Source organism: Streptomyces sp. cmx-18-6 (assembly GCF_046548915.1).
Classification (GTDB): domain Bacteria; phylum Actinomycetota; class Actinomycetes; order Streptomycetales; family Streptomycetaceae; genus Streptomyces.
This window is the reverse complement of the sequence record NZ_JAEBEP010000025.1, coordinates 1-42317: the sequence shown is the minus strand read 5'-3', so window position 1 is coordinate 42317 and position 42317 is coordinate 1. Positions and strand designations below refer to the sequence as shown.

At 73.9% G+C, this 42317-nt stretch carries 37 protein-coding genes and 2 pseudogenes; 19 read left to right on the top strand and 20 right to left on the bottom strand.

What is annotated here, in order from left to right; all coding sequences use genetic code 11:
- Positions 1-226 precede the first annotated feature (226 nt).
- Together ACLJPL_RS33575 and ACLJPL_RS33570 are read left to right on the top strand one after the other, a co-directional pair.
- Positions 227-1525, top strand: a complete 1299-nt coding sequence (locus tag ACLJPL_RS33575) for a DUF6986 family protein (protein WP_411084735.1) — start codon at positions 227-229, stop codon at positions 1523-1525.
- Between the two features lie 94 nt (positions 1526-1619).
- Positions 1620-2057 (top strand): NUDIX hydrolase, encoded by a 438-nt coding sequence (locus ACLJPL_RS33570; RefSeq protein WP_411084734.1) that lies wholly within the window; start codon positions 1620-1622, stop codon positions 2055-2057.
- 23 nt (positions 2058-2080) lie between these two features.
- Here ACLJPL_RS33570 and ACLJPL_RS33565 read toward each other — a convergent pair.
- Positions 2081-2170: pseudogene (locus tag ACLJPL_RS33565) on the bottom strand (CGNR zinc finger domain-containing protein); the annotation flags it as partial.
- Here ACLJPL_RS33565 and ACLJPL_RS33560 point away from each other — a divergent pair.
- A pseudogene (locus tag ACLJPL_RS33560) lies at positions 2167-2451 on the top strand (alpha/beta fold hydrolase); the annotation flags it as partial. The pseudogenes ACLJPL_RS33565 and ACLJPL_RS33560 overlap by 4 nt on opposite strands.
- Before the next feature lie 71 nt (positions 2452-2522).
- Here ACLJPL_RS33560 and ACLJPL_RS33555 read toward each other — a convergent pair.
- A complete protein-coding gene (locus ACLJPL_RS33555) occupies positions 2523-3551 on the bottom strand; it encodes a LacI family DNA-binding transcriptional regulator (RefSeq protein WP_411084733.1) in 1029 nt (342 codons plus the stop codon).
- Between the two features lie 220 nt (positions 3552-3771).
- On the opposite strand from ACLJPL_RS33555, the gene ACLJPL_RS33550 reads away from it, so the two are divergent.
- Positions 3772-4701 carry an ROK family protein gene (locus tag ACLJPL_RS33550; RefSeq protein WP_411084732.1) on the top strand — a complete coding sequence of 310 codons (930 nt, stop codon included), beginning with the start codon at positions 3772-3774 and terminating at the stop codon, positions 4699-4701.
- Between the two features lie 445 nt (positions 4702-5146).
- Here ACLJPL_RS33550 and ACLJPL_RS33545 read toward each other — a convergent pair whose 3' ends face one another.
- Positions 5147-5323 (bottom strand): hypothetical protein, encoded by a 177-nt coding sequence (locus ACLJPL_RS33545; RefSeq protein ID WP_411084731.1) that lies wholly within the window; start codon positions 5321-5323, stop codon positions 5147-5149.
- Positions 5324-5554: 231 nt separating this feature from the next.
- Here ACLJPL_RS33545 and ACLJPL_RS33540 point away from each other — a divergent pair, with 231 nt between their 5' ends.
- Positions 5555-6592 carry an NUDIX domain-containing protein gene (locus tag ACLJPL_RS33540; protein WP_411084730.1) on the top strand — a complete coding sequence of 346 codons (1038 nt, stop codon included), beginning with the start codon at positions 5555-5557 and terminating at the stop codon, positions 6590-6592.
- 279 nt (positions 6593-6871) lie between these two features.
- Here the strand turns inward: ACLJPL_RS33540 and ACLJPL_RS33535 are convergent, their stop codons facing one another.
- The gene (locus ACLJPL_RS33535) at positions 6872-8236 is read right to left on the bottom strand and encodes a dipeptidase (RefSeq protein WP_411084729.1); all 1365 of its coding nucleotides are present in this window, start codon (positions 8234-8236) and stop codon (positions 6872-6874) included.
- Positions 8237-8430: 194 nt separating this feature from the next.
- On the opposite strand from ACLJPL_RS33535, the gene ACLJPL_RS33530 reads away from it, so the two are divergent.
- Together ACLJPL_RS33530 and ACLJPL_RS33525 are read left to right on the top strand one after the other, a co-directional pair.
- Positions 8431-9645 (top strand): geranylgeranyl reductase family protein, encoded by a 1215-nt coding sequence (locus ACLJPL_RS33530; protein ID WP_411084728.1) that lies wholly within the window; start codon positions 8431-8433, stop codon positions 9643-9645.
- A gap of 8 nt (positions 9646-9653) precedes the next feature.
- Positions 9654-10367, top strand: coding sequence for an alpha/beta fold hydrolase (locus tag ACLJPL_RS33525; protein WP_411084727.1), 714 nt, complete (start codon positions 9654-9656; stop codon positions 10365-10367).
- A 7-nt stretch (positions 10368-10374) separates the two neighbouring features.
- Here ACLJPL_RS33525 and ACLJPL_RS33520 read toward each other — a convergent pair whose 3' ends face one another.
- Positions 10375-10839, bottom strand: a complete 465-nt coding sequence (locus ACLJPL_RS33520) for a nitroreductase/quinone reductase family protein (protein WP_411084726.1) — start codon at positions 10837-10839, stop codon at positions 10375-10377.
- A 114-nt stretch (positions 10840-10953) separates the two neighbouring features.
- Between ACLJPL_RS33520 and ACLJPL_RS33515 the strand changes: the two genes are divergently transcribed.
- A complete protein-coding gene (locus ACLJPL_RS33515) occupies positions 10954-11670 on the top strand; it encodes a TetR/AcrR family transcriptional regulator (RefSeq protein ID WP_411084725.1) in 717 nt (238 codons plus the stop codon).
- Positions 11671-11693: 23 nt separating this feature from the next.
- Here the strand turns inward: ACLJPL_RS33515 and ACLJPL_RS33510 are convergent, their stop codons facing one another.
- The gene (locus ACLJPL_RS33510) at positions 11694-12011 is read right to left on the bottom strand and encodes a DUF6332 family protein (protein WP_411084724.1); all 318 of its coding nucleotides are present in this window, start codon (positions 12009-12011) and stop codon (positions 11694-11696) included.
- A gap of 110 nt (positions 12012-12121) precedes the next feature.
- The gene (locus tag ACLJPL_RS33505) at positions 12122-13249 is read right to left on the bottom strand and encodes an MFS transporter (RefSeq protein ID WP_411084723.1); all 1128 of its coding nucleotides are present in this window, start codon (positions 13247-13249) and stop codon (positions 12122-12124) included.
- Positions 13250-13466: 217 nt separating this feature from the next.
- Between ACLJPL_RS33505 and ACLJPL_RS33500 the strand changes: the two genes are divergently transcribed.
- The gene (locus ACLJPL_RS33500) at positions 13467-14681 is read left to right on the top strand and encodes an ROK family protein (RefSeq protein WP_411084722.1); all 1215 of its coding nucleotides are present in this window, start codon (positions 13467-13469) and stop codon (positions 14679-14681) included.
- A gap of 327 nt (positions 14682-15008) precedes the next feature.
- Here the strand turns inward: ACLJPL_RS33500 and ACLJPL_RS33495 are convergent, their stop codons facing one another.
- Both ACLJPL_RS33495 and ACLJPL_RS33490 read right to left on the bottom strand, forming a co-directional pair.
- Entirely contained in the window at positions 15009-15527 is a 519-nt protein-coding gene (locus ACLJPL_RS33495) for an ATP-binding protein (protein ID WP_411084721.1), read from the bottom strand.
- Positions 15528-15765: 238 nt separating this feature from the next.
- On the bottom strand, positions 15766-16083 hold the full coding sequence (locus ACLJPL_RS33490; protein ID WP_411084738.1) for a hypothetical protein: 318 nt from the start codon (positions 16081-16083) through the stop codon (positions 15766-15768).
- A gap of 283 nt (positions 16084-16366) precedes the next feature.
- Between ACLJPL_RS33490 and ACLJPL_RS33485 the strand changes: the two genes are divergently transcribed.
- Positions 16367-17512, top strand: coding sequence for a PLP-dependent cysteine synthase family protein (locus tag ACLJPL_RS33485; protein WP_411084720.1), 1146 nt, complete (start codon positions 16367-16369; stop codon positions 17510-17512).
- Positions 17513-17642: 130 nt separating this feature from the next.
- Here the strand turns inward: ACLJPL_RS33485 and ACLJPL_RS33480 are convergent, their stop codons facing one another.
- From ACLJPL_RS33480 to ACLJPL_RS33460, 5 genes are all read right to left on the bottom strand, one after another.
- On the bottom strand, positions 17643-18122 hold the full coding sequence (locus ACLJPL_RS33480) for an SRPBCC family protein (RefSeq protein ID WP_411084719.1): 480 nt from the start codon (positions 18120-18122) through the stop codon (positions 17643-17645).
- Between the two features lie 61 nt (positions 18123-18183).
- Positions 18184-19767: an SDR family oxidoreductase gene (locus ACLJPL_RS33475; protein WP_411084718.1), complete on the bottom strand. Its 1584-nt coding sequence runs from the start codon at positions 19765-19767 to the stop codon at positions 18184-18186.
- Positions 19768-19844: 77 nt separating this feature from the next.
- The gene (locus tag ACLJPL_RS33470) at positions 19845-21869 is read right to left on the bottom strand and encodes a hypothetical protein (RefSeq protein ID WP_411084717.1); all 2025 of its coding nucleotides are present in this window, start codon (positions 21867-21869) and stop codon (positions 19845-19847) included.
- 112 nt (positions 21870-21981) lie between these two features.
- Positions 21982-22437 carry an SRPBCC family protein gene (locus ACLJPL_RS33465; protein ID WP_411084716.1) on the bottom strand — a complete coding sequence of 152 codons (456 nt, stop codon included), beginning with the start codon at positions 22435-22437 and terminating at the stop codon, positions 21982-21984.
- Between the two features lie 185 nt (positions 22438-22622).
- Positions 22623-23468: a DeoR/GlpR family DNA-binding transcription regulator gene (locus tag ACLJPL_RS33460; protein WP_411084715.1), complete on the bottom strand. Its 846-nt coding sequence runs from the start codon at positions 23466-23468 to the stop codon at positions 22623-22625.
- A 400-nt stretch (positions 23469-23868) separates the two neighbouring features.
- Between ACLJPL_RS33460 and ACLJPL_RS33455 the strand changes: the two genes are divergently transcribed.
- Complete coding sequence (locus ACLJPL_RS33455) at positions 23869-26313, top strand: hypothetical protein (protein ID WP_411084714.1); 2445 nt, start codon at positions 23869-23871, stop codon at positions 26311-26313.
- On the opposite strand, the gene ACLJPL_RS33450 is transcribed toward ACLJPL_RS33455, so the two are convergent.
- The 4 genes from ACLJPL_RS33450 to ACLJPL_RS33435 all read right to left on the bottom strand — a co-directional run bounded on the left by ACLJPL_RS33450 (position 26283) and on the right by ACLJPL_RS33435 (position 31133).
- Entirely contained in the window at positions 26283-28724 is a 2442-nt protein-coding gene (locus tag ACLJPL_RS33450) for a right-handed parallel beta-helix repeat-containing protein (RefSeq protein ID WP_411084713.1), read from the bottom strand. The genes ACLJPL_RS33455 and ACLJPL_RS33450 overlap by 31 nt on opposite strands.
- A gap of 218 nt (positions 28725-28942) precedes the next feature.
- Positions 28943-29557, bottom strand: a complete 615-nt coding sequence (locus ACLJPL_RS33445) for a hypothetical protein (RefSeq protein ID WP_411084712.1) — start codon at positions 29555-29557, stop codon at positions 28943-28945.
- 41 nt (positions 29558-29598) lie between these two features.
- Positions 29599-30423: an MOSC domain-containing protein gene (locus tag ACLJPL_RS33440; RefSeq protein ID WP_411084711.1), complete on the bottom strand. Its 825-nt coding sequence runs from the start codon at positions 30421-30423 to the stop codon at positions 29599-29601.
- Positions 30424-30653: 230 nt separating this feature from the next.
- On the bottom strand, positions 30654-31133 hold the full coding sequence (locus ACLJPL_RS33435) for a DUF6643 family protein (protein WP_411084710.1): 480 nt from the start codon (positions 31131-31133) through the stop codon (positions 30654-30656).
- 258 nt (positions 31134-31391) lie between these two features.
- Between ACLJPL_RS33435 and ACLJPL_RS33430 the strand changes: the two genes are divergently transcribed.
- On the top strand, positions 31392-32693 hold the full coding sequence (locus tag ACLJPL_RS33430; RefSeq protein ID WP_411084709.1) for a TerD family protein: 1302 nt from the start codon (positions 31392-31394) through the stop codon (positions 32691-32693).
- Between the two features lie 36 nt (positions 32694-32729).
- On the opposite strand, the gene ACLJPL_RS33425 is transcribed toward ACLJPL_RS33430, so the two are convergent.
- Complete coding sequence (locus tag ACLJPL_RS33425) at positions 32730-33911, bottom strand: glycosyltransferase (RefSeq protein ID WP_411084708.1); 1182 nt, start codon at positions 33909-33911, stop codon at positions 32730-32732.
- A gap of 58 nt (positions 33912-33969) precedes the next feature.
- Between ACLJPL_RS33425 and ACLJPL_RS33420 the strand changes: the two genes are divergently transcribed.
- The 4 genes from ACLJPL_RS33420 to ACLJPL_RS33405 all read left to right on the top strand — a co-directional run bounded on the left by ACLJPL_RS33420 (position 33970) and on the right by ACLJPL_RS33405 (position 38066).
- Positions 33970-34755 carry a glutamate racemase gene (locus ACLJPL_RS33420; RefSeq protein WP_411084707.1) on the top strand — a complete coding sequence of 262 codons (786 nt, stop codon included), beginning with the start codon at positions 33970-33972 and terminating at the stop codon, positions 34753-34755.
- 368 nt (positions 34756-35123) lie between these two features.
- Positions 35124-35687, top strand: a complete 564-nt coding sequence (locus tag ACLJPL_RS33415) for a hypothetical protein (protein WP_411084706.1) — start codon at positions 35124-35126, stop codon at positions 35685-35687.
- A gap of 154 nt (positions 35688-35841) precedes the next feature.
- Positions 35842-37434, top strand: a complete 1593-nt coding sequence (gene lnt / locus ACLJPL_RS33410; protein ID WP_411084737.1) for an apolipoprotein N-acyltransferase — start codon at positions 35842-35844, stop codon at positions 37432-37434.
- 149 nt (positions 37435-37583) lie between these two features.
- Positions 37584-38066 (top strand): NUDIX hydrolase, encoded by a 483-nt coding sequence (locus ACLJPL_RS33405; protein ID WP_411084705.1) that lies wholly within the window; start codon positions 37584-37586, stop codon positions 38064-38066.
- Positions 38067-38094: 28 nt separating this feature from the next.
- Here ACLJPL_RS33405 and proP read toward each other — a convergent pair whose 3' ends face one another.
- Positions 38095-39594 carry a glycine betaine/L-proline transporter ProP gene (gene proP / locus ACLJPL_RS33400; RefSeq protein WP_411084736.1) on the bottom strand — a complete coding sequence of 500 codons (1500 nt, stop codon included), beginning with the start codon at positions 39592-39594 and terminating at the stop codon, positions 38095-38097.
- Positions 39595-39794: 200 nt separating this feature from the next.
- Here proP and ACLJPL_RS33395 point away from each other — a divergent pair, with 200 nt between their 5' ends.
- The 3 genes from ACLJPL_RS33395 to ACLJPL_RS33385 form a co-directional block, all read left to right on the top strand.
- Positions 39795-40724: an oxidoreductase gene (locus ACLJPL_RS33395; RefSeq protein WP_411084704.1), complete on the top strand. Its 930-nt coding sequence runs from the start codon at positions 39795-39797 to the stop codon at positions 40722-40724.
- Between the two features lie 182 nt (positions 40725-40906).
- Complete coding sequence (locus ACLJPL_RS33390) at positions 40907-41692, top strand: SAM-dependent methyltransferase (protein ID WP_411084703.1); 786 nt, start codon at positions 40907-40909, stop codon at positions 41690-41692.
- A 103-nt stretch (positions 41693-41795) separates the two neighbouring features.
- Positions 41796-42317 (top strand): leucine zipper domain-containing protein (locus ACLJPL_RS33385; protein WP_411084702.1); only part of this gene is annotated, 522 nt, incomplete at its 3' end.

The following is a 42317-nucleotide window of genomic DNA, read 5'->3' as shown; positions in this document are numbered from 1 at the left end:
CGACCTCTTCACCGTCGTCCCCCAACTCACCGAAGAAATCAACACCCGCAAGAACTGAACACACCCCACACGCAACACCCCCGCCCTGGGCCGCACGGTGCACCCCACCGCGCGGCCCAGCGCCGTTCCAGGCCACCATTGACGCAGGTCGAGCGGCCTTATAACTTCACTATACGGATTATTGATTCCGGGAAGCGGAAACAGCCAGAGCGTGGAGGGTACGGTCATGGGTCAGCAGGAGAAGGTGGCAACGAGCCTCGCCGGCACGGTCAGCGAGGAGATCAGCGCCTCCCTCACGGCGGTCGACGCGGAGCTCGCCCGCCGCTACCCGGGAGACCCCGGCACCCGCCAGCCCGTGCACACCGTCTACGTACCGGGTGACGTCTTCGAGCCCGGCACCCTCCGCTCCTGGGGCGACCAGGCGCTGGCCGCCCTCGACGAACACGCCCCCGACGCCTCTTCGTTCGCCGCCGTCCTCGGCATCCCCGAGGAGCTGGCGGGCCCGGTCCACGACCGCGTGCGCGCGAAGCTGGAGCGCGAGCCCGTCGAGGACCTGCGCATCGACTTCGAGGACGGTTACGGCCCCCGCCCGGACGCCGAGGAGGACGAGGCCGCGGCCCGCGCCGCCCGGCTGGTCTCGGAGGCGTACGAGAACGGCACCGCGGCCCCGTACATGGGCATCCGGATGAAGTGCATGGAGGCCGGCGTACGCGATCGGGGCATCCGCACCACGGACGTCTTCCTCACCGGCCTGATGGCGGCGGGCGGGCTTCCCGAAGGGCTCGTGCTGACCCTGCCGAAGGTGACGTACCCCGAGCAGGTCACCGCCTTCGTCCAGCTCCTCGAAGCCTTCGAGAAGGCCCACGGGCTCGACGCGGGGCGGATCGGCTTCGAGATCCAGATCGAGACCAGCCAGTCGATCCTGGCCTCGGACGGGACCGCCGCCGTCGCCCGCATGATCGACGCCGCACGGGGCCGGGCGACCGGGCTGCACTACGGCACCTTCGACTACAGCGCCTGCGTCGGCGTCAGCGCCGCCCACCAGGCCAGCGACCACCCGGCCGCCGACCACGCCAAGGCCGTCATGCAGGTCGCCGCCGCCGGCACCGGCGTACGCGTCTCCGACGGCTCCACCAACGTCCTGCCGGTCGGCCCGACCGCCCAGGTCCACGAAGCCTGGCGGCTCCACTACGGCCTCACGCGCCGCGCTCTGGCCCGCGCGTACTACCAGGGCTGGGACATGGCCCCCGGGCATCTGCCGACGCGTTACGCGGCCGTCTACGCCTTCTACCGCGAGGGCCTGGAGCCGGCCGCCGCCCGGCTCGCCGCGTACGTCGCCAAGGCCGGCGGGGACGTCATGGACGAGCCCGCCACGGCCAAGGCGCTGAGCGGCTATCTGCTGCGCGGCATCGACTGCGGCGCGCTGGACGCCGCCGAGGTGGCCCGGCTCACCGGCCTCACCCGCGCGGACCTGGACGCCTTCGCCTCGCCGCGCCGGGGGGACCTGACGGTCACGGCTCCGTAGGGGGCGTCGTCGTGGGGGCGTGCGCCCGGGGGTAGGGTCCGGGTCTACCGGTCGCGGCCGTCGCGGCGGTTGAGTCGAGTGGAGGCGGGCGGGGATGGCCGACGTTCACGTGCGGACCCGTGTGTCGGCGTACGCCATCGCGGTGGAGGGCGGCCGACTCCTCCTGGCCCGACTCTCGGACGCCTCACCGGTTTTCCTGCCGGGGCTGTGGCATCTGCCCGGGGGAGGCGTCGATCCGGGCGAGCAGCCCGTGGAAGCCCTGACGCGTGAGCTCCGCGAGGAGACGGGACGCGAACCCGCCGCCGCCCGGCTGCTCGACGCGAGGACGTACGCGGTCCGCCGGGGCGGCGTGAACTGGAATCTCGTCGCGCTGTTCTACGCCGTCGACCTCGGGGCCGGGGAGTCGGTGGTCGCGGAGATCGACGGGTCCACCGACGCGGTGGCCTGGCTCCCCCTGGCCGAGCTGCGGGACTCCATGCTGTCGCCGGCGGCCGTCGACGCTCTCCGCATGCTGGAGAGGCCCGCCGCGTAGCCCGTCCGCGGAGGCGGCCCCTGTGCGCCCCTGCGGGCGCGGTACGCCCGCATCCTGTGCCGGGCGCCGCACCCGTCCATGTCGCACCACACGCCGTTCGACGACGGCGCGCGGCGAGCAGGGCAGGGCGGCGTACTGCCGCCAGTACGGGCGGCTCGAGCGGGCGGGCACCGACGAGTTCCGGCATCTGCCGGGGCCGGCGCCGGTGCCGACCCGGATCATCCGGGGGCGCGAGGACGGGTTCCTCGCCCCGCCCATCGCCGAGCGGCCGCACGCGCTGATCCCGCACTCCGAGCTGCACTGGGTGGAGGGGGCGGGCCACGCGATCCAGCAGGAGGACGCGCCCCCGCGGCTCCTGGCGCTGCTCACCCGGGAGTTTCCCGCGGCGGCCTGACGGGGGCCTCGGGCGGGCGGAGCGACGGGCCTCGGGAGCGGAGCAATGAGCCTCGGGCGGCCGAACGGGCCTCAGGCGGGCGGCAGTTCGCCCGAACCGCGCGGGATCAGCTTGGTCGGCAGTTCCACCCGGACCGGGGCGTGGTCGGCGCCGTCCAGGCGGCGGAAGAGGTGCTCGGCGGCGGTCCTGCCGACCGCCGCCGCGTCCTGCGAGATGACGGTGATGCCGAGCAGATCGGCCAGCTCGATGTCGTCGAACCCGACCAGCGCGACGGGCCCCTCCCGCTCCGCGATCACCCGGACCGCCGTCACCGTCACCCGGTTGTTCCCCGCGAAGAGCGCGGTGACCGGCTCGGGCCCGCCGAGCATCTTCTCGGCGGCGTCGCGGACCCGGCCCGGCTCGGTTGAGCCGAGGGAGACCCAGGCGTCCTCCACGGTGATCCCCGCGTCCGTCATGGCGGTGTGGTAGCCGCGAAGACGCTCGGTGGCGGTGTGGATGCGGGGCTGGTCGCCGATGAACCCGATCCTGCGGTGGCCGTGCGCGATCAGATGGGCCACGCCCTCCCGGGCGCCGCCGAAGCTGTCGGAGAGCACCATGTCCGCGTCGACCCGGCCCGCCGGGCGGTCCACGAAGACCGTGGCGACGCCCGCCTTTATCTCCGGCTCCAGATACCGGTGGTCGTCGCCCGCCGGGATCACGATGAGACCGTCCACGCGGCGTGCGCACAGGGCGAGGACGAGCTCCTGCTCGCGCTCGGGGTCCTCGGCGCTGGAGCCGTTGATGAGCAGGGCCCCGTGCGCGCGGGCGACCTCCTCCACGGCCCGGCTCAGCGGGCCGTAGAAGGGGTCCGCCAGATCCTCCAGGACCAGACCGATGGAGGCCGTGCGCCCCTTGCGGAGCACGCGGGCGCTGTCGTTGCGGCGGAAGCCCAGCGCGTCGATCGCCTCCTGCACGCGGCGCTCGGTGTCGGGCGTGACGCCGGGCTCGCTGTTCACCACCCGGGAAACCGTCTTGAGGCCCACTCCGGCGCGGGCCGCCACGTCCTTCATGGTCGGCCGGTTGCCGTATCGGGTCTCGGAATGGCGGGCGGTCCGGTCCACGGTGCGCTGTCCTGTCGTCGGATACGGGCGGGAGGGCGATCGGCGATTCGGGCGGCATTCGGGCGCCCCGGGCGGGCCTGCGGAGCCCGCTGCGGGCACGAACGGAGGCCGTGGCGTCGAGCATAGGCCCTGGACAACGTTGTCAACGCCAGGGAGACTGTGCAGACTATTGACTGAACGCGCAGGTCCGTCCCTTCACTCGTCCGGAGAAGCCACACCGATGCATACCGACCTCGTCGCCGCGCTCGACATCGGCGGCACCAAGATCGCCGGCGCGCTCGTCGACGGCGGCGGAAACCTCCTCGTACGGGCGCAGCGTCCCACGCCCGCACGGGAGGGGGCCGAGGCGGTGATGGACGCCGTGGACGAGGTGCTGGGCGAGCTGACGGCCTCACCGCTGTGGGGCCGCGCGGACTTCGCCGGGATCGGCAGCGCGGGGCCGGTCGACGCGGCCGCGGGCACGGTCAGCCCGGTCAACGTCCCCGGCTGGCGCGACTTCCCGCTGGTGGAGCGGGTGCGGAAGACGACCGGCGGACTGCCGGTGGCGCTGGTCGGCGACGGGGTCGCGATGACGGCGGCCGAGCACTGGCTCGGGGCGGCGCGCGGCTACGACAACGCGCTGTGCCTCGTCGTGTCCACGGGTGTCGGCGGCGGCCTGGTCCTGGGCGGCGCCCTGCACCCCGGACCCTCCGGCAACGCCGGGCACATCGGCCACATCAGCGTCGACCTGGACGGCGACCCGTGCCCCTGCGGGGCCCGCGGCTGCGTGGAGCGCATCGCCAGCGGCCCGAACATCGCCCGCCGTGCCCTGGAGGGCGGCTGGCTGCCCGGCCCGGACGGCGACACCACGGCCGCCGCGGTCGCCGCCGCCGCGCGCGCCGGGGACCCGGTCGCCATCGCCTCGTACGAGCGGGCGGCCCAGGCGCTCGCGGCCGGGATCGCCGCCACCGCCACCCTGGTCGAGATCGACATCGCGGTGATCGGCGGGGGAGTGGCGGGCGCCGGCGAGGTGCTCTTCGCACCGCTGCGCCGCAGCCTGCGGGACTACGCCACGCTCTCCTTCGTACGGGGACTGACGGTCGCGCCCGCCGTGATGGGCACCGACGCGGGCCTGGTCGGCGCGGCGGCCGCGGCGATCGCGCTGCGCTAGGCACCGCACCCCGGCGCACGGGTCCTCGGCGACACTCCGGCGCACGCGCTCCCGGCAACGTCCGGCACGATCCCCCGGCGCACGGGTCCTCAGCGGCGTTCCGTACGACGCTCTGGCGCACGGGTCCTCAGCGGCGTTCCGTACGACGCTCCGGAGCACGGGTCCTCAGCGGCGTTCCGTACGACGCTCCGGAGCACGGGTCCTCAGCGGCGTTCCGTACGACGCTCTGGCGCACGGCTCCTCAGCGGCGTTCCGTACGACGCTCCGGAGCACGGGTCCTCGAGGGCGTTCCGTACGACGCTCCGGCGGACGCGCCCCCGCGGCGGCCGGGACCGTCTCACGGCGCACACGCCCCCCCCCGGCGGCCGGCGCCATCCAGCGCACGCACCCCCGGCCGCGACCCCATGGCGCACGCACCCCCGCCCGTGTCCGGCGCGACGCTCCGTCAGCGGCCCGCGTTCGCGGGTTGTTGGGGCACGACCACGAGAAAGACGTCGTGGTCCAGGTCCATGACGACCTCCGCCGCCAGACCCTCGCCGCGGCGCGCGGCCGCGAACTCCTCCGCCGGCCGGCTGCCGCGCGGGTCTCCTGCCGGGAACTGTTCGAGAATCGTCCGCCGCACGGCGCACCCCTTGATGTCCTGTGCCGCCGGCCCATGCCGTTGGCCCGGCGGCTGACTGCTCCAACGACCCCGGCCCGTCACCGTTACGGGTGCCCCGTACCCCGGCTTCGTACCGCCGGGACCCCTGAAATCGTGCCGGATGCCGCATCCCGGCAACGCCGTCGCCGCGGCGGGGTTTCTGCGGCAGGGTGTTGCGGGCAAGCCACAGGGGGCTACGGAAGAGGGGGAACCGTGATCGTTTGGATCAACGGGGCCTTCGGCGCGGGCAAGACCAGCGCCGCGGGCGAACTGATCGAGCTGATCCCGAACAGCACCTTGTACGACCCGGAACTCACCGGAGCGGGGCTGCGCGGGCTGCTGCCCCAGAAGAGGCTGGCCGAGGTGAGCGACTTCCAAGACCTGGGGATCTGGCGGCGGCTCGTGGTGGACACGGCGGCCGCGCTGCTCGCCGAGACGCCCGGGGTGCTGGTGGTGCCGATGACCCTGCTGCGGCAGGAGTACCGCGACGAGATATTCGGTGGGCTCGCCTCCCGGCGCATCCCGGTCCGGCATGTGCTCCTCTCGCCTGAGGAAACGATCCTGCGCAGACGGATAGCGGGCCGGGTGGAGTGTCCCGGCGACCGTGAGCACAGCGAGCGGGTCAACCGGTGGGCGCTGGACCACATCGGCCCCTACCGCGACGCGCTCGGCTGGATCACCGCGGACGCCCATGTCGTGGACAACGGCGCCCTCACCCCGCGCGAGACCGCCGAGCGCATCGCCGAGGCCGTCCGCACCGGGGCCGCGGGGGCGTGCGAGATCGTGCAGAGCCCCGAGCCGACCGCCGCGACCGTCGCGGCCGGGGTCCTGCTCTTCGACGAACAGGACCGGGTGCTGCTCGTCGACCCCACGTACAAGCCCGGCTGGGAGTTCCCCGGCGGGGTCGTGGAGGAGGGGGAGGCTCCGGCGCAGGCGGGGGTGCGGGAGGTGGCCGAGGAGATAGGGCTCCGGCTCGACCGGACCCCGACCCTGCTCCTCGTCGACTGGGAGTCGCCCGCCCCGCCCGGTTACGGCGGACTGCGCTTCCTCTTCGACGGGGGGCTCTTGCGGTCCGAGGACGCCGGCCGACTGCTGCTGCCCGGCTCCGAGCTGCGCGGCTGGCGCTTCGTCACGGAGGAGGAGGCGGCGGGGATGCTGCCGCCCACCCGGTACGAGCGGCTGCGCTGGGCCCTGCGGGCGCGCGAGCGGTCCACGGTGCTCAACCTGGAGGCCGGCGTGCCGGTGGGCTGAGGGCGCGCCCCGGGCGCCCGGACGCCGACTTTCCCGATTCACCGATTCTCCCGATTCGCGGACCAGCGCGATGGTCCCGGAGGGAAATGCCGCTATGAGTATCGATGAGCAGCCCTCCGATGTTCTGGCGCGGTCCACGTCGATCACGCCGAGCAGCACCTCACCGTCGCTCGCGACGGGCGTCCCCGGTCGAGCGGATCCGCCTCCGGTCGCGGGGCCTCCGCTGCGGCCGACCGGAATCGGCCGTCGCGGAGTCGCCCCTTTCCCGGCTGCGCCGGGTCAGACCTTCTTGGAGTCCGCGTAGTTGCGCAGGAACAGCGCCTCGGCGACGGACATCCGCTCCAGCTCCTCGGGAGACACGCTCTCGTTCACCGCGTGGATCTGCGCCTCGGGCTCGCTCAGCCCGATCAGCAGGATCTCCGACTGGGGGTAGAGCGACGCCAGCGTGTTGCAGAGCGGGATCGAGCCGCCCATGCCGGAGGTCTGCATCTCCTGGCCCGGGTAGGCGTCCCGCATCGCGTCCGCCATCGCCGTGTACGCCGGGCTGGCCGTGTCCGCGAGGAACGGCTGGCCCTGGCCCACCTGCTCCACCGCGACCCGCGCGCCCCACGGGGTGTGCGACTCCAGGTGTGCGGTGAGCAGCTTCGTCGCCTCGGCGGCGTCGTGGCCGGGCGGCACCCGCAGGCTGATCTGGGCCCGCGCGCTCGCCTGCACGGACGGGGTCGCGCCGACCACCGGCGGGCAGTCGATGCCGATCACGGTGACGGCGGGCCGCGCCCAGATCCGGTCCGCGACCGTGCCCGTGCCGATCAGCTCCACCCCGTCGAGCACCTTGGCGTCCTGCCGGAACTCCGCCTCCGGGTACTGGAGACCGTCCCAGTCGGCGTCGCCGGTGAGACCGTCGACCGTCGTCGTCCCGTTCTCGTCGCGCAGCGAGGCCAGCAGCTGGATCAGCGCGGCCAGGGCGTCGGGGGCCGCACCGCCGAACTGTCCCGAGTGCAGGTTCCCTTCGAGGGTGTCGAGCCGCACGCGCAGCATCGTCATCCCGCGCAGCGTCGCCGTGACGGTGGGCAGCCCGGCCCGGAAGTTCCCGGCGTCGCCGATGACGATCGTGTCGGCCTCGAGCAGCTCCGGGTGCGCCTCCGCGTACCGCTCCAGACCGCCGGTGCCCTGCTCCTCGGAGCCCTCGGCGATGACCTTCACCGAGACCGGGACGCCGCCGTTCGCCTTGAGGGCGCGCAGCGCGAGCAGATGCATGATGAACCCGCCCTTGCAGTCCGCCGCGCCCCTGCCGAACCAGCGCCCGTCGCGGTCGGTGAGCTCGAACGGCGGGGAGAGCCACGCCGACTCGTCCAGCGGCGGCTGGACGTCGTAGTGCGCGTAGAGCAGTACGGTCGGGGCTCCGGCGGGTCCCGGCAGGAAACCGTAGACCGACTGCGTGCCGTCAGGGGTGTCGAGCAGGGCGACGTCCGTGAAGTCCTCGGCGCGCAGCGCGTCCGCGACCCAGTTCGCCGCCGCCTCGCACTCGCTCTTCGGGAACACCGCGGGGTCCGCCACCGACTGGAACGCGACCAGCTCGGCCAGTTCCGCCCGGGCACGGGGCATCAGCGAGGCGACGGTCTCGGAAATCGGGCGGGCGGTCATGGGCACGCTCCTCGTGGGTGCGACGTTAAGGGTAGGGCGCGGTATGTACGCGACCGTGCGGGGCGCCGTGGTTGCGGCGTCGTTCGTACGACGAAATCATGGCCGATCCTCCCACAGGGGGGCGCGGTCACAACGCGCCGTAGGATGCCGTGAGCAGCTGGGGCCACTGGTCGGATCGGGAGCAGAAGCACATCGTGAGCAGCGAGAACGCAGACGCCGGACGTGAGCACGAAGAGTCGTTGGTCTGGGACGTCGTCGTCGTCGGCGCCGGACCGGCCGGCGCATCGGCGGCGTACGCGGCAGCCGTGGCGGGCCGAAGGGTCCTGCTCCTGGAGAAAGCGGAACTGCCGCGTTACAAGACCTGCGGCGGCGGCATCATCGGGTTCTCCCGGGATTCCCTGCCGCCGGGGTTCGAACTGCCCCTGAAGGACCGCATCCACGCGGTCACCTTCTCCCTCAACGGGAAGCTCGCCCGCACCCGCCGCTCCCGGCGCATGCTCTTCGGGCTCATCAACCGCCCCGAGTTCGACGCCGGGCTGGTGGAGGAGGCGCAGAAGGCGGGCGCCGAACTGCGCACCGGAGCCTCGGTGGTGCGGGTGGAGCAGCACGGACCGGCCGTGCCCGACCGGCGTACGGTCGCCGTGGTGCTGGCCGGCGGGGAGACCGTGCTGGCGCGGGCGGTCGTCGGCGCGGACGGCAGCGCGGGCCGGATAGGAGCACATGTCGGGGTGAAGCTCGACCAGGTCGACCTGGGCCTGGAGGTGGAGATCCCGGTTCCGGCGACGGTGGCGGAGGACTGGGCGGGCCGGGTGCTCATCGACTGGGGCCCGATGCCCGGGAGTTACGGCTGGGTGTTCCCCAAGGGCGACACGCTGACGGTCGGGGTGATCTCGGCGCGCGGCGACGGCGCGGGCACCAAGCGGTATCTGGAGGACTTCATCGCCCGCCTCGGCCTCGCCGGGTTCGAGCCGTCCATCTCCTCCGGCCATCTGACCCGGTGCCGGAGCGACGACTCGCCGCTCTCGCGCGGCCGGGTCGTGGTCTGCGGCGACGCGGCGGGCCTCCTGGAGCCGTGGACCCGGGAGGGCATCTCCTTCGCGCTGCGCTCCGGCCGGCTCGCGGGCGAGTGGGCGGTGCGGATCGCCGAGTCGCACGACGCGGTGGACGCCCGCCGCCAGGCCCTGAACTACGCGTTCGCCATCAAGGCCGGGCTCGGCGTGGAGATGGGCGTCGGCCGCCGCATGCTCAAGCTGTTTGAGCGCCGCCCGGGCGTGCTGCACGCGGTGCTCACCGGCTTCCGCCCGGCCTGGAAGGCGTTCGCCGGGATCACCCGGGGCACGACGTCGCTGGCCGAGCTCGTCCGCACGCACCCGCTGGCGCAGCGGGCGTTGAGCGCGATGGACCGCTGACGCGCGCAATGGGCGCTGCCGCGGTGCTCGTTCACGGCCTGTACCACCGCCCCGGGCACTTCGCCCCGGTCGCGGCGGCCCTGCGGGCCGAGGGGATCGAGGTGGCCGTACCCGAACTCCACCGGGGGTCCCTGGCCGCCGACACGGCAGCGGTCCAGGCCGCCGTCGACGCGCTGGAGGAGCCTGCGGTCCTGCTGGGCCACTCCTACGGCGGGTCGGTGATCACCGGGGTGCGCGGGGCGCTCCACCTGGTGTATCTGGCGGCCTTCGTACCGGACGCCGGCGAGAGCGCGGCGGCCCTCGGCGGGGCGTCCTCCCGACTGCGCGAGGCGATCGTGCCCGGACCTGACGGTACGACGTCCCTGCATCCCGGCCGGGCGGTCGACGCTCTCTACGGCGACTGTCCCGGGCCCCTCGCCGCCTGGGCGGTCGGCCTGTTGCGCCCGCAGGCCCCGGGCTGCGGGCGGGGAGTCCCGGAGCACCGGAGCTGGAAGCGCACCCCCTCCACCTATGTCGTCTGCGCGCGGGACCGGGCGGTCGACCCGGCTCTGCAACGTACGCTCGCCGCCCGCTGCACCCACGCGCGCGAGTGGCCGACGGGGCACTCGCCGTTCGTCTCGCGGCCCGCCCTCGTCGTCGCTCTGGTGAGGGAGCTGCTCACCGGTTCCGGCGTGGCGGCGCGGCGGGCCGAGGAGGCCGGCGGGGACACGGCCGACCGGTGACCGTTCCTCAGCTGTCCACCGTGATGCGGAAGACGGGATGGTCCGGGCAGGCCGCCAGGAGTTCCGCGTCCGTGGACTTCGCCGTGACGCCCTGGAAGTACTGGTCGACCTCCCACCCCCACCGCTTCAGGTAGGCCCGGACGATCTGTGCCTTCTGTTCGTCGTCGGGGATCTCCACGGCGGAGAAGGCGCGGGTTCTGCGCCCGACCCGCAGTTCACCGCCGCCCGCGACGCGCATGTTGCGCACCCACTGGGAGTGGCCCCGGGCCGAGACGAGGTACTGGGCGCCCCCGAAGGCGTGCGGGTTGACGGGGACGCGCTGCATCCGGCCGCTCCTGCGTCCCCGTACCGACATCTCGGCGGCTCCGCCGAGGCTGACGCCGTACCGGGCGAGCCGGCCGATGACCTTGTTGAGGCGCTTGGCGGCCGGACTGGCCTGAAGGTAGTACGGCTGCGACACGGTGACCCCCACGGCTGGAGAGAGCGGTGCTCTCGCTTGAGATCAGTGTGCGCGGAAGTGACGCCTAAAGCAAGAGCAGTGCTCTCGTTATGGTTCGGTGCTCTGAGGGCGTGGCAGACTGATCTCATGAGCACCATCCGAGGAGCCCGCGAACGCGCCCGCAGGGAAGTGACCGCCGCGATCAAAGACGAGGCCAGGAAGCAACTGGCGGTGGAGGGTGCGGCCAGACTCTCCCTGCGCGCCGTCGCCCGCGAGCTGGGCATGGTCTCCTCCGCGCTCTACCGCTACTTCCCGAGCCGCGACGACCTGCTCACCGCGCTGATCGTCGACGCGTACGACGCGATCGGCGAGGCTGCGGAAGGCGCGCGCGCCACCGCCGACCGGGCCCGGCCCGCCCCGGCCCCGTACGCCGTGCGCTGGGTCGCCGTGGCCTGCGCCGTACGGCAGTGGGCCCTGGTCCACCCCCATGAGTACGCCCTGATCTACGGTTCGCCCGTTCCCGGCTACAGCGCCCCCATGGACACGGTGGGCCCCGCCTCGCGGGTCGGCCGGGTGCTCATCGGCCTGGTGCGGGACGCGTCCCGGGCCGATGGTCTCGTCGTGCCTCCCCTCGCGCCGGAACTGCGCCCCGAGGCCGAGCGGATGGCCGCCGAGCTGGCTCCGGACCTCCCGCCCGCCGCCGTCGCGGCCCTCGTCGCGGCCTGGGCCCAGCTCTCCGGCCTGATCTCCTTCGAGCTCTTCGGTCAGTTCAACCGGGTCGTCGAGGCGCGCGAAGTGTTCTTCCGGCAGGCCGCGGGAGGGCTGGCCCGCTCGGTCGGGCTGCGCGGCGGGCCGGCCGGCTGACGGCGGGCGGGATGCGGGCCGGTCTACGAGTCGACGCCGGCGGGTCCCGAGCGGCTCGGCCGCTCCGGGCCCGGGCCGGGTCCCGCGTCGGGCAGCAGGACGCCCTCCTGCCGGGGGAAGCGCCACAGGACATGGACGACCCGCGCGACGAAGACCAGCACGGCGACCGTGGCGGCGACGCCGAGAACCACCTTGCGCGCGGTGCCGCCGAGGTCGAGGAGGAGCAGACTCGGGAAGAGGATCCCCGCACCGGTGACGGCGGCCAGAACGACGGCGCTGATCAGCGCGTAGCCGATCTCGATCGTCATCGCGTCCCGCTCCGCCTGTGTCCGCCGCCCCATGGGGTCAGTCTCCCAGGCGCGACGCCCGAACAAACACGCGATGGGCCTTGATGGGCACGCGGCACCTCGACTGCCGGGGCCCGCCCGGCTCACGCCCCCCGAACCGCCGCTCAGGCGTGCGTGGCGTTACGGGCTCCGTACCCCAGTACGGCCGCTGCCGCGGCGAGCAGGGCCACGGTCGTCAGCGCCACCGGCAGCGAGAACCAGTCGGCCAGGAAGCCGATCGCGGGCGGGCCCAGCAGCATGCCGCCGTAGCCCAGCGTCGAGGCGGCGGCCACCCCGCTCGGCCCGGCCAGTTCGCCGGCCCGGCCCACGGCTACGGGGAAGATGTTGGCCAGCCCCAGGCCCGTGACCGCGAACCCGGCGAGCGCAAGCCAGGCGGTCGGCGCGAGTGCGCCCAGCAGCATTCCGGCCGCGGCGACCACGCCGCCGAGGACCAGGGTGCGGGTCTGGCCCAGCCGTTCCAGGAGCATGGTCCCGGTGAGCCTGCCGATGGTCATCGTCAGGGCGAACAGCGCGTATCCGGCGGCGGCGAGCCCGGGGTGGGCGTCCAGGTCCTGTTCCAGGTGGAGCGCGCCCCAGTCGGCCAGCGCGCCTTCCCCGTACGCCGTGCACAGGGCGATCACGCCGAAGAGCAGGACGATCCGGCGGGCCCGCGGGTCGAGCTTCCGCCTGGGCTCCCGCTGCTGCTGCGTCCGCGTCGTGGGGGCCGTGGGGACCGGGCGGTGACGCAGGAGGGCGGGCCCCGCGAAGGCGGTGACCAGTAGCCCGACAGCGGCGAGGAGGAAGAGATGGGTGGAGGCGGACAGACCGCCCGCCACCAGTCCGCCGAGACCGGCGCCGATCATGCCGCCGAGACTGAACGCCGCGTGGAAGCTCGGCATCACGGGCCGGCGCAGTGCGGCGACCAGATCGACGGCGGCGCTGTTCATCGCCACGTTCATCCCGCCGTACGCCGCTCCGAAGACCAGCAGGACGAGACCGAGCGAGAGCGCCGAGTGGGTCCGGGCGGGCAGGGCGATGCTCAGCGGGAGCAGGATTCCGCAGGCCACGGTCACCACGTGGCTGCCGTAACGGCGGCAGAGCCGGCCGGTGAGCATCATGGTGATCACCGCGCCGGCGGAGACGCCGAGCAGGGCGAGGCCGAGGGTGGAGGCGGAGGCGCCGGTCTGCTGCTTGATGGCCGGGATACGGACCACCCAGCCGGCGAAGAGGAAACCGTCGAGGGCGAAGAACACGGTCAGCGCGGTACGGAGGCGGGCCGACGAGGGTGGGGCGGTGTTTCCGCCAGGTCCCCCCGGAAGGGCCGTCCGCAGTTTGTTTAGTTGCGGCACAAACTCAGCATAGGGGCGCGCGGACGACGGACGCAAGACGGCTGACGGAGCGAGGCGTCCCCCCTCCCGGCATGCTCCCTCGGCGTCCGGAGGGCCTCCGGATCATGGGAGACTCGCCCTCATGAACGGCAAGGCGACCACCACCCGGACGAAGCTGGAGAGAGGCCGCAGTGCGCTCGGGCCCGCACTGGAACTGGTGCACACCGGGCGCGCCCCCACGCGCGCCGTCCTCACCTCCGAACTCGGCGTCACCCGGGCCACCGCCGGGGCGGTCGCCGCGGAGCTGGAGGCGCTCGGGCTGATCCGGGTCGACTCCAGCCCCGGTTCGGCGGCCGGTTCGCAGGGCCGCCCCTCGCACCGGCTGGCCGTCCTGGAGACCGGTCCCGTCGTCCTCGCCGCCCAGGTGCACGCGGACGGCTTCCGGGCCGCTCTCGTCGGGCTCGGCGGCCGGATCGTCGCCACGACGCCGGGCTGCGTCACGGTGATGGCCGACCCCGCGCAGGTGCTCGGCGAGGTCGTGGGCGCGGGGGCGGAGCTGCTGCGCACGAGCGGGCTGCGCTGCGTCGGGGCCGGACTCGCCGTGCCCTCGGCGGTCGCCGAACCCGAGGGAACCGCCCTCAACCCGCTGCACCTCGCCTGGCCCGCGGGCTCGCCGGTCCGGGACATCTTCGCCGCCTGCGTACGCGACGCGGGCATCACGGGCCCCGCCTTCACCGGAAACGACGTCAACCTCAGCGCGCTGGCCGAGCACCGGCACGGCGCCGGACGCGGAGCCCAGCACCTCCTGTGCGTCGCCACCGGACACCGGGGCGTCGGCGGGGCCCTGGTGCTCGACGGCCGCCTGCACAGCGGGAGTTCGGGGCTCGCGCTGGAGGTCGGGCACCTCACGGTGAACCCCGAGGGGCGGCCCTGCCACTGCGGTGGACGAGGCTGCCTCGACGTGGAGACGGACCCGCTCGCCTTCCTCGTCACCGCGCGCCGCGACCCGGGCCCGGAGGAGTCGCTCCTCAAGCAGGCCGGCGGCCTGCTGCGCACGGAGTACGAGGACGTGGACGTGCGCAACGCCGCCGACGCGCTGATCGACCGTCTGGGCCTGGGCCTCGCCGGGCTCGTCAACATCCTCAACCCGGACCGGATCATCCTCGGCGGCCTCCATCGTGACCTGCTGGAGGCGGACCCGGAACGGCTGCGCGCCGTCGTCGCCGACCGCAGTCTGTGGGGCCGCAGCGGCAGCGTGCCCATCCTGCCCTGCACCCTGACGCACAACAGCCTCGTGGGCGCGGCCGAACTGGCCTGGCAGCCGGTGCTCGACGACCCGCTCGCGGTACTCGCCTGACGCCCGGCCGCCCGCCCGCCGGGTCCGGCTCGTCGGCCCGGGCGCACCACTGCCGCCCCCGTTCGGCTTCCCGTCCCGCGGCGCCCCTGGTCGCGATGCGCGTGCGGATCTTGTAGACCATCCCGTTGACGACCCGTCGTGCGTCTGTCCCGGGCCGCCCGGTCACGGCTGAGGGTATGACCGGAGCGCGGGCGGCCTCGGTCAGCCGGCCCGGAGTGCTCAGGCGGACTGCGCGCAACAGCGGGTCGGAAAGCGGGGGAGTCCCGCGGCAGAGGTCCGGCCGTGCGGCGTTCAGCTCCCCGCACGGCCGGGGGCCCGTCCCTCCCGTCAGCCGACGACGGCCGATCGGGCGGGGGTGGCCACGATGGCCTCGGGGCTGATGGAGACGGACCCGAAGGGCCCGTCCGTCGTCGACCCGTAGACCGCGAGCGGTGGCAGGGTGGAGGTGCCGCAGACCGCCGGCAAGGTGAACCAGACGGCCTTTCCGGCCGCGCCGCACGGCCGTACGCCCCAGCTTTCGCTGACCGCGGCGATCAGGGCCAGACCCCGGCCCGAGGTGGCGAAGGAATCCGCCTCGTTCACCGTGGGGACACGGGGGTCGTGGTCGTGGACGGAGACCGTCAGCCGGTCGAGCAGCAGCTCGATGTCGACGGTGCATGACTTGTCCGGCTGTGCGTGCCGGTGAACATTGGTCAGGAGTTCGGTGACGCCCAGGGCTGCCTGGTCGATCAGAGGATCGAGATGCCAGTAGCGCAGTTGCGCCGAGATGATTCTGCGGACCTGACCGATCCGCGACGGCAGGGCTTGGAGCTCCACCGTGCAGTGCCTGCTTGGCTCGCTGATCACGGCTGCGACTCCCCGAAATAGGTCCGGAAGAAGACGAACGAAACGAACGGAGCCGGCGGGCGACTGACTGCCGAATCCGCTCTGCTCTTGTCGTGTCTGCTCGTGTCGCGCGATCCGATCCGGGGGACCGGATCACTCTGTCACCGATGGTGCACCTTCAGTGACGTGGGTCCAGCGTGGCCCAGCCCTTACGGCTTCGCAACTCGCGGAGCCGCGTACGGCACCTCCGGACGCCCCTTCAGCCTCTGCGGCCCCCGGCGCTGCGCAGCGCCTCCAGGAAGCGGCGCAGCGGGGCGGCCCCGTCGCGTCTGCGGTTGCGCTGGCCCATCGTCAGCCGGTAGCGCACCCCGTTCACCCGGGCGATGGCCGAATCCGCCGCGAAGAACCACCGCTTGCCCGCACTCACCGTGGTCACCGGGGCGCTGTCGATCTCCCGCCCGTTGCTCGTGAGCAGGGACAGCCGGCCGTCCTTGACGACTACCTGACCGGACCTGGTCAGCGACCGGGTGAACCGCTCGATCTTGACCCCCGACGCACTGAACTCGGCGTCCGCCATCGCGGCTTCGCCCCCCTTCGTCACCACTTCTCCTGTGCAGTGTGCCCGGCCCGCCCCCCCGACCGCCAGAGGGCCCCGGAGCCCACCGCGCGCTGCCCGTTCCCGTGCCCGCCCCACCTGCCCCCGGCCTGCCCCCCGAGCCTCCTCCAGGGGTCTGCCCAAAGGCACGGCTATGGGATATCAAAGTCAACGTTTGTGCAGGTGGGGGGCCTATCGTGGAGGCAGGAGCACCGGGCGGACGAGCAGCCGAGTGGACGAGCTGCGGACGAACAGGAGCACGGCGATGGACACCAATGAGCCGGGACATGACCGAGGGGTTACGGGGGCCGTCATGGAGACGGTCGACGTCGACCGCAGCGACCCGGAGTACCGGGCCTGGCTGAAGGAGGCCGTCCGCAAGGTCCAGGCCGACGCCAACCGTTCGGCCGACACCCACCTGCTGCGCTTCCCGCTGCCCGAGGAGTGGGGCATCGACCTCTACCTCAAGGACGAGTCGACCCACCCCACCGGCAGCCTCAAGCACCGGCTCGCCCGCTCGCTCTTCCTCTACGGGCTCTGCAACGGCTGGATCCGGCCGGGCAAGCCGGTCATTGAGGCGTCCAGCGGGTCGACGGCCGTCTCGGAGGCGTACTTCGCCAAGCTGATCGGGGTGCCGTTCATCGCCGTGATGCCGCGCACCACCAGCCCGGAAAAGTGCCGGCTCATCGAATTCCACGGCGGGCAGTGCCACTTCGTCGACGACTCCCGCAAGATGTACGAGGCGTCCGCCTCCCTGGCCGCCGAGACCGGCGGGCACTACATGGACCAGTTCACCTACGCGGAGCGCGCCACCGACTGGCGCGGCAACAACAACATCGCCGAGTCGATCTACCAGCAGCTCAAGCTGGAGCGCTATCCGGAACCCACCTGGATCGTCGCGACCGCGGGCACCGGCGGCACCTCCGCCACCATCGCCCGGTACGTCCACTACCTCCAGCACGACACCCGCGTCTGCGTGCCCGACCCGGAGAACTCCTGTTTCTTCGACGGCTGGACCCGGCACGACCCGCTCGCCACCAGTGACTGCGGCTCCCGGATCGAGGGCATCGGCCGCCCCCGCATGGAGCCGAGCTTCGTGCCCGGCGCCGTCGACCGGATGATGAAGGTGCCGGACGCGGCCAGCGTCGCCGCCGTACGCGCCCTGGAGCGGGCCATCGGCCGCAAGGCGGGCGGCTCCACGGGCACCGGGCTGTGGAGCGCCTTCAAGCTGATCGCGGAGATGGTGGAGCGGGGGGAGAAGGGCAGCGTCGTCACGCTTCTCTGCGACCCGGGCGACCGCTACCTGGACAAGTACTACTCCGACTCCTGGCTGGAGGACCAGGGCCTGGACATCTCCCCGTACGCCGGCGCCATCGACGACTTCCTGGCCACCGGGACCCTGACCGGCTGAGCACGGGATCCGGACCGGCCGAGCGGGGGCCGCATACGGGGCAGGCCGCCTCACGTGGACCCGGATTCGGACCTGGACGCGGACCTGGATCCGGCCCCAGACCTGTGCCGGCTGAGGCTCCCGGCAGCGGTCAGGCCGCCGACGCCGTCAGTCGTCCGTCGAGCCTGCGCACCGCGTCCCGGAACGACCGGCCCATGCCGAGGCGCGCGACCGCCAGCACGGAGCGGAACGGGCCCGTCCCATCGGCCGCGAAGGTCCACTGCACCCGGGTCCCCGCACCGTCGGCGGTGAGCCGCCACTCCTCCAGCAGGGCCCGCAGACCGGGGGCGTTGGACTCGTCGGCCCGGTAGGCGTACCGCTCGCCCGGCTCGGCGGCCACGATCGTCTCGCGGAAGCGGACGCCGCCCTTGAGCCGCACCTCCCGGCCCGCGCCCCCATCGGTGGGCGCGGCCCGGGTGACGGCCGTGAACCAGGAGGGCCAGGAGCCGACGTCCTCCGCGAGCGCCCGGTAGACCACGTCCGGGGGCGCGGACACCTCGGCGGCGAACACCAGACGTATCGGCGCGGAGTCGACGAACTCGAGTCCCACGGTACGGAGTCGGCGTGCCATCGTGTGCACCTCCCGGGCGGTCTGCGCATATGGGGCCGCGCACACCATAGCGGCCGGGCGGTCAGTTGTCTGTACCACTGCCGGCCACATGCTCCGGGCCCTCCCGGCGCGCCCGGCCAGCCTTCGCGGCGGCCGCGGCGATGTTGCGGGCCATCCCGCCGAACACCACCGCGTGGAAGGGCGACACGCCCCACCAGTACGCATGGCCCAGCAGCCCCTGCGGGTGGTACAGGGCGCGCTGGCGGTAGAGCGTGCGCCCCCGGTCGTCGGCGGCCACCGACAGTTCCAGCCAGGCGGCGCCCGGCAGCCGCATCTCCGCCCGCAGTCGCAGCAGTTCGCCCGGCACGATCTCCTCCACCCGCCAGAAGTCCAGCGAGTCCCCGACCCGCAGCCGGTGGGCGTCCCGCCGCCCGCGCCGCAGCCCCACCCCGCCGACGATCCGGTCGATCCAGCCGCGCACCGCCCAGGCGAGCGGGAAGGAGTACCAGCCGTTCTCGCCGCCGATGCCCTCGATCACCCGCCACAGGTCCGCCCGGTCCACCGGCACGGCGAGCTCCCGCTCGTCCCGGTAGAGGCTGCCGCCCGACCAGTCCGGGTCGGTGGGCAGCGGGTCGCTCGGCGCACCGGGCGGCGAGGCGGAGGACCACCGGGTGTCCACCTGGGCGTCCTTGATCCGCTGGAGGGCGAGGCCCAGGGCCCGGTCGAAGCCGACCGGCCCGTCCGGCGGGTCGGGGACGTAATGGACGATGTCGTGCTCCCGGCAGACCACCTCGTGGCGCAGCGACTCCGCGAGCGGCCGGGCGATCGACCGGGGCACCGGGGTGACCAGCCCGATCCAGTGGCTGGAGAGCGTCGGGGTGAGGACCGGGACCGGCACGATCACCCGCCGCGGCAGCCCCGCCACCCGCGCGTAGCCCTGCATCATGTCGCGGTACGTCATGATGTCCGGGCCGCCGATGTCGAAGGTCCGGTTCACCTCGGACGGGAGCGTGGCGCTCCCCACCAGGTAGCGGATCACATCCCGTACGGCGATGGGCTGGATCCGGGTGGAGACCCAGCTCGGGGTCACCATCACCGGCAGCCGCTCGGTCAGATAGCGCAGCATCTCGAACGAGGCCGACCCCGAACCGATCACGATCGCCGCCCGCAGCACCGCCGCCGGCACCCCGCAGTCCAGCAGGATCCGCCCCACCTCGGCCCGCGAACGCAGGTGCGGCGACAGCTCCTTCTCCTCCACCCCCGCCGGGGTCAGCCCGCCCAGGTACACGATCCGGCGCACACCGGCCTTGCGCGCCTGTTCGCCGAAGGTGCGGGCGGCCTTGCGGTCGGTCTCCTCGAAGTCCGAGCCGGAGCCGAGCGCGTGCACCAGGTAGTAGGCCACGTCGACGTCCCGCATCGCCTCGGCCAGCGAGCCGGCGTCGGTGACGTCGCCGCGCACCACCTCGACCCGGTCGGCCCACGGGTAGTCGCGCAGCTTCTGCGGCGTACGGGCCAGGGCGCGGACCCGGTGCCCGGCGTCGAGGAGCGCGGGCACCAGTCTGCCGCCGATGTAGCCGGTCGCGCCGGTGACCAGGCAGCGCAGCTCGACGTCGTCGTGCCGGTCGGGAACATCGGGTACGTCGGGTTCTTCCGGAAGATCCGTCACCTGTCCGAGTCTCGCACCCCTTTCCCCGTGAGGCCGGGACGAGGACTCCGTACGGCGGAGCGCGGCCCCTCAGCGGCTCACCGCACCGCCGCCAGCGTCCCGCCCTCGCGGAGCGTGCCCGTCAGCTGTACGGAGGCGTCGCGCGGCGCCCGTACCGCCAGCGTCGGGCCGCTCGCCGCGCCCCGCGCCTGGCCGGTGGCCTCGATCCGGTCCACCGCGCGGCTGCCCGCCGCCAGGACGTACCACCGGCCGGAGGCGGCCCGCCAGTGCGTGCCCGCCAGGACGTGCTGGCCGAACCTGCTGCACAGGGCCGTGTCGTCACGGTCGGCGACCACCGCCGCCGGGGCGGTGGGGGAGGCGGCGGGCTGGAGGAACTGCACCAGGACCCGGCCGGGACCGCGCCAGGTGTCGGCACGGGTGCAGAGCCAGTCGGCCGACGCCTCGCCCTCGGGGAGCCTCTGCTCCGCGAACGCCCAGTTGTTCACCGCCCGCACCCCCGAGCCCGACAGCGCCCGCAGCGAACACGCCGTACGCGCCCAGGCGAGCAGCGCCTCCGGGCCCGTCGCCTCGCGCGGCTGCCGGGCGGGCGCGCCACGGCCCGGCTTCGGGGTGTACGTCAGATGCGCCGGGGCCAGGTCGCCCAGGTCGGTCACCAGGAACGCGTGGTTCTCCACGATCCGCTCGGAGGAGCGCAGCTGGAGCACCGGCCACGCGTCACAGGCGCCGCCCGCCGCCGGGCGCTCCACCGGGGCGGTGACCCCGTCCGGGCCCACCCCCAGCGGGGTGCCGGGCGTGTTGGGCGCGAGCAGGTCCCGGGTGGTGGTCTCGGCGATCCAGGGAGCGAGCAGGAACCGCGCCTTCTCGCCCGTACGGCTCACGACCACGGCGGCCCCCGTCGTCACGTCCGCGTCATCGGTCCGGGCGAAGTCCAGCGCCGCCCCGCCCCCACCGCCCGACAGCGGCTCCGCGTACCGCACGACCCGTACGCCGCCGTCGTGGAACAGCACCACGGCCGCCCCGTCCACCTCGCCCGCGAACAGCAGCCGGGGCGGCTGCGCGGGCGGCGCCGCCACCGTGCCCGGGGTGGTGGTCACCCGGACCTTCCCCGGCGGCCCGCTCCAGGCTCGCAGCGCCCGGCCCAGCAGCTCGGCGTCGTCCCGCCGGTCACCGCGTACGGGCCAGGCCGTGAAGTCGACGCGCGAGGTGTCGGCCCACCGCTCCGCCGCCGTACGCAGCAGCCCCGCCGGGTCGAGTGCCGGGACCGTCGAACCGGCTTCCGGGCCCTCGTTCCGCACCCCCTCGTCGGCGGCCACCGCGAGCGCACCCGCCACCGCGCACAGGGCCGCCGCGAGGGCCACCGCCCGCACCCGGTGCCTGCGCCGCAGCAGATCGCTCGGCCGGGTCTGGACGGTGCACGGGTCGAACTCCCCGGACCGCAGCGACTCCCGCGCCGCCACCCGGTCGGGCCCGCCCAGCCGGGCCGCCCGGCGCACCGCCCCCGCCGGATCGCCCGCCCCCGCCTCGGCCAGCAGCGCCCGTACGTCGGCCTCCGGCAGCCCGTCCAGCAACTGGAGCGCGAACGCGGCCCGTACGGTACCCGGAACCGCCGACAGGGCCCGGTCCAGGGCCAGTTCGTCGACGCCGCCCGCCCGGGGGAAGAGGCGCAGCCCCCAGACCACGGGCAGCGTCGGCCGCAGCGCGGCAGGCGCGGGGAGCCGTCCGGGCCACCACCGGGGCCGGCGCTCGTACGCCAGGGCCGTCCGCAGCACCCGCAGCCGCATCCACGCGTACGGGGCGCTCGCGGGGGCCTGCGCCGGCTCCGCGCTCGACAGCGTCGCGGAGCGGGCCTCAGGGGAGCGGCGGGACTGGGCGGGCACGCGCACGCGGTCCGGGGAGGTCCGTGCCCCGGGCAGGGCCCGCTGCACGGCTCCATGGGCGGCCAGGACCCGGCGGTGCCGGCCCAGCGAGGGCGGCAGCACGACATAGGCGAGCCGGACCAGACGCGGGTAGTGCTCCACGAGCGCGGCCTCGGCCTGCGGCACGCCCAGGGGCTCACTCGGTGCGGCGGAGGCGGGCCGTTGCTGCGGTTGATGGATCGGCATGAGTTCGGTGCCTTCCGGGGCCGTGGCGGGGGAGTGTCATACCGACAAACGAGTCAATCGTGTGACGGTCACATCACCCGCGCCGGAACGCCTCGCCGGCCGCTCCCGGTCCTCAGCCGCTCTTCCGGCCGTCCGGCGAGGCGAGCAGCGAGTCCAGCACCCCGCCGAACAGCCGCCGCCCGGCGGAGGCGAGGACCGGGTCACCCCATCGGGGCACCAGCCGCACCCGCAGCTCCTCCACCCACACCACATGGGAACCGGAATGCGTCGGCAGTACGTCGATCGAGGCCCGGCCCAGCACCACGGAACCGCGCTTCTCCAACAGGCAGATCCCGGCCCGGCCACCGGCCGGAGGCGTCCAGCGGACCACCTCCATCGGATCGTCGAAGGCCAGCGGACCCACCCCCGTACGCGCCGTGAACACCGTGCCGACCCTGGTGGGAGCCCCGCCCGCCACCGTGATGGCCGTCAACGGGACATGCTCGGCGTGCCGTTCCCAGTCGGTCACCCGCCGCCAGGACTCGGCTGCGGGGAGAGGGGAGAAGCGCTCGATCCGGAAGACGGCCATCCCTCGATCCTAGGACGTCACAGCCGGACGGCGACCCGAACGGAATCCGGCCGGCGGCCTCCCGGTCAGCGGCCTCCCGGCCGGCCGGGTCCGGGTCATGCGTCTCTTGGCCAGCCGCGTCCGGGCCGGCCGGGTGCCGAGCCGGGCGCGCCCGGCCCGGCCGTTCAGCGGCGAGCCGCACCCGGTCAGTCCGAGGGCGCGGGCTCCTCCGGCGGCTCGCCCGCCACCACCAGGCCCGGCAGATGCTCGCCGATCTCCTCGCGGGCCCCGGGAGTCAGCCCCGCGTCCGTCACGAACGTGTCCACCTCGTCCAGCGCGGCGAAGGAACTCAGCCCCACCGTCCCCCACTTGGTGTGGTCGGCCACCACCACGACCCGGCGCGCGGACCGGACGAACCGGCGATTGGTCTCGGCCTCGGCGAGGTTGGGGGTCGAGAGACCGGCCTCGGCGGAGATCCCGTGCACGCCGAGGAAGAGCACGTCGAAGTGGAGGGAGTCGATGGCCCGGTCGGCGACCGGACCCACCAACGAGTCCGAAGGGGTCCGCACCCCGCCCGTCAGCACCACCGTCGCCGCCCCCGGCCGCGCCGCCCGGCCCGGCGACGGACGCTGCGCGTCGTGGAACACGTCCGCCACCCGGACGGAGTTGGTCACCACCGTCAGATCCGGTACGTCCAACAGGCGTCGGGCGAGCGCATAGGTGGTCGTGCCGCCGGAGAGGGCGATCGCGCTGCCGGGCAGGGCCAGCGCCGCCGCCGTCCGCGCGATGTCCTCCTTGGCGCTCGGCTCCAGCGCCGACTTCACCTCGAAGCCGGGCTCGTGGGTGCTCGCCTCGACCACGGGGACGGCTCCGCCGTGGACCTTCTCGATGACGCCCTGCCGGGCCAGCGCGTCCAGGTCCCGACGGATCGTCATGTCGGAGACGTTCAGCCTGCGGGTGAGCTCGTTGACCCGGACCCCGCCGCGCCTGCGCACCTCGTCGAGGATCAGGGCGCGCCGCTGCTCCGCGAGCAGGTTCTGATTCTCGCTCAACGCCGGGCCCGGTCCTTCCCTCTTGTCCACGGTCCTCCTGTCCACGGACCCGAGGTTCCATGGTCCGCAGCGGTCTGCGGGACACGTTCATCCTGCCACGCAGGCATGTCCGGCGTATCACCTGGGGAGATTCCGTGAGACCGCTCACGTACGCGCCCCGGATCCACGATTCTGGGGCCGGACCACGGGCCGGAGCCGGTGGGCCGCCCGGTCCGCCACCACCCCCTGGTTCGACCCTGGGCCAGACTCCGGGGCCGCCCCCGGTCCGTCCGCCCGATCTCCGCCACGTCCTCTGCCATGTCCTCCGTGTCTGTCACGTCCTCTGTCACGTCTCCTGTCACGTCCTCCTGTCACGTCCTCGTCGGCCGCCCGGCCGACGCGCCCGAGAAGAGAGTCCCCCTTGGCTCCTGCCATCCCGCCCCCGCTTCCCTCACCGCCTCCGCCGGACTCCGGGGCAGCGCTGGAACTGCTGGTCCACGGCGTCGGAGGCGCCACCCCGCAGGAGATGCTGGGCGACCCCCGTACGGTCAGAGTCACCGGCGACGCCACCGCCGCCGTGTACCGGCGCACCGAGGACGCCCACGGCGAGAAGCACCCCGAGCGCTACCGGGACGAGCCCGTGGCCGAGGCGTACTGCTGGTCGGGACTCACCTCCGGCAACGGCTCCCGCGCCCTGTGGCTGCTGCTCCTGCCGTTCATGGTGGTCAACCTCGCCCACTGGATGCGCCCCACCGCCGCCGGCCGCACCCGCGCGGTCCGGCTGTACGGCGTGGTGGTGCGGCTCGTCGCGCTCAGCCTCACCGTGCTGCTGACCGCGGCCGCCTGCGAGGTCGCGCTCGACCTGGTGGCCTGGCAGTGCGCGGGCACCCCGGCCTGCTCCGACCGCCGTTCCTGGCTCGGCTTCCTGTCGGCCCGTCAGGACGGCTGGTGGTCCCAGCCCGGGCGGCGGCTCGCGCTCGCGGCCGTCGTGCCCGCCGCCCTGGTGGGGCTGCTGTGGTACCTCTCCAACCGGACCTGGAGCGCCTACGAATCGCAGAGCCCGCTGGACGCCACGGACGCCGACGCCTGCGACCCGGACGGAGCGGAAGAGGTCCATGGGCCCGGCGCTCCGGACATCTCGGACGACCCGGAGTCCGCGCGCCCGGTGCCGCCCGCGCTCAGCAGGCCCGGCTTCTGGTACGGCCGCCGGCTCGTCGCCCGGCTCCGCGCCGCGCACACCGCCGCCGGCTTCCTCACCGTCGCGGCCGCCGTCACCGGGGCCGCCGCCCGGCACGACCGGACCGCCGACAGCCCGGTGCCGCAGGTGTTGGGCGCGGTCATCGAGGGCGGCATCGTGCTCTGCGCGGCGGTGGCCGTCTGGGTCGTCTGCCGCCGGGGGCGCAGCGAGAGCGCCCGCGACACCCGCCTCGACGGCGCCCTCATCACGTACCTGCCCGGCTCCGCCCTCGCGCTGCTCGGCCTCGCCGTCCTCCACGCCGGGTGGTCACGCCCGGAGTGGGTCTCCTCCGGCAGCCTGCCCGGCGAGACCGCCTTCCGGCTCCTCGCCCTCGGCCAGGGCCTCCTGGTGGTGATCCTCGCCCTGGTCGCCCGCAGCCTCTACCGGCGCACCCCCGAGCCCCGGACCACGCTGTACGGGCTGGGCGGCCCGTCCGTCGCCATGCTCGCCTGCGCGCTGGGCGGCGTGATGACCGGCGGAGTGGCCCAGCGCGTCGCCGACTGGCTGGACGGCCCCGGCACCCCCGGGATGGGGCACGGCGCGATCATCGAGGGCCCGCCGGTCCTGCTGAGCTGGCAGGCGTCCGTCATCCCGGTGCTGCTGCTCCTGCTGCTCGTCCCGGTCGTCTTCCTCGTCGTCCGCACCGCGCGCCGGGCCCGCCGCATGGGACCGGACATCGAAGCGGAGTACGCCCCCGAGCCGCCCGACCCCGCCCGCACCCGGCGCATCGCCCGCATCCGGGCCACGGCGGCGCTCACCGACTCCGCCCCCTGGATCGTCGGCGTCGTCTCCGCCGCGACCCTGTTCCTCGGCGCGGCGGCCGTCGTCGGGTCCTGGACGAGCGGCGAAGTGCCGGGCCTCGCCACGGACGGGGCCGCGCCCCCCGTCGAATCGCTCGCCCAGGCCGCCCAGTCGACCGGCTCCTGGCTGATCGGCTTCGGCTTCATACTGTTCGTCGCGGGCGGGCGGCGCGCCTACCGGGACGCCTCCGCCCGGCGCACGATCGGCATCCTCTGGGACGTGGGCACCTTCTGGCCGCGCGCCGCCCATCCCTTCGCACCCCCCTGCTATGCCGAGCGCGCCGTCCCCGACCTGACCTCCCGGATGTGCGCGTGGACGTCGACCACCCGCGGCCGGCTCGTCATCTCGGGCCACTCGCAGGGCAGCGTCCTCGCGGCGGCGGCGGTCTGGCAGCTCCCCGACTCGGCCCGCCGCCGGGTCGGGCTGCTCACCTACGGCTCCCCGATCGAGCGGCTGTACGGGCGCTGGTTCCCGGCCTACTTCGGGGCCGTACCCCTGCTCGGGCTGAACCGCTCGGTGCACTGCTGGCGCAACCTCTGGCGGGCCACCGACCCGATCGGCGGGCCCGTCCGGCTCGGCGCGGACCCCGACCCCGGCGTCGACCGGGGACCGCTGAAGGACCCGCTGGCGTACGGGCGTACGACCGCGCTCCCGCTGCCCGAACCGATACTGGGCCACTCCGACTACCAGGCCGACCCGGTCTTCGCGAAGGAACGCGGAGCCCTCCTCGACGAGCTCGGCCCGCGACTGCCCCGGCAGGCGGAGGGCGAGGGGAGACTCCAGAAGGGTCAGAGGGGTCAGAAGAGCTCGGGGAGATCCTCCGGATAGAGCAGGGTCAGGTCGTCCGTGCTCGTCTCGGCGAGCTGGGCGACCCGGCCCGCGTGCCGCTCCACCATCGACTCGAAGGTCTGCCGGGCGGTGCGGCCGTTGCCGAAGGCGGGGCCCTTGGGAAGCGCGGTGAAGTACTTCAGCAGCGCCTCCCCGGTCCCGTCCGCCAGGCTGTACTCATGCTCCTCGGCCTGCTGCTCGACGATCCGCAGCAGCTCCTCGGGGAGGTAGTCGTGGAAGGTGATGGTCCGTGAGAAGCGGGAGGCCACCCCGGGGTTGACGGTGAGGAACCGCTCCATCTCGTGGGTGTACCCGGCGACGATCACCACCACCGCGTCCCGGTGGTCCTCCATCAGCTTCACCAGCGTGTCGATGGCCTCCCGGCCGAAGTCGCGCCCGGAGTCCTCGGGGGACAGGGCGTACGCCTCGTCCACGAAGAGCACCCCGCCGCGCGCCCGGTCGAACGCCTCCTGGGTGCGGATCGCCGTCGAGCCGATGTGCTCCCCGACCAGGTCGACCCGGGACACCTCCACCAGGTGGCCGCGCTCCAGCACCCCGAGGGAGGCCAGGATCTCCCCGTACAGCCGGGCGACCGTGGTCTTGCCGGTGCCGGGGGAGCCGGTGAAGACGAGGTGGCGGCGGACGGAGGCGGCCTTGAGCCCGGCCTCCTGACGGCGGCGGCCCACCTCGATCATGTCGGTGAGCGCCCGCACCTCGCGCTTGACGCTCTCCAGGCCCACCAGGGCGTCCAGTTCGCCGAGGACCGCCGAGGAGTCGCGGGCGGGCCCGGCGGCCGGGACCACCGGCTCGGGCTCCACGGCCCGCCGGCCGGGCATCGTGTTGAGCAGGCCGGGCGTCGACTGGGTGGCCGTGAGCACGGCGGGGGCCGGAGCCGGCGCCGTACGCAGACCGCTCTCGTCGCTCGTGCAGTCGGTGACCACCGGTCCCGATCCCCCCGACCCGTCGCCGCCCGGTCCCGCGCCGCCCTCGGCGAACTCGTAACCGCCGCGCGCGCACCGCTCGGTGCGGCAGCGGGTCAGGGTGGTGCGGCAGCCGTCCATGACGTGGAAGCCGTACCCCTCACTGCCCGTCACCCGGCAGCTGTCGAAGGTGCCCCGGCCCTCGGCGGAGACGTAGAACCCCGCCTCGGCGGGGTTGGTGACCGTGCACCGCTCGATGAGGGGATCCGCGCCCTTGGTGACGATGACTCCGGTCTGGGCCGTGTCGATGGTGCAGTTGTTGAGCGTGCCGCCGCTGCCGTGGTCGCGGAACCACGCGCCGGTGGACGTCTCCCGGATGCGGCAGTCGTCCAGTTGCGCGGTGGCCCCGTCGCTCACGGAGACGGCGGTGTTGCGGATCTGGGAGAGGTCGCTGTCCACCACATCGGCGCGGGAGCCCCGGTCGAGGACGAAGAGGGCGTCCGGCACGTCGTGGACCCGGCAGGCGTCCAGTATCACCGTCGCGCCGTCACTGACCCAGACCGCCGGGTAGTCGCCCGTACTGTCGTGTATCTCGCACTGGTTGGCGTCCACCCGGGTGCCGGGGTCCCAGACCGAGAGGCCGTTGCGGCCGAACCGGCGGACCGTGGAGCGGGTCAGCGTGAGCACCGAACGCGACCGCAGGTCGATCGCGTTCTCCGGGATGTCGTGGATGTCGCAGTCGGCGAGCGTCAGCACGGCGTCGGTGTCCAGCGTGACGCCGTCGCCCGAAGTGCGGTGCACCGTGCAGTCGGTGAGATGCGCGGTGGCGCGGCCGGTGACCTGGACGCCGCTGCCCTTGATCTCGTACACCTCGCAGCCGATCGCCTCCAGGCCGCTGCCTTCGCCGGTGACGCCGATGCCCGCGCCGGAGGCGTGGTGGACGCGGCAGCGGTCGAGACGGGGGTGGCCGCCGTCGCGGACCGAGACCCCGGACTGCCCGGCCGAGACGATCTCGCACTCCTCGAAGACCCCGCCCGCCCCGTCCAGGACGGCGATGCCGACCCCGGCCGGATTGTCGACGGTGCAGCGCCGCACGGTGGGCCGGGCCGCTCCCCGCACCTCGATGCCGGCGGCGGACCGCGTCACGATCCGCAGGTCGGAGAACTCCGGGGTGCCGTCCTCCACCAGCAGGGCGGGGGCGGCGGAGTCCTGCCCCTCGATGTGGAGGTCCTGGACGATCGCGGAGGCCCGCACCGTCAGCGGTACGCCGTCGACCGGCGCTATCCGCACCGAGCCGAGCGAGCCCTCGGGGCCGCGCAGCGTCACCGCGCGGTGGAGGACCAGGTTCTCCCGGTAGGTGCCGGGCGCGACGGTGAGGACGTCGCCGTCGGCCGCCGCTTCGAGGGCCGCGGAGAGGGAGGCGTACTCGCCCGTGCGGCGGCGCCATCGCGATGTGCCGGTGTGCGTCACCTGGACCGTGCCCTGTGCCATGGAGTTGCTCTGCCCCCACCTCGTGCTGTGATGCCTCGGGTCGTGCCGGGATGCCCTGGGCCAGCGATGACCCGGGTCCGTCCGCCCGTCCGCCGAGGAGGCGGACGGGGTCGGACCACCGTAGCGCGCGGGAGGGGCGCGAGTTGACGACTCGGGCCTGCGGGGGATGCCGGCGGGCCGGGGCGGCGCGGGCTGCCGGCCGTCGTGTCCGCCCGCCGTCAGCTGCCCGTTCCGGCCCGGCCCCAGTTCTGGCCCGCCTCGGCCCACTCCCGGTCCCAGTTCGCGTACCGACGTCGCACCATGCGCCCTACGATCAGCCGTCTGCCCGCCTCGACGCAGCCGGCGGCGAGCAGGAACGCACCGAAGCCGCCCAGCACCGCGTGCGTCCGGGCCGTCCGCGCCTCCATCGGCGGCGGTACGGGCCACCCCGCGCCGTCCGTCCAGATCCGCACCGGCGAACCGGGGGCCCCGGCCGCCGGCTCGGCCATCACCCTCCCGGTGCGCGTGCTGCCGTCCGGGGCCCGCCACGTCGCCACCACCGAGGCGCGGGCCGCGCGTTCCGACACGGCGTCCGGATCACCGGCGGACCGCCGCGCCGCCGGCACCCGGTCCACCACGACCGCCGTCGTGGCCCGGCGCTCCTCGTGCTGGGCCCTGACCGTCCGCTGGAGGGAGGCGTCGGCGAGAGCGCCGCCCGCCCAGCCGGCCGCCGGCGCCCCGAGAACCACCAGCAGCAGCGCGCCGACCGTCACCCGCGCCTCGCGCCGGTCGGTGGCACGCCACAGCGGGTTGCGCCGCCGCGGCAGGTCTCCCCGTATCGCCCCCACCTTCATGTCCCCCCGGTCTCCTCCGGGTTCTCCCCGGTCCCGCGCCCTCAGTCGAGGATCGTGACGGGGTCCCCGGCCCTGATCACCCCGGTCCCGTCCGGAATCAGATTCTGGCCGAAGAGCAGTTGGTTGCCGACCCGGCGGTGGCGGGCGAGCGTGTGCAGCGGCTCCTTGCCGCGCTCCGCCGTGCGCTGGTCGGTGGTGGTGATCACGCACCGGCCGCAGGGCTTGACCACCGAGAAGGGCACCTCGCCGATGGCGATCCGCCGCCAGCCGTCCTCGGCCCACGGCTCGGTGGCGTCCACCACGACGTTCGGCCGGAAGCGGTCCATCGGCAGCGGGCCCTCATGCGGCCGCGCGCCCGCCGCGATCAGGGCGTTGAGCGCGTCGAGAGAGGCCGTGGTGGTCAGCAGCAGCGGATAGCCGTCGGCGAGCGAGACGGTGTCCCCGGGGCGCGCGTACTCGGGGTCGACGGGCCTGCGGTGCGCCGGCTCGTCGAGATGCACGAGGCGCACCTCCGTACCGAGGAAGTCGCTGAACCACGCGTGCGCGTCGCCCGCCGCCTCCGCCACGTCCAGGGTGTCCCGGTGCAGCTCCACGGTCACCGTGCGCTCCGTCCCGGGGACCTCCACCCGCAGCGGCGGCCGGTTCGGCGCGGACAGGGCGAGCCCGCCGCCCGGCAGCGGCGTCGCGTCGATCAGCGCCATGTGCGGCTGCTGGCGTTGCGTCAGAGCCCTGTCCGCCTTGTCCACCAGCATCCAGCGCCGGTCGCCGTCGAGTCCCCATGGCTCGACGGCGATGTCGTCGGATGTGCGGCCTCCCAGCGATTTGACCGGGTAGACGTGGATGGACCGGAGCACGGGAAGAACCATGAACCCATCCTGCCAGCCGCCCCGCACCCGTACGCACGCATTTTCCGCGGCCCCGGACGTTGCCGATCCAGTCGTCTTCCGAGGTCCCGGCCGCAGTGGATCCGGCCGTGACGAACCCGCCGTACGCGTGTGCGACCGCCGCCCGTCCGTTGCCCGGCCCCGCCGCACCGTCGTACGGGGGCCGGGTCCCCCGCTCGCGCCGCCGTACGGAGTCGGAGAAGCGGGGCGGTTCAGTACCCCCGGCTCTGGTACGGCCGGTTGTACGGGTCCTCGTAGGGCGAGGGGGCCGGGGCGGGGCGCGGCGAGGCCGGGCGCATCGACTCGTACCCGGTGCCGGGCGCGGGGCGCTGCGGCTGGGGCTGCTGCGGATAGCCGCGGACCGCCGAGGGCTGCTGCGGGATGTACGGCGCGGGCGCGTGCTGGAGACCGGCGGGCTGCATCGGCGCGTGCTGCGCCGGGGCCTGCTGGTACTGCGGCATCGCCTGCTGCGGGTAGCCGTACCCGGTGGGCTGGGACGGGGCCGCGGGGAGGGCCGGCAGCGCGGACGGCAGGGCCGGCAGATAGCTGCTGCCCGTGTCGTAGGCGGCGGGCACGCGGATCGGCGCTATCTGGGGGGTGCCCCGCTCCGCGACCAGGGAGTCGTAGATCGGAGTGTCGGGGAACGACGCGGCGTAGTAGCCGCCGCCGAAGGCGGAGCGAGGGGAGGTCATGGCACCTAAGTTAAGCCCACGATGTGCTGGTTGGGGAGCCCGATAAGAGGGTTGTTTTCCGCGATGTGAGTGAACCGAGATCCCCAATGCGAGCGAACTTGGCAAAAAAGGGCGCACCGACGCCTACTGATCGTGTAAAGGCCGTGTTCGCGGGGGGTTACCGGCGGGTCGCCGGAAGGTCTCGGCGGACGCGGAGCAGACCGCGTCGGCTCCGGGGATTAGGTTGTCGGGAAATGCCTTCGGGCAGCCGGACTCGTGATGGGGGCGAGCATGACCATGCAAAAAGGAACCAACGTTCCGGTGCCGGCCGGCACCGTGCGCGTCGAATTGGGATGGCGGGCCGTCGCAGGGGCTCCCGACGTCGACGGCTCCGCGCTCCTGCTGGCGTCGGGAAAGGTCCGCAGCGACGCCGACTTCGTCTTCTACAACCAGCCGGCCCACGCGTCCGGCGCCGTACGCCACGAGGGCAAGCGGCCCGCCGGTGACGGGGTCACCGACACCCTGCTCGTCGACTTCGCGAGGGTCGAGCCGGGGATCGAGCGCATCGTCGTCGCGGCCTCGGCGGACGGCGGCGGCTTCGGCCGGGTGAGCGGTCTGTACGTACGGATCGTGGACGCGGCGAGCGGCGGCGAGCTCGCCCGCTTCGACTCCACGGACGCCACGGTCGAGACCGCGTTCATCCTCGGTGAGCTGTACCTCCGTCAGGGCGCGTGGAAGTTCCGTGCGGTCGGCCAGGGCTACAGCACCGGCCTCGAAGGGCTGGCGACCGACTTCGGCATCTCCGTCGACGAACCGCAGCAGGCCCCCGCGCCGTCGCGGCCCGCCGCCACCCCGCCGCCCGCACCGCGCGTCGCACCGGCCCCCGCGCCGGCGGTCCACGCCGCCCCGCCCACTCCCGCGGCCCCGCCGGCCCCGCAGCCCGTACGGCTGTCCAAGGTCACCCTCACCAAGGAAGCCCCGTCCGTCTCCCTCGCCAAGCAGGGCGGCACCTCCGGCGCGCTCCGCGTCAATCTCAACTGGGAAGTGCGCAAGCAGTTCAAGGGCTGGGGAGCGAAACTCGGCCGGGCCGTCGCGATGCACGCCGATCTCGATCTTGATCTCTGCGCACTGTACGAACTCACCGATGGCCGCAAGGGAGTTGTCCAGGCTCTCGGAAACGCGTTCGGTTCACTGAGTCAGCCGCCCTTTATCCATCTCGACGGCGACGACCGCACCGGCGCGCTCGCCACCGGCGAGAACATGACCGTCAACCTCGACCGCAAGGACCTGCTGCGCCGCGTACTGATCTTCGTCACGATCTACGAAGGCGCGCGGAGTTTCGCCGATCTGCACGCCACGGTCACCCTCCAGCCGCAGAACGGCGCGGCGATCGACTTCTCCCTCGACGAATGCACCGTGCCCTCCACGGTCTGCGCGCTCGCGCTGATCACCAACAACGGCGGCGACCTCGTCGTGCAGCGTGAGGCCCGCTATCTCGTCCCGCAGCGCGGCGTGAGCCCCCAGCGCACCATCGACGCCGCCTACGGCTGGGGCATGAACTGGACCCCCGGCCGCAAGTGACCCGCCCGCCGCGCCCGACCGGACCGGGCTTCCGCCTCACCGGTCGGGCGCGGCCTCGGGCCGTGCGTAGGTACGGCCCTTCCAGGCCGCGCCCCGCCCCTGGTAGTGCCGCACCGCCGAGTCCACCGTCATCAGCAGGTACAGCACCGCCGTGAGCGGCAGCAGCGGCCCGAGCCACGGCGACTGCCGGTAGTACGCCAGTATCGGCAGATACGTCGCCGTCATCACCGCCCACGCCGCGCCGCCCGCCCACGCCGCGACCCCGTCGCCCGTCAGCAGACCCGCCACCAGGGTCGCGGGCGGCGCCGCATAGACGAGCAGCAGCCCCGGGACCGTCCCCGCCAGCAGGAGCGGACTGTGCCGCAACTGCGCGTACGCGCTGCGCGCCACCATCCGCCACAGATCCCTCAGCCCCGGATACGGCCGCACGCTGTCCACCCGCTCCGCGAGCCCCAGCCAGATCCGGCCGCCGCCGCGCCGCACCTCGCGCGCCAGCGACACATCGTCGATCACCGCCTGCCGGATCGAGTCCGGGATCCGCGCCCGCTCGGCCGCCTCCGTCCGCAGCAGCACACAGCCGCCCGCCGCCGCAGCCGTACGCGACCGGGGCCGGTTCACCCGGCGGAACGGATAGAGCTGCCCGAAGAAGTAGACGAACGCGGGCACCACCAGACGCTCCCAGAAGCTCTCCACCCGCAGCCGCGCCATCTGCGACACCAGATCGAAGCCGTCCGGACCTTCCGGGCCCGCCGCGGCCACCAGGTCCCGCAGGCTGTCCGGCTCGTGCGCGATGTCCGCGTCGGTCAGCAGCAGGTACTCCGGCTTGCCCTGCCGGGCCAGCGCGATGCCGTGCCGCAGGGCCCACAGCTTGCCCGTCCAGCCCGGCTCCGGCTCCCCGGGCGACACGACGGTCAGCGGCAGACCGCCGGTCCGGTTCGCCAGGTCCCGGGCCAGCTGCCCGGTCCCGTCGCCGGAGCAGTCGTCGACCAGGATGATCCTGGCCTCCCCCGGATAGTCCTGGACGAGCAGCGAGGGCAGGCTCAACGGCAGCATCTCCGCCTCGTCGCGGGCAGGCACGATCACGGCCACGGACGGCCAGCGCGCCGGGTCCGTGCGCCGGGGCAGCCGCTGGTCGGTGCGCCAGTAGAACCCCTGCCCCAGCAGCAGCCACACCCACGCGATCAGCGAACCCACGGCGATCCAGGCAACGGCGCTCATTCGCCGCAGTCTGCCCCACTGAGGCCGGGCCGCAAGGGCTGTCGGCTAGGGTGACCGGGTGAAGATCGCGCTTATGGACTCCGGAATCGGCCTGCTGGCGGCAGCGGCCGCCGTTCGCCGGCTGCGGCCCGACGCCGACCTGGTGCTTTCCTCCGACCCCGCCTCGATGCCCTGGGGCCCGCACACCCCCGAGGAAATCGCCCGCCGCGCGCTGACGGTGGCCCGCGCCGCCGCCGACCTCCGGCCGGACGCCCTGATCGTCGCGTGCAACACCGCCTCCGTCCACGCCCTGCCCGCCCTCCGCGCCGCGCTGGAGCCCGCGCTGCCGGTCATCGGCACCGTCCCCGCGATCAAGCCCGCGGCGGCGGGCGGCGGCCCGGTCGCCATCTGGGCCACCCCGGCCACCACGGGCAGCCCCTACCAGCGCGGGCTGATCGCCGAGTTCGCCGGCTCCGTCGACGTCACCGAGGTCCCGTGCCCCGGGCTCGCCGACGCCGTCGAGCACGGCGACGAGGCCGGCATCGACCGTGCGGTGGGCGCGGCCGCCGCCCTCACTCCGCCGGGCGTACGGGCCGTCGTGCTCGGCTGCACCCACTACGAGCTGGTCGCCGCCCGGATCCGCGCCGCCGTCCAGCAGCCCGGCCGCCCCCCGCTCGTCCTGCACGGCTCCGCCGGCGCGGTGGCCGCCCAGGCCCTGCGCCGCATCGGCGCGGAGGCCGCCCCGACGGCCGAACCGTCCGGCACGCTCACCGTCCTGCTCGCCGGACGCCCGGGCGCCCTGCCGGAGCCCGCTCTGGTCTACGCGGAGGGCCGCACCCTCCAGGCCGCAGCGCCCGCGCGCTGACCTGCGGGGTCCTGCGCGCGCTGGCCGGGCGCTGTCCGCGCCGAGCCTTCCGTGCGCCGGCCTGCCGGGCCTCCATTCGCCGACTGCGCCGAGCCTTCCGCGCGCTCACCTGCCGCGTCCTGCGCCCGCTGTCCGCGCCGAGCCTTCCGCGCGCTGACCTGCCCGGTCCTGCGCCCGCCGACTGCGCCGAGCCCTCCGCGCGCCGGCCGCCCGGTCCTGCGCCCGCTGACCGCATCGAGCCCCCGCCCGCTGACCGTGCCGGGCCCCGGCAGCGGCCCCCCGTACGCTCCCGGAGCGGACCCCGTGAGCCCCCGCTGCGGGCCCAGCGGCCACGGGCCGACCGGCCGGATGGTCGGTACGCTGCGGATATGACGGACCACCCCGAGAGCGCGCGGCACGGTTCGACGCAGGCGCCGTCCACCGTGTGGACCGGCCGCGCCACCAACCGCATCCAGTGGTTCCTGGCCCTCGCGGGCGCGGGCTGCATGGCCCTGGGCATCGAGCTCGCGGTCGGCTCCCCCTGGTCCTCCGGCCTCGCCCCGCTCCTCATGTCCGTGATCGGCTGCCTCGCCGCCGGACTCTTGATCCTCTTCGGGACGCTCGCCTTTGTCCATGTGGCCGTCCGGGTCGACGGGGACGCCCTGGAGGTGCGCTGCGGCCACGCCGGGCTGCCGCGCCGCAGGATCCTGCTCACCCATGTGGTCGGCGCGGAGTACGTCCCCAAGGTCGACCCGCGCCAGTGGGGCGGCTGGGGCTACCGCTGGCGTCCCGAGCAGGGCACCGCCGTCGTCGTGCGCAAGGGCGAGGGCGTGATCCTCGAACTCGGCGACGGACGCACCTTCACCGTCACGGTGGACGACGCGCAGTGCGCCGTACGGTTCATCCGTGAACGCCTGCACCTGACCGCGCCCGCCAAGCGGGCCCGGGACTGAACGCCCGGAGCCGGGGCCGGGGGCCGGGACGCCCGCGGGCCGGCGCTCCCGCATTCCCCGGCCCCGTGGCCCGCGATCCCGCCGTCCGCGGTCCCGCGGGCCCGCGCCCCCGTACACAGCCGCCCACCGTAGACTCCGCCAGGTGAGCGCCACTATGACCCCCGTCGACGACCCGCCGCCCGCGCCGACGCCCCCGACCGCCGGACTGCTGCCGCGGCTCCTGCGCCCGGCCGCCGCCGCCCTCTCCGGCGTACTGCTCTACGCGAGCTTCCCGCCCCGGCCGCTGTGGTGGCTCGTCCTGCCCGGCTTCGCCCTGCTCGGCTGGGTGCTGCACGGGCGCGGGCCGCGCGCCGCCTTCGGTCTCGGTCTGCTGGCCGGACTCGGCTTCATGCTCCCGCTGCTGCGCTGGACCGGCGAGGACGTCGGCCCGGTGCCGTGGCTCGCGCTCGCCGCCGCCGAGGGCCTCTTCATCGCGGTGGGCTGCGTCGGGATCGCCGCCGTGACCCGGCTGGCGTACTGGCCCGTGTGGGCGGCGGCGGTCTGGATCCTGGACGAGGCGGTCCGCGCCCGCATCCCGTTCGGCGGCTTCCCCTGGGGCAAGATCGCCTTCGGCCAGGCGGAGAGCGCGTTCCTGCCGCTCGCCGCGCTGGGCGGCACCCCGCTGCTGTCCTTCGCCGTCGTGCTGTGCGGCTTCGGCCTCTATGAGGCGGGACGCCAGTTCCGTACGTACCGCACCACGGGGAGGATCCCCCGAGCGGCGGTCGCGGGAGCGGCCGCCTGCGTTCTCGTCCCGGTGGCGGCCGCGCTCGCCGCGCTCCCGCTGGTCGACGACTCCGCCGAGGACGGCACCGCCACCGTCGCCGCGATCCAGGGCAACGTGCCGCGCCTGGGCCTCGACTTCAACTCCCAGCGGCGCGCCGTCCTCGACAACCACGCCCGGCGCACCACCCAGCTCGCCGAGGAGGTGAAGGCGGGGAAGGCGAAGCGGCCCGACTTCGTCCTGTGGCCGGAGAACTCCTCCGACCTCGACCCCTACCTCAACGCCGACGCCCGCGAGGTCATCGACGACGCGGTGAAGGCGATCGGCGTCCCCACGGTCATCGGCTCGGTGGTCGAGAAGGGCTCGGACAGCCTGCGCAACACCCTGATCGAGTGGGACCCCGACAAGGGCCCCGTCGACACCTACGACAAGCGGCACATCCAGCCGTTCGGCGAGTACATGCCGATGCGGTCGATCGCCCGCGTCTTCAGCGAGGACGTCGACCGGGTGCAGCGCGAGTTCGTCCCCGGCTCGGAGGTGGGCGTCTTCGACCTCGCCGGTACGAAGGTGGGGCTGGTCACCTGTTACGAGGCCGCCTTCGACGACGCCGTACGCGACACCGTCCTCCACGGCGGCCAGATGATCGCCGTGCCGAGCAACAACGCGACCTTCGGCCGCAGCGAGATGACCTACCAGCAGCTCGCCATGTCCCAGGTGCGGGCCGTCGAGCACGGGCGGGCGGTCGTCGTCCCGGTCACCAGCGGGGTGAGCGCGGTGATCCGGCCGGACGGCACGATCGTGGAGAAGAGCGGCATGTTCACCCCCGACGCCCTGGTCGACGAGGTCCCGCTCCGCTCCTCGCTCACCCCGGCCACCCGGATGGGACCGCTGCCGGAGGGCCTCATCGCCCTGCTGGCCGTGGCGGGCCTGGGCTGGGCGACGGCGGTGGCGGTACGGTCCCGCCGGCCGCGGGGGACCGTGCGATAGGGGCTTCCGTTCGGATCATGCCGGGCCGCGGCCCGGCATGATCCGAACGACCGGTCCTAGGGCCGGTGGTCGAATTGCCGTCTGCCGCGCGACGACGGTAGTTCGACCACCGGCCCTAGCCTCGTGACCGGCCACGTAGGCTCGGCTCCATGGCTACTCCCGACTTCATCCGCACCATCCGCGCCACCGCCGGACACCAACTGCTCCTGCTGCCCGGGGTGACCGCCGTCGTCTTCGACGACGAGGGGCAGGTCCTGCTGGGACGGCGCGCGGACACCGGCCAGTGGTCGGTCGTCGGGGGCATCTCGGAGCCGGGGGAGGAGCCCGCCCGGACGGCGGAGCGCGAGGTGTTCGAGGAGACCGGCGTGCACTGCGTGGCCGAGCGGCTCGTCCTCACCCAGGCGCTGCGACCCGTGCGGTACGCCAACGGCGACCGCTGCCAGTACCTCGACCTCACCTTCCGCTGCCGGGCGACCGGCGGCGAGGCCCGGGTCAACGACGACGAGTCGCTGGAGGTGGGGTGGTTCCCGCTGGACGCCCTGCCGCCGCTCGCCGAGTTCGCTCTCTTCCGGATCAAGCAGGCGCTGACGGAGGGCCCGGCCTGGTTCCAGCCGACGTCCGTCGACGCCTGACCGGACGTACGCACCGCTGTCCTGGGCCCTACCCGTCCGGCGGCCGCCACAGATGGCGCACCCGCAGCCAGACGTCCCGCGCCTGCCGGCCGGCGGTCGTCCGGCTGCGCGCCACCAACTGCCGGGCCTGCTGCGGCGTCTCCACCATCGGCCCCGAACCGCGCAACGGGCGTCCGGCCGTCTCGTGGAGGAAGAAGGTGGCCACCAGACCGATCACGCCGGCCACCATCAGGTAGTACGCGGGCACCATCTCATCGCCCGTGAGCTCCACCAGTCCGGAGACGAACAGGGGCGTGGTGCCGCCGAAGAGCGAGACGGAGATGTTGAAGGCGATGGACAGCGCGCCGTACCGCAGCCGGGTGGGGAACAGGGCGGGCAGCGTCGAGGCCGCCGTACCGGCGAAGCAGACGAGCAGCAGCCCGAGCACCCCGCAGCCGAGCGCGGGCAGCAGGATCCCGCCCTGCCGGATCAGCAGGAACGCGGGAGCGGCCAGCACGATCAGGGCCACGCTGCCCGCCATGAACACCGGTCTGCGGCCCCAGCGGTCCGAGGTGCGGCCGACCGTGGTGATCGTCAGCACCACCAGGAGCATCGTCCCGAGGACGAGCATCTGGGACACGGTCTCCGGTTCGCCCAGCGTCTGGGACATATAGGTCGGCAGATAGGACGTCACCATGTAGTTGGTGACGTTGTAGAGCAGCACCAGGCCCATGCAGATGAGGACGGCCTGCCAGTGCCGGGTGAAGATCTCCTTCAGCCGCCCCTTGCCCGACTGGCGGGCCTCCTCCACCGGATCGTTCTCCGTGCGCGCCCGCGCCTGGGCCTCCTCCTCGCGCTGGAAGGCCGGGGTCTCCTCCAGTTTGAGCCGCATGTAGAGGCCGATCAGGCCCATCGGGCCCGCGACGAAGAACGGGATGCGCCAGCCCCAGTCGGTCATCCCGTCCGTGCCGAGTACGGCGGTGAGCACGGTGACCAGACCGGAGCCCAGCGAATAGCCGACGAACGTGCCGAAGTCCAGCCAGCTGCCGAGGAAGCCGCGCCGCTTGTCGGGGGCGTACTCGGCGATGTACGTGGTGGCGCCCGCGTACTCCCCGCCGGTCGAGAAGCCCTGCACCAGACGGCAGAGCAGCAGCAGGAGCGGGGCGGCGAAGCCGACCGCCGCGTACGTGGGGAGGAAGCCGACCGCGAAGGTGCTGGCCGCCATCATGATCATGGTGAGCGCCAGGACCTTCTGCCGCCCCACGCGGTCGCCCAGCGGACCGAAGACCAGTCCGCCGAGCGGGCGCACCAGGAAGGCGGCGGCGAAGGTCGCGAAGGTGGAGACGACCTGCGCGCCCGGCGAGCTGGAGGGGAAGAACACCTTGCCGAGCGTTCCGGCCAGATAGGCGTAGACGCCGAAGTCGAACCACTCCATCGTGTTGCCGAGGGCGGCCGCCGTGACGGCCCGGCGCACCTTCGGCGGATCGGTCACCGTGACGTCCTGCTCGCGCAGCGACCTCTTCCGTCGCCGGATGAGCGTGCGGACCATCCGTTCCACTGCGGCGTTGTCGTTCCCTCGGTGCGGCACCTTCCGATTCTTGGCCCGCCGCCCACCACCGGCCTCCCGGGCGGACCGCACGGGTGACCGAAGGGAGCCGACGCCACGGGTGAGACCGCGGGCGCGCCCGCGAGGCGGGCCGGTCCGGCCTCCCCGGTGTGACACGGCCCTCACCGGGGAGACGATGAGGCATGCACTCCTGGAACCTCCACGACATGCCCGACCTCTCCGGCAGGACCGCCGTGGTCACCGGCGCCAACAGCGGGATCGGGGCGGTCACCGCACTCGCCCTGGCCCGCTCCGGCGCCCGCACCGTCCTCGCCTGCCGTGACACCGGGCGGGGACAGCAGGCGCTGGAGGCCGTCCGCCGCGCCGCGCCGCGTTCGGACACCCGGCTCGTCCGCCTCGACCTGGCGGACCTGGCCTCGGTGGCCGAAGCGGCCGACGCCATCACGAAGGAGGTGGACGGCCGCCTCGACCTCCTGGTGAACAACGCCGGAGTGATGGCCCTGCCGCACCTGCGCACGGCGGACGGCTTCGAGATGCAGTTCGGCACCAACCACCTCGGCCACTTCGCGCTGACCCTGCGGCTGCTGCCGGTGCTCGGCACAGCGGGACCGGCCCGGGTGGTGACGCTCTCCTCGCTGGGCCACCGCATCGGCCGCATCGACCTCGACGACCTCAACGCGGAGCGTCGGTACAGCAAATGGGGCGCCTACGCCCAGTCCAAGCTGGCCAACCTGCTCTTCACCGCCGAACTCGACCGGCGCGCCCGGGCCTCGGGCCGTGACCTGCTCGCCCTGGCCGCGCACCCCGGCCTGGCCGCGACGGAGCTGGGGCAGGCGGGCCCGAAGCTGGCCGGCCGGACGTGGGCGGCGAAGCTGGAGCGGGCCTCGCGCCTGTACACCCAGCCCGCCTCGGCCGGCGCGCTGCCCACGCTGTACGCGGCGACCCTCCCGGACGCGCCCGGCGGGTCCTACTACGGCCCCGGCCGCCTGGGCGGGACCCGGGGAGCCCCGGCTCCGGCCCGTACATCCGCCCGGGCCAGGGACATGGACACGGCGCGGGCGCTGTGGGCCGAGTCGGCACGCCTGACCGGGCTGGACCCCGACCTCGTCTGAGGGCCCGCACCCCGGGTCCCGCCCCGGGGCCGGGAGCCGCCACCGCGCACCCTGCTGCCCCGGCACAGGCTCCGGGTCGCCCCGCTGCGGGCGTCCGGCGGGCGATGTACGGTCGCCAGCAGGGCCCCGACCGGCGGATATGCGGTCAACGACCGTGCACCGGAAGCCAGTGGAGGAGAGACATGAGCGTCGACGACGTGGAGTTCCGCCGCAGGATCCGGTCCGACGTCCCGCACTCGGCACGCGTGTGGAACGCCTGGCTGGGCGGCAAGGACCACTATCCGGCGGACCGCAGGCTGGCCGACGCGGTGAGCGCGGCCTACCCGCAGATGGTCGACATTGCCCGCGCCTCCCGGGCGTTCCAGGCCCGCGCGATCCGTTACCTGGCCTCGCAGGGCATCCGCCAGTTCCTGGACGTGGGCACCGGCCTGCCGGTGGCGAACAGCACCCATGAGGTGGCGCAGGCCGTCGCACCCGACGCGCGGATCGTCTACGTGGACAACGACCCCATCGTCCTCGCCCACGCCCATGCCCTCCTGACCAGTGCTCCGGAGGGGCGGACGGCCTACGTCGAAGCCGATCTGTCCAGGACGGACACCGTGGTGGACGAGGCGGCGAAAACGCTGGACCTGTCCGAGCCGGTCGCCGTGCTCCTGCTCTCGACGCTCGGACACCTGACTCCGGCGGACGGCATCGCGGTCGTCCAGCAGTACGTGGCCCGTGTGCCCCCGGGAAGCTATCTGGTGCTCTGCGACACGGTGAAGACGCCGCAGAGCCTGGCGGCGCAGGAGGCGTACGACTCCGGCGAGAACCCCCCGTACCTGGTGCGGGAGCCGGAAGAGATCACCGCGTGCGCCGAGGGCCTGGAGCTCATCGAGCCGGGCTTCCTGTCGATCGCCCTGTGGCGTCCCGAGGAGGACGACCCGGTGCTGGTCGACCAGTGGGGGCTGGTGGCCCGCAAGCCCTAGATGTATTGACCACGAGCGTTGTTAACGCTGGGCAGGTCTTGATCATGACGAAGACCTCCGGTGTGGTGGAGGTGTCTACGCTGCACCGCACACGGAGGTCTTCGTGTCACACCGTAATGCCCGCCTGACCGTTCACGGCAGGCGGATCCTGGTCGCACGTGTCCTGGCGGGCCGTCCGGTCGCGCATGTGGCTGCCGAGATGGGCATATCGCGGCCCACGGCCCATAAATGGGTCCGCCGCTGGAAAAGCGAAGGCGACGCAGGTCTTGTCGACCGGTCCAGCAGGCCCTGCAGGACCCCGCACCGGACACCGGCCGCCGTGGAAGATCGCGTCTGCGATCTGCGGCGAACCCGAAAGCTCGGACCTGCCCGGATCGGCCCGGTCCTTGGCCTGCCCGCATCCACCGTGCACCGGATCCTCACCCGCCACCGGATCAACCGGCTGGCCTGGCTCGACCGCCCGACCGGCACCGTGATCCGCCGCTACGAACGCGAACGCCCCGGCGAGCTGATCCACATCGACGTGAAGAAGCTCGGCCGGATCCCCGACGGCGGCGGCCACAGGACCCTGGGCCGCCAGGCCGGCCGCGCCACCCGCAGCAACGTCGGTTTCGACTACGTCCAC

Bases quoted from the DNA above. Each gene is read 5' to 3' on its own strand.
- ACLJPL_RS33480 (WP_411084719.1), bottom strand. From the start codon at position 18,122: ATGGCACGCCGACTCCGTACCGTGGGACTCGAGTTCGTCGACTCCGCG.
- ACLJPL_RS33510 (WP_411084724.1), bottom strand. From the start codon at position 12,011: ATGGGGCGGCGGACACAGGCGGAGCGGGACGCGATGACGATCGAGATC.
- ACLJPL_RS33430 (WP_411084709.1), top strand. From the start codon at position 31,392: ATGGGGGCGAGCATGACCATGCAAAAAGGAACCAACGTTCCGGTGCCG.
- ACLJPL_RS33485 (WP_411084720.1), top strand. From the start codon at position 16,367: ATGGACACCAATGAGCCGGGACATGACCGAGGGGTTACGGGGGCCGTC.
- ACLJPL_RS33535 (WP_411084729.1), bottom strand. From the start codon at position 8,236: ATGACCGCCCGCCCGATTTCCGAGACCGTCGCCTCGCTGATGCCCCGT.
- ACLJPL_RS33525 (WP_411084727.1), top strand. From the start codon at position 9,654: ATGGGCGCTGCCGCGGTGCTCGTTCACGGCCTGTACCACCGCCCCGGG.
- ACLJPL_RS33575 (WP_411084735.1), top strand. From the start codon at position 227: ATGGGTCAGCAGGAGAAGGTGGCAACGAGCCTCGCCGGCACGGTCAGC.
- ACLJPL_RS33570 (WP_411084734.1), top strand. From the start codon at position 1,620: ATGGCCGACGTTCACGTGCGGACCCGTGTGTCGGCGTACGCCATCGCG.
- ACLJPL_RS33425 (WP_411084708.1), bottom strand. From the start codon at position 33,911: ATGAGCGCCGTTGCCTGGATCGCCGTGGGTTCGCTGATCGCGTGGGTG.
- ACLJPL_RS33450 (WP_411084713.1), bottom strand. From the start codon at position 28,724: ATGGCACAGGGCACGGTCCAGGTGACGCACACCGGCACATCGCGATGG.
- ACLJPL_RS33440 (WP_411084711.1), bottom strand. From the start codon at position 30,423: ATGGTTCTTCCCGTGCTCCGGTCCATCCACGTCTACCCGGTCAAATCG.
- ACLJPL_RS33405 (WP_411084705.1), top strand. From the start codon at position 37,584: ATGGCTACTCCCGACTTCATCCGCACCATCCGCGCCACCGCCGGACAC.
- ACLJPL_RS33500 (WP_411084722.1), top strand. From the start codon at position 13,467: ATGAACGGCAAGGCGACCACCACCCGGACGAAGCTGGAGAGAGGCCGC.
- ACLJPL_RS33445 (WP_411084712.1), bottom strand. From the start codon at position 29,557: ATGAAGGTGGGGGCGATACGGGGAGACCTGCCGCGGCGGCGCAACCCG.
- ACLJPL_RS33550 (WP_411084732.1), top strand. From the start codon at position 3,772: ATGCATACCGACCTCGTCGCCGCGCTCGACATCGGCGGCACCAAGATC.
- lnt (WP_411084737.1), top strand. From the start codon at position 35,842: ATGACCCCCGTCGACGACCCGCCGCCCGCGCCGACGCCCCCGACCGCC.
- ACLJPL_RS33490 (WP_411084738.1), bottom strand. From the start codon at position 16,083: ATGGCGGACGCCGAGTTCAGTGCGTCGGGGGTCAAGATCGAGCGGTTC.
- ACLJPL_RS33435 (WP_411084710.1), bottom strand. From the start codon at position 31,133: ATGACCTCCCCTCGCTCCGCCTTCGGCGGCGGCTACTACGCCGCGTCG.
- ACLJPL_RS33390 (WP_411084703.1), top strand. From the start codon at position 40,907: ATGAGCGTCGACGACGTGGAGTTCCGCCGCAGGATCCGGTCCGACGTC.
- proP (WP_411084736.1), bottom strand. From the start codon at position 39,594: ATGGTCCGCACGCTCATCCGGCGACGGAAGAGGTCGCTGCGCGAGCAG.
- ACLJPL_RS33470 (WP_411084717.1), bottom strand. From the start codon at position 21,869: ATGCCGATCCATCAACCGCAGCAACGGCCCGCCTCCGCCGCACCGAGT.
- ACLJPL_RS33395 (WP_411084704.1), top strand. From the start codon at position 39,795: ATGCACTCCTGGAACCTCCACGACATGCCCGACCTCTCCGGCAGGACC.
- ACLJPL_RS33415 (WP_411084706.1), top strand. From the start codon at position 35,124: ATGACGGACCACCCCGAGAGCGCGCGGCACGGTTCGACGCAGGCGCCG.
- ACLJPL_RS33515 (WP_411084725.1), top strand. From the start codon at position 10,954: ATGAGCACCATCCGAGGAGCCCGCGAACGCGCCCGCAGGGAAGTGACC.
- ACLJPL_RS33465 (WP_411084716.1), bottom strand. From the start codon at position 22,437: ATGGCCGTCTTCCGGATCGAGCGCTTCTCCCCTCTCCCCGCAGCCGAG.